This is a genomic window from Spirillospora sp. NPDC048911 (assembly GCF_043198015.1).
Classification (GTDB): Bacteria; Actinomycetota; Actinomycetes; order Streptosporangiales; family Streptosporangiaceae; genus Spirillospora.
The window spans coordinates 55349-111493 of the sequence record NZ_JBICUD010000015.1; the positions used below are offsets into that span (position 1 = coordinate 55349).

The 56145-nt window shown below is 70.6% G+C and carries 54 protein-coding genes (2 of these 54 only partly in view); 33 read left to right on the forward strand and 21 right to left on the reverse strand.

The annotated features are described in order from the left end of the window. From ACGFNU_RS46230 to ACGFNU_RS46245, 4 genes are all read left to right on the forward strand, one after another. Nucleotides 1–180, forward strand: partial view of a hypothetical protein gene (locus ACGFNU_RS46230; RefSeq protein WP_392603070.1) — the 3' portion only. 171 nt of this gene lie to the left of the window's left edge; only the last 180 of its 351 coding nucleotides appear in the window; the start codon falls outside the window, past its left edge; its stop codon occupies nt 178–180. 70 nt (nt 181–250) lie between these two features. After that, nucleotides 251–544: a hypothetical protein gene (locus ACGFNU_RS46235; protein WP_392603071.1), complete on the forward strand. Its 294-nt coding sequence runs from the start codon at nt 251–253 to the stop codon at nt 542–544. A gap of 12 nt (nt 545–556) precedes the next feature. After that, entirely contained in the window at nt 557–1855 is a 1299-nt protein-coding gene (locus ACGFNU_RS46240) for a hypothetical protein (protein WP_392603072.1), read from the forward strand. Then, on the forward strand, nt 1856–2482 hold the full coding sequence (locus tag ACGFNU_RS46245) for a hypothetical protein (RefSeq protein WP_392603073.1): 627 nt from the start codon (nt 1856–1858) through the stop codon (nt 2480–2482). Nucleotides 2483–2520: 38 nt separating this feature from the next. Here the strand turns inward: ACGFNU_RS46245 and ACGFNU_RS46250 are convergent, their stop codons facing one another. Continuing rightward, complete coding sequence (locus ACGFNU_RS46250) at nt 2521–3672, reverse strand: S8 family serine peptidase (RefSeq protein WP_392603074.1); 1152 nt, start codon at nt 3670–3672, stop codon at nt 2521–2523. A 251-nt stretch (nt 3673–3923) separates the two neighbouring features. Here ACGFNU_RS46250 and ACGFNU_RS46255 point away from each other — a divergent pair, with 251 nt between their 5' ends. From ACGFNU_RS46255 to ACGFNU_RS46270, 4 genes are read left to right on the forward strand one after another with little or no spacing between them, the layout of a single operon-like run. Further along, complete coding sequence (locus ACGFNU_RS46255) at nt 3924–4241, forward strand: hypothetical protein (protein WP_392603075.1); 318 nt, start codon at nt 3924–3926, stop codon at nt 4239–4241. Nucleotides 4242–4295: 54 nt separating this feature from the next. Continuing rightward, nucleotides 4296–5603 carry a hypothetical protein gene (locus ACGFNU_RS46260; protein ID WP_392603076.1) on the forward strand — a complete coding sequence of 436 codons (1308 nt, stop codon included), beginning with the start codon at nt 4296–4298 and terminating at the stop codon, nt 5601–5603. After that, complete coding sequence (locus ACGFNU_RS46265) at nt 5604–6305, forward strand: hypothetical protein (protein WP_392603077.1); 702 nt, start codon at nt 5604–5606, stop codon at nt 6303–6305. Between the two features lie 6 nt (nt 6306–6311). Then, nucleotides 6312–6611: a hypothetical protein gene (locus ACGFNU_RS46270; protein ID WP_392603078.1), complete on the forward strand. Its 300-nt coding sequence runs from the start codon at nt 6312–6314 to the stop codon at nt 6609–6611. A 114-nt stretch (nt 6612–6725) separates the two neighbouring features. Here the strand turns inward: ACGFNU_RS46270 and ACGFNU_RS46275 are convergent, their stop codons facing one another. Continuing rightward, on the reverse strand, nt 6726–7211 hold the full coding sequence (locus ACGFNU_RS46275) for a YbaB/EbfC family nucleoid-associated protein (RefSeq protein WP_392603079.1): 486 nt from the start codon (nt 7209–7211) through the stop codon (nt 6726–6728). Nucleotides 7212–7270: 59 nt separating this feature from the next. Continuing rightward, nucleotides 7271–11230 (reverse strand): type VII secretion protein EccCa, encoded by a 3960-nt coding sequence (eccCa, locus tag ACGFNU_RS46280; RefSeq protein WP_392603080.1) that lies wholly within the window; start codon nt 11228–11230, stop codon nt 7271–7273. A gap of 430 nt (nt 11231–11660) precedes the next feature. Between eccCa and eccD the strand changes: the two genes are divergently transcribed. The 10 genes from eccD to ACGFNU_RS46330 all read left to right on the forward strand — a co-directional run bounded on the left by eccD (nt 11661) and on the right by ACGFNU_RS46330 (nt 20320). Beyond that, nucleotides 11661–13058, forward strand: a complete 1398-nt coding sequence (gene eccD / locus ACGFNU_RS46285) for a type VII secretion integral membrane protein EccD (RefSeq protein WP_392603081.1) — start codon at nt 11661–11663, stop codon at nt 13056–13058. Nucleotides 13059–13072: 14 nt separating this feature from the next. Continuing rightward, nucleotides 13073–14500 (forward strand): type VII secretion protein EccB, encoded by a 1428-nt coding sequence (gene eccB, locus ACGFNU_RS46290; protein WP_392603082.1) that lies wholly within the window; start codon nt 13073–13075, stop codon nt 14498–14500. Between the two features lie 220 nt (nt 14501–14720). Continuing rightward, complete coding sequence (locus ACGFNU_RS46295) at nt 14721–15011, forward strand: WXG100 family type VII secretion target (protein ID WP_392603083.1); 291 nt, start codon at nt 14721–14723, stop codon at nt 15009–15011. 234 nt (nt 15012–15245) lie between these two features. After that, nucleotides 15246–15560 carry a WXG100 family type VII secretion target gene (locus ACGFNU_RS46300; RefSeq protein ID WP_392603084.1) on the forward strand — a complete coding sequence of 105 codons (315 nt, stop codon included), beginning with the start codon at nt 15246–15248 and terminating at the stop codon, nt 15558–15560. Between the two features lie 41 nt (nt 15561–15601). Further along, the gene (locus tag ACGFNU_RS46305) at nt 15602–15898 is read left to right on the forward strand and encodes a WXG100 family type VII secretion target (RefSeq protein WP_392603085.1); all 297 of its coding nucleotides are present in this window, start codon (nt 15602–15604) and stop codon (nt 15896–15898) included. Nucleotides 15899–16037: 139 nt separating this feature from the next. Beyond that, entirely contained in the window at nt 16038–16484 is a 447-nt protein-coding gene (locus tag ACGFNU_RS46310) for a hypothetical protein (RefSeq protein ID WP_392603086.1), read from the forward strand. Nucleotides 16485–16546: 62 nt separating this feature from the next. Continuing rightward, the gene (locus ACGFNU_RS46315; RefSeq protein ID WP_392603087.1) at nt 16547–17857 is read left to right on the forward strand and encodes a WXG100 family type VII secretion target; all 1311 of its coding nucleotides are present in this window, start codon (nt 16547–16549) and stop codon (nt 17855–17857) included. 104 nt (nt 17858–17961) lie between these two features. Then, nucleotides 17962–19293 (forward strand): S8 family serine peptidase, encoded by a 1332-nt coding sequence (locus tag ACGFNU_RS46320; protein ID WP_392603088.1) that lies wholly within the window; start codon nt 17962–17964, stop codon nt 19291–19293. 64 nt (nt 19294–19357) lie between these two features. After that, on the forward strand, nt 19358–19783 hold the full coding sequence (locus ACGFNU_RS46325; RefSeq protein ID WP_392603089.1) for a hypothetical protein: 426 nt from the start codon (nt 19358–19360) through the stop codon (nt 19781–19783). Between the two features lie 114 nt (nt 19784–19897). After that, complete coding sequence (locus ACGFNU_RS46330) at nt 19898–20320, forward strand: hypothetical protein (RefSeq protein WP_392603090.1); 423 nt, start codon at nt 19898–19900, stop codon at nt 20318–20320. A 6-nt stretch (nt 20321–20326) separates the two neighbouring features. On the opposite strand, the gene ACGFNU_RS46335 is transcribed toward ACGFNU_RS46330, so the two are convergent. From ACGFNU_RS46335 to ACGFNU_RS46360, 6 genes are all read right to left on the reverse strand, one after another. Beyond that, nucleotides 20327–21031: an enhanced serine sensitivity protein SseB gene (locus ACGFNU_RS46335; RefSeq protein WP_392603091.1), complete on the reverse strand. Its 705-nt coding sequence runs from the start codon at nt 21029–21031 to the stop codon at nt 20327–20329. After that, nucleotides 21028–21360 (reverse strand): hypothetical protein, encoded by a 333-nt coding sequence (locus ACGFNU_RS46340; protein ID WP_392603092.1) that lies wholly within the window; start codon nt 21358–21360, stop codon nt 21028–21030. The genes ACGFNU_RS46335 and ACGFNU_RS46340 overlap by 4 nt, the downstream gene beginning before the upstream one ends. 543 nt (nt 21361–21903) lie before the next feature. Continuing rightward, the gene (locus tag ACGFNU_RS46345) at nt 21904–22398 is read right to left on the reverse strand and encodes a hypothetical protein (protein ID WP_392603093.1); all 495 of its coding nucleotides are present in this window, start codon (nt 22396–22398) and stop codon (nt 21904–21906) included. Further along, on the reverse strand, nt 22398–22727 hold the full coding sequence (locus tag ACGFNU_RS46350) for a hypothetical protein (RefSeq protein WP_392603094.1): 330 nt from the start codon (nt 22725–22727) through the stop codon (nt 22398–22400). Before ACGFNU_RS46350 ends, ACGFNU_RS46345 begins: the two co-directional genes overlap by 1 nt. 25 nt (nt 22728–22752) lie before the next feature. Then, nucleotides 22753–23169 (reverse strand): YbaB/EbfC family nucleoid-associated protein, encoded by a 417-nt coding sequence (locus tag ACGFNU_RS46355; RefSeq protein WP_392603095.1) that lies wholly within the window; start codon nt 23167–23169, stop codon nt 22753–22755. Continuing rightward, on the reverse strand, nt 23169–23594 hold the full coding sequence (locus ACGFNU_RS46360; protein ID WP_392603096.1) for a hypothetical protein: 426 nt from the start codon (nt 23592–23594) through the stop codon (nt 23169–23171). Before ACGFNU_RS46360 ends, ACGFNU_RS46355 begins: the two co-directional genes overlap by 1 nt. A gap of 199 nt (nt 23595–23793) precedes the next feature. Here ACGFNU_RS46360 and ACGFNU_RS46365 point away from each other — a divergent pair, with 199 nt between their 5' ends. Continuing rightward, on the forward strand, nt 23794–23982 hold the full coding sequence (locus ACGFNU_RS46365; RefSeq protein WP_392603097.1) for a hypothetical protein: 189 nt from the start codon (nt 23794–23796) through the stop codon (nt 23980–23982). Here ACGFNU_RS46365 and ACGFNU_RS46370 read toward each other — a convergent pair. Together ACGFNU_RS46370 and ACGFNU_RS46375 are read right to left on the reverse strand one after the other, a co-directional pair. Further along, on the reverse strand, nt 23974–24465 hold the full coding sequence (locus ACGFNU_RS46370; RefSeq protein ID WP_392603098.1) for a hypothetical protein: 492 nt from the start codon (nt 24463–24465) through the stop codon (nt 23974–23976). The genes ACGFNU_RS46365 and ACGFNU_RS46370 overlap by 9 nt on opposite strands. Before the next feature lie 2 nt (nt 24466–24467). Then, on the reverse strand, nt 24468–24800 hold the full coding sequence (locus ACGFNU_RS46375; RefSeq protein ID WP_392603099.1) for a WXG100 family type VII secretion target: 333 nt from the start codon (nt 24798–24800) through the stop codon (nt 24468–24470). Nucleotides 24801–24916: 116 nt separating this feature from the next. On the opposite strand from ACGFNU_RS46375, the gene ACGFNU_RS46380 reads away from it, so the two are divergent. Continuing rightward, on the forward strand, nt 24917–25756 hold the full coding sequence (locus tag ACGFNU_RS46380) for a hypothetical protein (protein ID WP_392603100.1): 840 nt from the start codon (nt 24917–24919) through the stop codon (nt 25754–25756). 19 nt (nt 25757–25775) lie between these two features. Here ACGFNU_RS46380 and ACGFNU_RS46385 read toward each other — a convergent pair whose 3' ends face one another. Next, the gene (locus ACGFNU_RS46385) at nt 25776–26252 is read right to left on the reverse strand and encodes a YbaB/EbfC family nucleoid-associated protein (RefSeq protein ID WP_392603101.1); all 477 of its coding nucleotides are present in this window, start codon (nt 26250–26252) and stop codon (nt 25776–25778) included. Between the two features lie 257 nt (nt 26253–26509). Between ACGFNU_RS46385 and ACGFNU_RS46390 the strand changes: the two genes are divergently transcribed. Beyond that, nucleotides 26510–28123, forward strand: coding sequence for a hypothetical protein (locus tag ACGFNU_RS46390; RefSeq protein ID WP_392603102.1), 1614 nt, complete (start codon nt 26510–26512; stop codon nt 28121–28123). Continuing rightward, the gene (locus ACGFNU_RS46395) at nt 28120–28563 is read left to right on the forward strand and encodes a hypothetical protein (RefSeq protein WP_392603103.1); all 444 of its coding nucleotides are present in this window, start codon (nt 28120–28122) and stop codon (nt 28561–28563) included. The genes ACGFNU_RS46390 and ACGFNU_RS46395 overlap by 4 nt, the downstream gene beginning before the upstream one ends. Nucleotides 28564–28687: 124 nt before the next feature. On the opposite strand, the gene ACGFNU_RS46400 is transcribed toward ACGFNU_RS46395, so the two are convergent. From ACGFNU_RS46400 to ACGFNU_RS46415, 4 genes are all read right to left on the reverse strand, one after another. Continuing rightward, on the reverse strand, nt 28688–29131 hold the full coding sequence (locus ACGFNU_RS46400; RefSeq protein ID WP_392603104.1) for a MarR family winged helix-turn-helix transcriptional regulator: 444 nt from the start codon (nt 29129–29131) through the stop codon (nt 28688–28690). Nucleotides 29132–29252: 121 nt separating this feature from the next. Further along, nucleotides 29253–29999 carry a hypothetical protein gene (locus ACGFNU_RS46405; RefSeq protein ID WP_392603105.1) on the reverse strand — a complete coding sequence of 249 codons (747 nt, stop codon included), beginning with the start codon at nt 29997–29999 and terminating at the stop codon, nt 29253–29255. Between the two features lie 407 nt (nt 30000–30406). Beyond that, nucleotides 30407–31021, reverse strand: coding sequence for a VC0807 family protein (locus tag ACGFNU_RS46410; protein WP_392603106.1), 615 nt, complete (start codon nt 31019–31021; stop codon nt 30407–30409). Between the two features lie 374 nt (nt 31022–31395). Next, complete coding sequence (locus ACGFNU_RS46415) at nt 31396–32346, reverse strand: DUF6177 family protein (RefSeq protein WP_392603107.1); 951 nt, start codon at nt 32344–32346, stop codon at nt 31396–31398. 78 nt (nt 32347–32424) lie between these two features. Between ACGFNU_RS46415 and ACGFNU_RS46420 the strand changes: the two genes are divergently transcribed. Continuing rightward, nucleotides 32425–33903: an LCP family protein gene (locus ACGFNU_RS46420; RefSeq protein WP_392603108.1), complete on the forward strand. Its 1479-nt coding sequence runs from the start codon at nt 32425–32427 to the stop codon at nt 33901–33903. 238 nt (nt 33904–34141) lie between these two features. Then, the gene (locus ACGFNU_RS46425; protein WP_392603109.1) at nt 34142–35101 is read left to right on the forward strand and encodes a glycosyltransferase; all 960 of its coding nucleotides are present in this window, start codon (nt 34142–34144) and stop codon (nt 35099–35101) included. Between the two features lie 86 nt (nt 35102–35187). On the opposite strand, the gene ACGFNU_RS46430 is transcribed toward ACGFNU_RS46425, so the two are convergent. The 3 genes from ACGFNU_RS46430 to ACGFNU_RS46440 form a co-directional block, all read right to left on the reverse strand. Then, nucleotides 35188–38571 carry a WD40/YVTN/BNR-like repeat-containing protein gene (locus tag ACGFNU_RS46430; protein ID WP_392603110.1) on the reverse strand — a complete coding sequence of 1128 codons (3384 nt, stop codon included), beginning with the start codon at nt 38569–38571 and terminating at the stop codon, nt 35188–35190. Between the two features lie 96 nt (nt 38572–38667). Continuing rightward, nucleotides 38668–39576: a glycosyltransferase gene (locus ACGFNU_RS46435; RefSeq protein ID WP_392603111.1), complete on the reverse strand. Its 909-nt coding sequence runs from the start codon at nt 39574–39576 to the stop codon at nt 38668–38670. Next, nucleotides 39573–40916, reverse strand: coding sequence for a hypothetical protein (locus tag ACGFNU_RS46440; protein WP_392603112.1), 1344 nt, complete (start codon nt 40914–40916; stop codon nt 39573–39575). The genes ACGFNU_RS46435 and ACGFNU_RS46440 overlap by 4 nt, the downstream gene beginning before the upstream one ends. A gap of 223 nt (nt 40917–41139) precedes the next feature. Between ACGFNU_RS46440 and glf the strand changes: the two genes are divergently transcribed. The 6 genes from glf to ACGFNU_RS46470 are packed head-to-tail and all read left to right on the forward strand — an operon-like array spanning nt 41140 to nt 48942. Continuing rightward, a complete protein-coding gene (gene glf / locus ACGFNU_RS46445) occupies nt 41140–42309 on the forward strand; it encodes a UDP-galactopyranose mutase (protein WP_392603113.1) in 1170 nt (389 codons plus the stop codon). Further along, a complete protein-coding gene (locus ACGFNU_RS46450) occupies nt 42306–44321 on the forward strand; it encodes a glycosyltransferase (RefSeq protein WP_392603114.1) in 2016 nt (671 codons plus the stop codon). Before glf ends, ACGFNU_RS46450 begins: the two co-directional genes overlap by 4 nt. Further along, on the forward strand, nt 44318–45190 hold the full coding sequence (locus ACGFNU_RS46455) for an ABC transporter permease (protein ID WP_392603115.1): 873 nt from the start codon (nt 44318–44320) through the stop codon (nt 45188–45190). The genes ACGFNU_RS46450 and ACGFNU_RS46455 overlap by 4 nt, the downstream gene beginning before the upstream one ends. 2 nt (nt 45191–45192) lie before the next feature. Further along, a complete protein-coding gene (locus ACGFNU_RS46460) occupies nt 45193–45990 on the forward strand; it encodes an ABC transporter ATP-binding protein (protein WP_392603116.1) in 798 nt (265 codons plus the stop codon). After that, complete coding sequence (locus ACGFNU_RS46465) at nt 45987–47384, forward strand: acyltransferase family protein (RefSeq protein ID WP_392603117.1); 1398 nt, start codon at nt 45987–45989, stop codon at nt 47382–47384. Before ACGFNU_RS46460 ends, ACGFNU_RS46465 begins: the two co-directional genes overlap by 4 nt. 58 nt (nt 47385–47442) lie before the next feature. Next, nucleotides 47443–48942 carry a sulfatase gene (locus ACGFNU_RS46470; RefSeq protein ID WP_392603118.1) on the forward strand — a complete coding sequence of 500 codons (1500 nt, stop codon included), beginning with the start codon at nt 47443–47445 and terminating at the stop codon, nt 48940–48942. 36 nt (nt 48943–48978) lie between these two features. Here ACGFNU_RS46470 and ACGFNU_RS46475 read toward each other — a convergent pair whose 3' ends face one another. Both ACGFNU_RS46475 and ACGFNU_RS46480 read right to left on the reverse strand, forming a co-directional pair. After that, nucleotides 48979–50637 (reverse strand): RICIN domain-containing protein, encoded by a 1659-nt coding sequence (locus tag ACGFNU_RS46475; RefSeq protein WP_392603119.1) that lies wholly within the window; start codon nt 50635–50637, stop codon nt 48979–48981. Nucleotides 50638–50686: 49 nt separating this feature from the next. Further along, nucleotides 50687–51808, reverse strand: coding sequence for an alpha/beta hydrolase (locus tag ACGFNU_RS46480; protein ID WP_392603120.1), 1122 nt, complete (start codon nt 51806–51808; stop codon nt 50687–50689). 132 nt (nt 51809–51940) lie between these two features. Between ACGFNU_RS46480 and ACGFNU_RS46485 the strand changes: the two genes are divergently transcribed. From ACGFNU_RS46485 to ACGFNU_RS46495, 3 genes are all read left to right on the forward strand, one after another. Next, nucleotides 51941–53287 carry a glycoside hydrolase family 43 protein gene (locus tag ACGFNU_RS46485; protein ID WP_392603121.1) on the forward strand — a complete coding sequence of 449 codons (1347 nt, stop codon included), beginning with the start codon at nt 51941–51943 and terminating at the stop codon, nt 53285–53287. Nucleotides 53288–53533: 246 nt separating this feature from the next. Then, a complete protein-coding gene (locus tag ACGFNU_RS46490) occupies nt 53534–55663 on the forward strand; it encodes a hypothetical protein (RefSeq protein WP_392603122.1) in 2130 nt (709 codons plus the stop codon). Between the two features lie 36 nt (nt 55664–55699). Continuing rightward, nucleotides 55700–56145, forward strand: partial view of a helicase HerA-like domain-containing protein gene (locus tag ACGFNU_RS46495; protein WP_392603123.1) — the beginning only. Its footprint extends 2563 nt past the window's final position; 446 of the gene's 3009 nt are visible here — the first part of the coding sequence; the start codon lies at nt 55700–55702; the stop codon falls past the right edge of the window.

The window sequence follows — 56145 nt, forward strand, 5'->3', positions numbered from 1 at the left end:
CTCGGCAAGCGCAACGTCGGGCAGCGACCTCCCGGCAACGGCGACCCGGTGTCCGGCGGGGCCGCCACGACCTTCTGCGCGGACTTTCCGGGAGCGACCGTCATCGCGTGGTCGGACAAGTACACCCAGCTCGGCGACGACTCCAAGAGATTCAGGGTCGTCTGCCTCCAGCCCCTCTGACGACGAGCTCCTCCGGCGATCGAGCTCCCCTGACGACCAACCCCCTGACGACGAAGCCGAAAGCGGGAACATGGGCAACCAGATCCAGGTCAATCCCGAGCGCATCGCCAAGCACGGCAAGGACCTCCAGGAGACCGTGTCCACGACCCTGAAGGGCGGGCTGGACAAGCTCAACGCCGGCGGCACGGTCGAGGGCGGCGACTTCAGCATCACCGGGACGCTGGCGTCGGTGGCGTATCCCGGCGCCCTGCAGTTCGCCTTCGAGGACCTGAAGACGCATCTGGAGATGCTCACCGACATGGCGAAGAAGATCGACACGACCGCGCGGAACTACGCCGCGTCCGAGCAGAGCAGCAAGGTCTGAGGGGACGGGGTCATGGGCGCGTTCAACTCCTACAACACGCTGATGGGCACCGCGCAGCTCGAATGCGGGCTGGCCATGTTCATCCTGCCGCCGGCCGTGATGATCAACTTCCAGTTCAAGTCGAGCCAGGGCAATCCGGTCAACCTGGAGCTGGCGTCCACGGCCTGGGACGACACGGTCAAGGCCATCGAGAAGACCGCGACCGAGCTCCAGCAGTCGGTGTCGAGCATCACCCCCCTCGACTGGACCGCCGACGACAGGGTGGCCTACGAGAAGAAGGTCCAGGAGTTCCTCGCGCAGCTGGAGATCCTGGGCACCTTCGTGCAGGCCGTCGGCATCGCGCTGGAGGTCTACGCGTGGGCGATGATGGTCTACGCGATCTTCGCGGTCGCGATGGGGACGTTCCTCGCCGCGCTCGCCGCCGTCGCCGCCGCGGCGCTCGCCGGGATCATCACCGCCCCCGTCACCGCCACCTGCGAGGCCATCGCGGCGACGTGCCTGACCATCACGATCGTGGCGACCGGCATCCAGGCGTTCATGGCGCAACTGGCCGCCATCGTCTTCCAGGGCGGCGCGCTGCTCGCCGCGGTCGGCTCCGCGGCCCACGGCAACGACCAGGCCATGGCCGACTACAAGCAGGCGCAAGCGGTCGGAGCCGCCGCCGCTGCCGCCAACCTGGCGCAGAACGCGGTCAACGCGGGCCTCAACCTGGCCGGCGCGCGGGCGCCCGCACCCGGTGCCAGCTCCTCGCCGCTCAAGGCGGTCGACTTCGACGCCGACCGCAACGCCAACCAGACCTGGAACGTCGGCGGCGGCGCCACGTTCTCCGCCGGCGGTGTCGACCACACGGTCGGCGGTCACGTGAAGTACGGCGATGAGGGCTTCGCCGGCGGTGACCTGTCGTACAAGGGCAAGCACAGTGCCAGCGGCGCGACGGTGGGCGGGAACGTCGAGTACACCGACGAGGACGGCATCGGCAAGGGCAAGGACGGCAGCGTCAAGTACGGCGCCAACGGGGGCATCGAGACCCCCGGCTCGTTCAAGACCAACCCGTCGAACCCCGGCTCCAGCTACAGCGTGCCCCTTCCCACCGGCGGGATCAGCGGCGGGATCAGCGGTTCGCACGACTTCGAGACCGGCAAGGGCAAGATCGAGGGCAACGTCGGCGGCACGGTCAACGGCGGCGACGTCGGCAGGGTGACCGGGTCGCACCAGTACGACGGCCAAGGACACAGCTACAACAGCGGCAAGGTCGACACCCCGTTCGGCACCATCGACGACCAGGACGACAAGCCGCCGTGGGAAAAGTAGATGGACATCTTCACCTCGCCGACGGTGCGGATCGAGCAGCTGTCATCGCGGCTCGACTACCAGATCAGCGACGGCGGGACGCCGCTGGGCCGGGCCACGCAGGTGGCCGGGCCCAAGCCGCGTAAGGGCCCGCTCAGCCTGTTCGGCTCGGGCCTTCAGGGTGCCCGGGTCGTCGTCCAGGTCTCCGGCCTGGACGGAGCGCCGCTCTTCTACGTCGATCGCCAGGACGCCGCGCCGGTGGCGATCGTGGCTCCCGACACGACCCTCATCGGCAGGCTCGTCGAGGCCCGTCCGCAGGCCGCCCCGGGCGCCGGGTTCCGCGCCGCCGTCCACGCCGTCCTCGCTCAGGCAGGCCCTGCTCAGACGCACCACTTGATGGACGCTCACGACCGCCCGCTGGCCACGGTCAACTGGGACATGCGCGTGGAAGGCGCCTCGGAACACCGTCGCTGGGTGGCTGTCGGCGGCGCGTTCAGCGCCCCGAACGGCCAGCGGATAGCCCGCGTCGACATCCGCGAGGCCGCTTTCAAGGACCAGTACACCCTGCATCTTCACCACCGGCTCCCCGAACCCCTGAGGACGCTGGTCATCGCCACCCCGCTGGCCTTCGACCTGATCCGCACCTGACGCCGGCGGAGTGCACGGCCTGGCGAACGCCTGGCGGGTCAGCGGACGCGGCGCGTGGGGGTGGCGTCTTCGTCGGAGAACGTGACCTGGCCGGGCTTCCAGCCGCGGCGGCGGCCCGCGGGGATCACCATGCCGGCGGCCACCACGAGCCCCGCCAGGGCGAGGCCGCCCGCGCCGATGCCGAGGGCGACGTTGCGGGTGACCGGGTCGACCTTCTCGCGCCTGGGCAGCGTCAGCGAGCCCGGCTCGGAGACCGGGGCGAGGGGCGCGTTGAGGTCGACGACCGCGGTGACGGCCGTCAGGGGGTTGATCTGCCCGGCGCCGCTGCCCGGGCCCTTGTTGCCCAGGGCGGTCGCCTCGATGCGCTTCTTGATCTGCGGGCCGGTCAGCTTGGGATGGGCCTGCTTGACGAGGGCCGCGACCCCGGCGACGAACGGGGCGGCGAAGCTCGTCCCCTCACCCTTGACGATGTAGCCGCCGTCCGGCGCGATCGTGAGGATGTCCTTGCCGGGGGCGATGACCGAGACGCGGGTCTGCGCGTTCGAGAACTGGGTCACCTGGCCGTCGTGGCCGAACGCGCCGACGGAGATCACGCCGGGATACTGCGCCGGGAAGGCGGGGGTCGGGCGGCCCTTGCGTTCCGGGTCGATGTTGCCCGCCGCGGCGACGACCACGATGCCGCGGGACAGCGCCTCCCTGATGACGGCCCGCAGTTGCGGATTGTCGCCGTGGGTCTCCGAGGAGATGTTGATGACGTCGGCGCGGGCGCCGATCGCGGCCCGGACGCCCTTGACGAGCAGGCCGTCGTCGTTCTTGGTCGCGCTCGCCGCGTACTTGATCGGGATGATCGTGGCGTCGGGGGCGACGCCGACGAAGAGGCTGTGGCCCTTCCTGGCGCCGATGATGGCCGCGACCTCGGTGCCGTGGCCGACGCAGTCGGTCTTGCCCGTCCTGGTGACGTCGATGGTGGGCGCGAACTTCAGCTGGGGGTTCCTGGCGTCGGAGCCACTGTCGATCACCGCGATCCGGACGCCGCGCCCGGTGGCGTGCTCGTGGGTCTGGTCGAGGGGCAGCGTCTGCTGGGGCCAGGGCGCCTGGCTGATCTGATCCTTCGGATAGTTGCCGCGCTCAGGGTCGCACCGTTCGGGGGCCGCCGCCTCCGCCGCCGAGGGCATCGCGAGCTGTGACATAAGACACATGGCCACGGCCGTGACCGCCGTCCACCTCATGCCCCGCCTCCACATCCGAACCTGTCGATCCCAGAAACTCTAAGGGATCCGGCGCCGTGATCCGGGGCGGAGGGTCCAGAAGCAGCACATTCGGGCGGTGCGTGAACATTCGATCACTCTCATGAACATCGCACGCTCATGTCATAAGCTGCCTCGAACGTTCGGAGTGATCTTCCGCGACTCGTGTGCGGTTGACCTCGGGCAGGCGCCGAGTGAGAGGCACAGGGGTGGGCGGCGAACTACAGATCGACTCGCAGCGGATCGCGCAGCACGGCAAGGACCTGAAGGAGACCTTCGTCCCCGCGCTGGAGAAGATCGGCGAGGACATGAGCAAGGACGGGGTGTTCAACCTCGAGGGCGGCGCGTTCAGCGTCACCTGCACGATGGCCTCGGTGACCTACCCGGGCGCCGTCCAGTTCCTCTTCGAGGACCTCAAGACCCACATCGAGATGCTCGGCGACTACGCCGGCAACATCGAGACGACGGCGAAGAACTACCAGGGCGCCGAAGACGGCAGCAAGGTCGTCTGACCCGACCCCCGCACGTCCTCGAAACGACCCGCCACGTACGGAGGAGACTGAAGCATGGGAGCCGGGAGAGCGCTCGGAGCCGTCGAGACCATGATGGACACGGCCACCACCGAGGCCGGGACGGCGGCGTTCGTGCTGCCGCCCGCCGCGCTGGTGACGTTCGAGTTCAAGATTTCCACCGGTGACGCGCCGGCGCTGGACGTCGCGGGCCAGGCCTGGCGCGACGCCTCGGCGGCGATCCAGAAGCTGATCTCCGAGCTGCCGCAGAACGTGCAGGGCATCCCGGCGCAGGCCTGGACCGACACCGCCCGGCCGCAGTACGAGGCGAAGATCCAGGAGTTCTGCTCCCAGCTGGAGGCGCTGGAGGCCTACTGCCAGGCCGTCGGCGTCGCGCTGACCACGGTGGCCTACGCGCTCTTCACCTACGCCATCTTCGCGATCGCCATGGGAACGTTCCTGGCGGGCCTCGCGGTCGCGGTGATCGCGGCGGCCGCCTCGGTCGTCGGCTCCCCGGCCATCGCGGGCATGCAGGCCACGGCCGCGACCTGCCTCACCATCACCCACGTCGCCACCGCGATCCTCGCCATGTGCGGGCAGATCGTCGCCGCGATCCTCGCCGGCGGCGCGCTGCTCACCGCCGTCACCGAGAAGGGCCGCGGCAACGACCAGGCCCTCGACGACTTCATGCAGGCGCAGGCGACCGGTGCGGCGGGCGCCGCGGCGAACCTCGCCCAGAACGTCGCCAACGCGGGCCTGTCGTTCGTCAACCGCTACCAGGACGCGGCGACCATCCCGGGCAGCAAGGTCAAGCCGCCGAAGGGCGTCCCGCTGCAGGAGGTCGACTTCGACGCCGACCGCGGCTTCGACAAGACCTGGAACGTCGGCGCCGGCGCGACCATCGAGACCGGTGCCGGCGGCACCCACGAGGTCGGCGTCAACGGCAAGAAGGGTGACGGCGAGGCCTGGGGCGTCGGCGGCGAGTACAAGTACGAGGGCCCGCTGGGCAACTCCGGCGGCGTCAAGGGCGGCTACGAGCAGGACCAGGACGGCAAGCCGCAGTGGAACGTCGAGGCCGAGGGCCAGAACAAGGCGGGCGTCGGCGGCAACGTCGGCTATGAGCACGACGACAAGGGCCACGACAAGGTCAAGGGCGGCGTCACCGTCGAGGACCCCACCGGCAGCGTCAAGGGCGGCGTCGAGGGCAACGTCAACGCCGACACCGGCGAGTGGGGCGGCAAGGCCAACGGCCAGTACGCTCCCGGCGGCGCCCAGGTCGCCCAGGGCTCCGGCGAGGTGACCGGCCAGGGCTGGAACGTCAACGAGGCCAACGGCGACCTGCAGCCGCCCTGGGAGGTCCGGTAAATGGGCGACATCTATGCTTCGCCCGTCCTGCTGGTCGATCAGCCGAAGGACGAGAACAGCTACGTCATCACCGATCCGGACGGCGGCCCGCTGGGCCACGGCACGCGGGTGATGGGCGAGCAGCCCAAGAAGAGCTGGCTGCGCCGCAACTTCGAAGGCCCGCAGGCCATGGGCCGCGCGGTCGTCCGGGTCGACCGCCCGGACGGCACTCCGCTGTTCTTCGCCGACCGGGCGGAGGCCTCCAGCGATCCGACCGACCTGCAGGGGCCGCCGTGCGCCGTCGTGGCACCGGACGGCCAGCTCATCGGCCGGTTCGAGTTCAATCTCCAGTCGACCGCGGAGAGCTTTCTCGAGGGCGTGCGCGGCCCGCTGGCCGGGGGCGGCGGAGCGGTCACCGAGTCGCACCGGGTCTTCGACGCCGCTGGTGAGCTCGTCTGCGACGTCGTGTGGGAGGAACTGCAGTACGGGACCGCGCGGGTCAGCAGGTTCCGCTACGAAGACCTGGAACGCCCCTTGGGCGGCCGCTTCTGCACGTTCTACGACAGGAACAGGACGGCGCTGGCCCGTCTCGACAGCCACCAGCCGACCTGGTCGAACAAGGACAGGTACGAGCTGGAGCTCAACTACCAGCTCCCCGAGCCGCTCCGCACCCTGATCCTCGCCGCTCCCATCGCCCTCGACCTGTTGCGAAGCTCGGAGTAGCCGCAGATGGGCAACCCACCGCAGGAGCCCTACCCCGGCTTCGACGACAACGTCCACGCGCAGTACGACCAGCAGGTACAGCAACGTGCCGAGCGGGCCGCCGCGCAAGCGGGCCGGCCCGTCCAGCGGGTCGATCCGCTGGACGTCATGCGAGGCCGTGTCGACGTCCCGGGCCTCGCACCGGAGACGCAGGCGGCGTATGAGCAGGCCCAGGGCAAGCTGAACCGGAAGTTCATCGGCCTCGCCGCCTTCTTCGGCGTCCTCCTGCTCCTCGGCATCGCGGCAGTGGCAGGCAAGCTCCTCTAAGGCAGGCAGTTCCTCTGGGGCGGGCCGCGCCTTCTAGCGCGACAGCACAACGTCCAAGGCAAAGACGTCGGCCCCGGAACGAACGCGTCGTTCCGGGGCCGAGGCTCTTCAGGGCTACCGCTGGTAGTTGCCGGGGTGGCCGGGGCCCTTGTAGTTGTCCATGGCCTCCTTGGCGCGCTGCTGCTGGAGGCCGAGCTCGCGGGCCAGGTCCTTCATCTGGCCGGCGAAGCCGTTGGCGATCTTGTCAAGGGAGGCGAGGGCCGCGGAGGGGTCCATGGCCTTGTCCGGGTCTTCCGACATCTTGAACATCGCCTCGCTCGCCTCGCGGACCTTCGTCTGGAAGTCGGCGGAGGCGGCGTTGACCGCGAGCTTGATCTGCTCGGTCAGCTCGAAGGAGGGCAGCCGCAGCGCGCGCGGGTCGATGTCGAGGCGGGTGAGCCCGCCCTTGGCCGTGAACTCGGCCAGGATCCGGCCGTCGGCCGCCTCGCCCTTGCCCACGGCCTCGTCGATGCGCTCCTTCATCTTGGTGAAGTCGCCCATGTTCTGTTCCATGTCGCGCTGGAACCGCTCGAAGCCGCTGCCGAGGCTGAAATCGGCCATCTGACCAAACCTTTCTAGGGAGCTTGCGGAGGGTGGCGAGCTTTCGGAAGGAGCCGGGATCACTCCTGGTGGACGGTCTGCACGAGCCGGGTGCCGCCGCGGCGGTCGATGAAGTACCCGCGGCCCGGCGGCAGCGCGTGGGCCTTGATGTTGCCCAGGATCACGCCCTCGTCCTTGTTGCCGGACATGAGCAGGCCGGGCGAGCCCATCTCCTTGATGCGCTGCATGATCGGGTCGTACATGCCGCGGCCGGCGCCGCCGAACGCGCGCGACACGATCACGTGCAGGCCGATGTCGCGTGCCTGCGGCAGCAGCTCGGCGAGCTGGGTGACCGGGTTGTTGGACGTGGCCACCAGGTCGTAGTCGTCGATGACCAGGTAGAGGTCCGGGCCGCTCCACCACGACCGGTCCCGGAGCTGGTCCGGGGTGAGGTCGGCCGGTGGGAGGCGGTTCTTGAGGGCGCCGACGATGTCCTTGACCAGCGACGCCGCGGCGGTCGAGGACGCGGCGTAGCCGATGCGGTGCTCGGTGTTGGCGTGGTCCAGCAGCGACCGCCGGTAGTCCAGGAAGATCATCCGGGCCTGTTCCGGCGTGTACCGGTCGACGATGCCCTGGACGATCGTCTTCAGCATGTTGGACTTGCCGCTCTCGGTGTCGCCGATGACGAGGAAGTGCGACTCCTGCGAGAAGTCGAGGTACACCGGCGACAGCGAGTCCTCGTCGATGGCGAACGGGATGCGGTTGCCGCTCTCGGCCGCCGCGGGCAGCTGGCTCACCGGCAGCACGGACGGCAGCATCCGGACCTTCGGCGCCCCGGGGCCCTGCCAGTTGCCCCCGACGGCGCCGACGAACTTGCGGACGCCGTCGGAGAGGTTCTCGCCGTTCGGCTCGCCGTCCAGCCGCGGCAGCGCCGACAGGAAGTGCAGCTTGTCGCGGGTCAGACCGCGGCCGGGCCGCCCCTCCGGCACGTTGACCGCGAGCTTGCGGTCGACCTCGGACTCGTACGGGTCACCCATCTTCAGTTCGAGCTTGCTGCCGAACAGGTCACGGATCGTGGTGCGGAACTCCGACCACTTGTTGACCGTCGCGACCACGTGGATGCCGTAGCCGAGGCCGCGCGCGGTCAGGTCGGTGATGACGGGTTCGAGGTTCTCGTAGTCCTGGCGGAGCGTCATCCAGCCGTCGACCACGAGGAACACGTCGCCGTAGCCGTCGCCCGGGATCTCGCCCGCGTTGCGCATCCGGCGGTAGGTGGCCATGCCGTCGATGCCGCGCTCGGCGAACTCCCGCTCGCGGCGTTCGAGCAGCGAGGTGACCTCGGCGACGGTGCGGCGGACGCGGTCGGTGTCGAGCCGGTTGGCGACACCGCCCACGTGCGGCAGGTCCTCGAAGGCGGCGAGCGTGCCGCCACCGAAGTCGAGGCAGTAGAACTGCATCTGCTGCGGCGTGTGCAGCATCGCCAGCGAGGCGATGAGCGTGCGCAGCATCGTCGACTTGCCGCTCTGCGGGGAACCGGCGATGCCGACGCTGCCGGCCGCGCCGGACAGGTCGACGTACATCGGGTCGCGGCGCTGGTGGAACGGCCGGTCGATGATGCCGACGATCGCGTGCAGCTTGTTGCGCCACGCGTCGTTCTGCGTGGTCAGCCCCAGCCCCGGGACCACCGCCAGCGTCGGCAGCAGCTCGTCGAGCGTCGGCGGCGCGTCGAGCGGCGGCAGCCAGATCTCGTGCGCGGGCGGGCCGTGCCCCTCCAGCTGCTTGACGACGACGTCGAACAGCGAGGCCGTCGGCTCGTTGCTCTCGTCCTGCTGCTGCTCCTCCGGCTCCTCGATGATCTGGGGCCGGATGTAGTCGGGGATGTACGGCACGATCTGCCGGACGTGCTGCTTGCTGCCCTTCTTGGCGGCGGGCGCGAGGTCCTCGGTGGCCGGGCCGGAGACATAGGCGGCGCGGAACCGGGTCATCGACTCGGTGCCGAACTTCATGTAGCCGTGGCCGGGCGCGGAGGGCAGCTCGTACGCGTCCGGGGAGCCCAGGACGACGCGCGACTCCTGCGCCGAGAAGGTCCGGAGACCGATGCGGTACGAGAGGTGGGTGTCGAGGCCGCGCAGCTTGCCCTCTTCGAGGCGCTGCGAGGCCAGCAGGATGTGCACGCCGAGCGACCGGCCCAGCCGGCCGATCATGACGAACAGGTCGGCGAACTCGGGCTTGGCGCTGAGGAGCTCGGAGAACTCGTCCAGCACCAGGAACAGCGTCGGCATGGGCGGCAGCTCCGCCCCCTGCTCGCGCGCCTTGTTGTAGTCGCGCAGCGAGGCGTAGTTACCGGACGAGCGCAGATACTCCTGGCGGCGCACCATCTCGCCCTCCAGCGCCGCGTACATACGGTCGACCAGAGGAAGCTCGTCTTCGAGGTTGGTGATGACGGCCGAGACATGGTGGAGGTTGTCCATGCCCAGGAACGTCGCGCCACCCTTGAAGTCGACGAGCACGAAGTTGAGCTCTTCGGACGAGTGCGTGACGGCGAGACCGAGCACCAGCGTGCGCAGCAGCTCGGACTTACCGGAACCGGTGGCCCCGATGCACAGGCCGTGCGGGCCCATGCCGCCCTGCGCCGACTCCTTGATGTCCAGGGAGATCGGCCGGCCGTCGGGGTCGATGCCGATGGGGACGCGCAGCCGGTTGCGCGGCGCGCGCGGCCGCCAGACGTCGCGCACGTCGACGGTGAACGGGTTGTCGATGCCGAGCAGCGAGGTCATCGTCGTCGCCGACGCGAGCGCGTCCTCCTCGAAACCGCCCTGGGCCGCGCTGGCCCGCAGCGGGGCCAGCTGGCGGGCGAGCGCCTCGGCCTGCTGCAGCGTGATCGAGTCGGGCTTGCCGAGGCGGGTGCCGACGTCCTTGCCGGTGCGGTCCTTGGTCAGGCGGGCGATCCGCTCCTTCTGCACGGCCAGCCGCAGCGTGATCGACTCGTGCACCTGGGCGGACGACCCGGTCAGGTCGATGATGCAGACGCCCTCGATCGCGTCGGCGGCGAGCTGGGAGTCATAGGACGCCTGCCCGCCGTCCATGATGATGATGTGGTAGGGCAGGTCGTCGGCGGAGAGGCCGGGCTGGAACCGGGGGCGGTCCTTGACCGACTGGCCGAACATGGCCTCCAGCGAGGTCATGCTCTCGCTCATCAGCCGGACCTGGCCGGCGGCGTCGTACTCGGTGGGGTGCTGGCTGTGCGGCAGCCACTTGACCCACTGCCACCACGGCATGCGCTCGCGGGACGCGCACACCGAGATGTGCACGTCGTCGGGGGAGTGGAACGCCGCGATCTGCATGAGCATGGCGCGGACCATGCCGTAGACGGCCTCGGGGTCGCCCTGCGGGACGACGCGGGCGAACGACCGGATGTTGGCCGCGATCGGCAGGTTGGGCACGTTGGCGTGCGTGCGCATGAACCGGCGGAGCGCGCCGGCGCTCATCGGCTCCAGGTCCTCGACCGGCTTGGTCTCGGGGGCGATCAGCTCGACGGCCAGCTTCTGGGCGCCGGTGCCGAGGCGGACCTGCCCGAAGTCGTCGTCGGAGGGGCGGCGCTCCCAGAGGCGGGCGCTCATCACCAGCGACCACAGGCCGGCGGGGTCGGGGCTGCCCCACTCCAGGGCCTCGCGCTGCTGCTTGGCCGCGTTCCGCACCTTGCGCCGCACCTGGCCCAGATAGCGCAGGTAGTCGCGGCGCTCGTTGTTGAGCTTGACCTTGCGCTCGCCGCCGGTCTTGCCGACCTGGCCGAGCATCATGCCGAACATCGAGATCGCGAACATGCCGCCCGCCGCGTACTGCAGCGGGCCGCCGCCGCGGCCGACCATCATGAAGACCATGGCGCCCGAGCCCGCGAGCATGGGCAGATACGTCATGACCGCCGAGAAGCCCTGGGGGACCACCTCGGGGAGCTCGGGCGGAGACTCCAGCAGAATCTCGCCCCGCGGCATCGCAGGGGGTTTCCGCCGGTCACGACGGCGGACGAGAACCGTGCTCACGCTTCGTTTCCTTCCACCGGGGACCCGGAGTGGGAGCCTCGCCCGCCTCCCGCCCGGCAGGGACCGGGCGGTCGCGATCGCCGGCGTCTCCGGGTCACCTGCTTGCGCACGCTGTAACGACTCGAGCAAACAAATCAAGCAAATGGTAGTGGTCATGACCCCCTGGTGAGAGCCCGATTCGTCACGTTCTTGGGCGATCATGGGCGGTTTCGCCCATGGGGCAGGCGGTTCAGGACGGTTTTGTGCCCTGACGCCGTTCATTGCGTAATCTTGGCCAGATCACGTCCCCGAACGTGATCAGCGGTCGCGGGGTGTGACCAGCGGCATCTCCCGGCTGCTGGCGCCACCGGCATGCCACCATGCAGAGTGGTCGTCCCCCGCCCATCGGTGGAACCCCTGTCCACCTGTCCCGGACAACTGCGAGGAAGTCGTGAGCGCGCCCCCTGGAGCCGACATCTGCAGGATCACGGTCGTCGGGCCGAAACGGCGAGTCGACATCGCCGTTCCTGCGGATGCCACGTTCGCCGAGCTCTACCCCACGATGCTGCGTTACGCAGGCCAGGACCTCGCCGACGCCGGTCTGGCGCACGGCGGCTGGATTCTGCAGAAGCTCGACCAGGCACCGTTCGACCCGTCGGCCACACCTGGCCAGGCGGGGCTGCGGGACGGTGACCTCATCTACTTGCGGCCGCGGATGTCGCAGATGCCCGACCTCGCGTTCGACGACGTCCCCGACGTCGTCGCCACGGCGGTCAACGACCGTCCGGGCCGGTGGCGGCCCGAGAACGCGCGGACGTTCGCCCTGGGCTGGGGGGCGACGGGCCTGGGCGTCGGCGCGGTCACGTTGCTGCTGGCCGGCCCCAACTGGATCGTGCCGGCCGCGGCCGCCGGCGGCATCGCCCTGCTCCTGATCATCGGCGCGATCGCCCTGTCGCGGGCGGCCGGCGACGCCGGGGCCGGCGCGATGCTGGGCTACGGAGCGATCCCGTACGCCTTCCTCGCCGGCGTGCTGGCGCCCGCGCGCGACGACACGCTCTCCCAGCTGGACGCCCTGCACCTGACGGCGGGCTTCGGCGCCGCGGTGCTGGCGGCCACGATCTGCGCCTTCGCGATCTCCGACGGCCTGCCGGTCTTCTACGGCACCGCCGCCGCGACCCTGCTGGGCGCCATCACCACGGCGCTGGCGCTGGTCTTCGACTACGACGCGGCGGGCGTCGCCGCCATCACCGTCGCGGTGTCGCTGGCCTTGACGCCGCTGCTTCCGGGTGTCGCGTTCAAGCTCGCCAGGGTGGCGCTCCCGCCGGTTCCGAGCAGCGCCGAAGACCTGCGCCGCGACACCCTGATGGTGGACGGCCAGCAGGTCCTGGCGCGCTCGTCCGCCGCCGACCGGTTCGTCACCGGCGGCGTCTCGGGCATGGGACTGGTCGCCCTCGGCGCCTCGCTCCCGCTGGCGCTCGACAGCGGATGGGTCTCGCCCACGATGGCCGTGGTGGTCGCGCTGGCCATGCTGCTGCGCGCCCGGATGTTCCGCGGCCGGGCACAGAAGCTCTGGATGCTCATCCCCGGCATCACCGTCCTGGCGGTCCTCGCCATCGGCACCGCGTTCACGACGGACTCCCAGGTCTTCCTCCTGGCCGGTGTGCTCGCCCCCGCGCTCGTCGTGTCGGGCATCGCGGTCGGCGTCGGCATCTGGCTGCCCAAGAACCGGCTCACCCCCTTCTGGGGCCGGGCCGGCGACATCATCGAGATCCTGCTGGTGGTCGCGCTGATCCCGCTCGCGCTGGGCGTCAGCGGCGTCTTCGAGTGGGTCCGCGGCCTCGCGGGCTGAGGGGGCAGGGGTAGATGCAGACCAAACGCGACCTCCTGCAGGCGCACCAGCTGATGACCCAGCGCGCCTCGCAGGCGCTGATCCTGGGCGAGCCGGACAACCCTGAGCAGCCCCTCAAGCGGCTCAACATCGGCACGTTCTCCGGCATCATGGCGGCCGTCCTGGTCGCGGCAGGGTTCGGCGTCGCCGGCCTGCTCATGGGCGGCGGCGGCAAGGGTCTCGACGACCCGCAGATGCTCCTGATCGAGAAGCAGACCGGCACCCGGTACGTCTGGTGCACGCCGCAGGGCCAGGCTGAGAAGGTCCTGTGCCCGGTGGCCAACTACGCCTCCGCCAAGCTGGCGGTCGGCGGGCAGGGCAAGCAGAAGTCGGTGTCGTCCAAGTCGTTGTCGAAGTTCGCGCGCGGGCCGGTCATCGGCATCGCCGGCGCGCCCGACAGCATCCCCGACCGCAAACGCCTGGTGGGCGGCCCATGGTCGGTGTGCGTGCGCACGGTCACCGGCAAGTCCGGCCAGCCCCGGCCCGCCGTCTCCCTGGTCGGCGGCAAGAACGTGGGCGGCCGCGCGCTCGACGCCAGCGCGGCCGTCGTGGTCAGCTCCGCCGGAACGGACTGGCTCGTCTACAACAACCAGCGGCTGAAGGTCAGCGAGGGCGGCCGCACGGTCCTCGGCAACACCCAGCCGGTGCCCGTCTCGCCGGTCTTCGTCAACGCGATGCCCGAGGGGCCCGCGTTCGGCCCGCCCGACCAGGTCAGGAACGGCTTCGGCCGCCAGGTGAACGCGCAGGGCGGCGCGACCGGCAAGCAGGGCCAGGTCTTCCACGACCAGTCCAACGACCGTTACTACGTGCTGATGCCGGACGGCTACGCCTCGATCACCAAGATCCAGGCCTCGCTCATCCAGTCGATGCCCGAGTACGCGAACATGCCTCCGCTGTCACCGGTCCAGCCGGCCCAGGTCACCGCGAACCCGTCGCGGCAGGTGCTCTCCTCCCGCGGTCTCCCGGACAAGCAGCTCCAGCCCGTCCGGTACGACCAGAAGGAAGCCCTCTGCGTGGTCTACAAGAACCTCGGTGACGGCATGACCGCGCCACAGCTGACCGTCGGCGGCGGCACCGACCTGCCCGTCCCGACGACGCAGGGCAGCGGCGGCGTCGACAACGTCGTCCTGCCACCGGGCAGCGCGGTGCTGGCGGGCGCACTGGTCACCAACGAGCAGGCGATCAGCAGCTACTACTTCATCTCCGACAACGGCTGGAAGTACGCGGTGAAGAACGCCGACGCGGCCAAGGCCCTCGGCTACACGATCTCGGCGGACAGCAGCAGCGACGTCGAACCGGTCCCCGCGGCCTTGCTGCAACTGCTCAAGGAGGGGCCGGCGCTGGCCCTCCTCGACCCGAACAATCCACCCCAACTCAACACGCAAGGGAACGTGGGCCAGTAGTTCCAGGCGACCTGTCCGGTAACGGGCATGGCCGGAAGCGGCACCCGGGGCGAGCCGGTCGTCCGCTGACACCGTCCTTCCAGGTCAGGTTCGGTTGCACGGAGTCTGGCAAGAAGCTGTGAGTTTGCCGGTTCGTCTCTTAAAAGATCACATCGTCCCGGCTGGGATTGGTAGCTTTACCTGCTGTTCCACCGGGCTTGACACGACGGAGGTGTAGGGCGTGGGTCAGGCGTTCAGCACGAACTACGCGACCATGCAGCAGGCCGAGGCTCTCTTCAAGAACAAGCACAAGGAGATGACCTCGCTGCTGGACTCCCTGGAGGCCGACCTGCAGAGCGGGCTGGCCCGATGGCAGGACGACGCGCGCGACGCCTACTTCGAGCAGCAGGGCAAGTGGGACAAGGCCGCCCGGGAAGCGGCGAAGGCCGTCGACGAGTTCTCCACCGCGGTCCGGACGGCGCACGACAACTACAAGACGGCCGAGAACTCCAACACCGGCATGTGGGCGTGACCGTTTCGCCGCACTTTGCAGCGGCAGTGTCACCATGTGTGGTTTGGTGGCAAAGCCCCGCTTGGGGTAGATCGACAGTGATGCGGACGTTGCCGTAATCTGGTAATGCCCTGGCGGCACAGGCCGCTGGGCACACCGGGCAAGGTGTGGCTCCCGAAAAATTTTGATCAGCTCGGCACCGACGGGGCTCGCGCCGCATCTAAGACAAATCAGAGACACGAGGGAGGATGACTGATGGCTCAAAGCTCTTCGGTCGACAGAGCAGAGATGGCTCAGGCGGCCCAGCGGGTCGAGTCTGCGGCGCAGGATTTGCACAAGATGAGGGGCGACCTGAGCTCTGAGCAGCAGCAGCTTCAGGGTCAGTGGGTCGGCGAGGCCTCCAGTGCCTTCACCAAGGTCTACAACGAGTTCGACGGCGAACTGGGCAAGGTCATCACGGCGCTCGAGACGCTGCACGAGAAGATGTCGCAGGCCAAGATCAACTACGAGGCCAGCGAGCAGCAGCAGACCGAGGACGTCAACCGGCTCAACTCCCTGCTCAACGGCTGACGCCGTCCGAGCAACAGACCTGAGGCACGGAGGAACCCATCATGGGCCAGAGCTTTAGCTCGATGAACTTCGGCGCTATGCAGCAGGCATACGCCGCGTTCCAGCAGAAGTACACCCACATGCAGTCGGAGCTCGACGACCTCGAGAAGTCGGTCGAGCAGAAGCTGGGGCAGTGGGAGGACGACGCCAAGAACGCCTACATGGACGCCAAGCGTCAGTGGGAGGCCTCGGCGGCGGACATCGGCCGCATCATCAACGCGCTCGGCACGGTCATCAACTCCTCGTCGGAGACCGGCCAGTCCACCATGCGCGCCAATACCCAGATGATCGGCGGCTGACCCGTCCGGCATCTCCGGCCGCCCACCCGTTCGCCGGGCGGGCGGCCGGATCCGGGTCCGTCCCGGGGTCGGCGGACGGGCTTGAGTAAGAGCAGGCAAGCAGAGAGCAGCGGGCGTGTTCAGCCCGCAGGAGGCTGACATGGTTTTGGACGGCGGCGGGGGCAGCAGCGACACCTTCTACCTGGACGGGTCCTGGCCCGGGCTCGAGGCGACCAAAGACGTCGACATCGACAAGGACGAAGTCGAGCGGATCCTGAAGGAACTGCGAGCCGACTACGAGGGCTTCTCCAACGGGAGCGGCACCGTCAACGACCTGCAGTCCAAGGGCAACATCAACACCGCGCACCTGGGCAACTACCCCGCGGCCCAGAGCCTGCAGGCGAGCACCCAGGCCACGTACAACCAGTTCACCGCCCAGTACAACAGCTTCCTGAACAGCTACGAAGCGATCATCACGGCCCTCGAGAACGCGGTGAAGGGCTACAAGGACATGGAGACCAACAACACCGCGTCCGCCAACGGCGTGACCTCCGGGGGCGGCGGCGGCTCCAAGCCGACGACCGGCAACACGCAGTCGTACGCCTGAGCCGTCCGTAGCGCTCCCTTCGCAGCAGACTTTTCGTAGCACCAGGAAGTGAGACCAGAGCGATGACCGAAAGCAGGCCGCAGACTACCCCGCTGCGAGTCGAGGCCTCCCCACCGGGCGAGTGGGACGGTGGCCTCGACGAGATGAAGCAGATCCTCGAGAGCATGCAGCCCGCCAAGGTGAAGGAGGCGGGCACCGCGTACACCAACGCGGCCGCCAAGTTCGAGACGACCGCCGGACTGCTGCGCTCTCGCGCCGACGCGCTGTCCAAGGTCTGGAAGGGCGAGGACGCCGCCGCCGCGCAGAAGCAGATGCAGCGTCTCAACGCGACCTCCAGGCAGATGGACGCCAAGCTCGGCCAGGCCGGCACGGCGCTCGACCACCACGCGAACCAGCAGATCGAGTTCCAGCGCACCGCTCCCGGTGGCGGCGTCATCCCCAACTTCACCTACACCGACGCCACGGTCTTCGCGGCCGGCGCCGTCATCGCCGGCCCCGCGGGCGGCGTGCTGGCGGTCGGTGGCAAGAAGGTCGCCGACGTCGTCGGTGACCTCACCGGCTGGTGGGACAGCGAGGAGAAGTCCCTCGCCAAGGAGCACATGAAGAAGCTCCAGGACTCCACCATCCAGACGAACAACAACTGGATGCCCAAGGAAGTCACCACCGACCTGCCTTACGGCGGCACCGGCGGCACCGAGTGGCAGAAGCCTCCAGGTACGGATAGTGGCGGCATCCCCGGTGGCGGCGTCCCCGGTGGCGGTATTCCTGGCGGGGGTAGCAAGATCCCCGGCGGTGGCGGCATCCCGGGTGGCGGTGGCATTCCCGGCGGAGGCGGCGGGATTCCTGGCGGCGGTGGCGGCATTCCCGGCGGAGGCGGCGGCATCCCAGGCGGCGGTGGCGGTATCCCCGGCGGGGGTGGCGGTATCCCCGGTGGCGGTGGCGGCATTCCCGGCGGCGGCGGTGGTGGTGGCAGCGACCTCGCCGGTATCCCCGGTGGCGGTAGCGGTCCCGGCGGTATCCCCGGTGGTGGCGGTGGCGGCGACCCGTTCGGCCGTAGCGGCCTGGGTGGCGGCGGTATCCCCGGCGGCGGTGCCGGTGGTGGCGGCGTGCCCGGTGGCGGCATGGGCGGTATGGCCGGTGGCATGCCCGGCGCGGGCATGGGCGGCGCCGGTCGAGGCGGTGCCGGCGCAGGCAAGGGCCGTGGGCTCGGCAAGGGCGGCATGCGTGCCGGTGGCATGGGTGGACCGATGGGCGGCGCCGGTGGCCGTGGCGGCGGCAGCGACGACGAGAACGAGCGTTCCACCTGGCTGACCGAGGACGAGGACATCTGGGGCGGCAGCGACGGTGACGCCGCGCCTCCGGTGATCGGCTGAGCCGTAGCACGGTTTCCGTGAAGATGGACGAGGCGGTGTGAACGGCCCGGTATGCTCCGGGCCGTTCACATCGCTTTCGCGTTAGTGAGGTAGTTGTGCGACGGATGACACGGTTCCTGGCCGCCGCCGGAGCGAGCTCCCTGCTCGCGCTGACGGTCGCGACCCCGGCCGGGGCGGTCCCAGGCCCGCGAAGCGAACAGTGGTGGTTCTCCGCCTGGGAGGTCCAGAAGAAGGTCTGGCCGGTGAGCCAGGGCGCGGGTGTCACCGTCGCGGTCATCGACACCGGTGTGAACGCTCAGCTGCCCGAATTCCAAGGTGGTGTCGTGGTGCCCGGCTCTGACCTCGACCGCGGTTCCGGGGACGGGCGCACCGACACCGATGCCGAGAAGGGTGGTCACGGCACGGGTATGGCCGCGCTCATCGCCAGCCAGGGTGGCCGGACCGGATTCGTCGGGGTGGCTCCACAGGCCAAGATCATGCCGATCACCGCAGGCAACCCCGCGGCGATCGCGAAGGGCATCCGGTACGCCGCCGATCACGGCGCCAAAGTGATCAGCATTTCCCAGGGATTCATCGCCAATCGCGGCTGCCAGCCGGACCTCCAGCAGGCCGTTGGTTACGCGATACAGAAAGACGCTGTCATCGTCGTCTCCGCGGGCAACGAGGGCAACCGGGCCAATCCCTCGAACAATCCCGCGAACTGCGCGGGCGTGCTGGCGGTCGGTGCGGTCGACAACAAGAAGAAGGCCTGGATCGGGACGCAGCGCCAGCCGTATGTCGCGGTGGCGGCTCCCGGAGCTCCGGTCACCAGCGTCGGCCGGAACGGCACTCTCGTCGGGGACGTGATCGGTACCAGTCAGGCCGCCGCCCTCACGTCCGCGGTCGCCGCTCTGGTGCGGTCGAAGCACCCGCAGATGCCGAACCGCGAGGTCGTCCAGCGGATCATCGCGTCGGCCGTCGACGCCGGTCCTCCCGGCAAGGACAACATGACCGGCGCCGGTGTGATCATTCCGGAGCGGGCGCTTAATGCCAACGTGCCGAAGAGCGCGCCGAACCCCGTCTTCGCGAAGTACGACCAGTGGGCCAGGACCCAGCCGCAAGGGCAGGGTGGCCAGACCGGCACTCAGGCGCCGGGCGTCGCCGAGCCGAAGAACAATGACGACCGCAACAGCATCATCACGCTCGTCATCGCCGTGGGCGGCATCCTCGGGGTCGTGCTGCTGGCTGTGGTGATCTTCGTGTTCTCCAAGCGCGGTGGCAAGGGCGGTCCGCCGTCCGGTGGCTTCGGCGGTGGCCCCGGCATGGGTCCGGGCCAGCAGGCCGGCGGTCCGCCGCCCGGCTGGGGCGCCGGAGCGCCCGGTCAGAGCGGGGGATATCCCATGCCGCCCCAGGGGCCGCCCGGACAGCAGGGTCCGCCGCCCAGGTATCGCGGCTGAGGGTCCGGCTGGTCGCTACCATGCAGGAACTGTCAGAGGACAGGCTCCCTAGAGAGGCGATGCGTTGAAGAAGCTGTTGGTCATGCCCGCAGCCGTGCTGGCGCTCGGGCTGAGTGTCAGCGCGTGCGGCTCCGACGACAAGGACTCGGCGGGCAAGGCGTCGAGCAGTCCGTCGGGCGCCGCGGGCTCCACGGCGCCGAGCGCTCCGGCGACCATCGATCCGGGCAACACCGCACCCGGCAGCGGCGCGGGCAACGGCACAGGCGGCGGTGCGGGCAACGGCAGCGGCGGCGGTACCGGCAAGCTGACGCCGGCGCAGCAGAAGATGCACGCCACCTTGGTCAAGGTGGCCAAGTGCATGCGCACCAGGGGTTACACGGTCGACGACCCGAAGCCCGGTGACGTCGGGGTGACGCCCAAGAACGTCAAGGACGCGAACCAGGCCAACAAGGACTCGGCTGACTGCGTCAAGCAGGCGAACGGCGGCTGACTTCTATAGCACGACATAGCGCCCGAGCGTAAGCGGTATTCCTTGTAATGCTGGTCTCACTCGTTCGGGCGTTATTAGTGTTCTCCCATGAGAAGCGTGGGAGCAGTCCTGTTAATGGTCGTCGGCGGTCTCACCCTCGCCATCGGCCTCATCATCGCTCTGGCCTCGGGAAAGAGCTGCACGGCCAGCGACGCGCAGTGCCCGCTCAAGCGCGAGACCTCCCGGAACCTCGCCCTGTCGACCACGATCGCGGGCACCGGCATCTTCGTCGCAGGCGCGGTCGTCTCACTAGGCGCGAGCATCCAACGCGCGTCCGCCCAGACCGCCGCTCCTGTGGCCGTCCATACAGCCGCCGCAGGCGGCCCCTGGCCCGGCCCCGCCGCGCCCCATCAAGCTCCGCCCCCCGTCCAGCCCCAGCCCGGCTACCCGTACCCGCCCCAGCATTCCGGCCCGCAGCACCAGCCGCAGCCTCCAGCGCAGCAGCCGCAACATCCGGGGCAGACTCCGCAGAATCGCCCTGGCCAACCTCCGTCGTAGACCTGGCTATGCGGAGCGGACGTAGAACGGGGCGGTGTTGTCGAGGAGCCACGCCGCCAGTGGGTCGGCGGGGTCGCTGAGGAACACCGTGTCGACGCCGTACGGGACCACGGTCTCGCGGATCGCGGTGTTAACGGCGTCCAGGGCGGTCTGACGGGTCTGTGGGGTGTCCGGAGCGAGCGCGACGCCGATGATCAGCGACCCTTCGGCCCCGATGACGGCCCATGCGCGCCGGGCATTCGTGACCTCGCGCGTGCCCGCGAAGGCGATGCGGAGCGACTCCAGAAACGCGACGGGCTCCTCGGCGGGCTCGCCGAGCATGATCTGCGTGCCGGCCTCCACCGTGCTGCCTTCGCCGCGGAGCACGTGCATGCCGGCGGCATGGATCGGGAGGCCGACGTCGCCGCCGGGGTTCACGGCGAGCCCCAGACCGGGCGGGAGAGTGCGGACGAAGGCGCCGCCGGGCGTCACGGCGTAGGTCATCTGACCCGCGCCCTTCTTGCACTGTTCCTCGGAGGTGTAGACGGCGACGTATCGCGCGTCCTCGATCATCATGATCGGAAGTGCGGCCTGGCCGTCGTCGCCGGCTCCGGAGGGCAGGGGAACCCAGACCTCGGCCCCGGCCAGTGCTCTGAGGAAGACGTCACCGTCGACCTGGCCGATGCGGAACGCCATGAGCGTTTCTTCCAGCGGGTTGGCGGGAAACGTCATCGCTCTCCTTTTCCACGCACGGCCTCACGCAGTCGCGCGGTGAGTTCTTCGGCATGCTCGTTGGCGGTGATCATCTCCTCCTGGTCGTCGCACACGACAAAGAATTCACCGAAATTATGCGGCCCGGAATAAAGGGCGTCGACCATTGCGGCGGCGGTGTCGAGAGTCTCCTGTGGAGACCCGCTCACATCGGCGAGGGCATCCCGGAGGTCGAGGAGCATGAGATACCAGCCCAGGGTGCGTTGCCCCTGGCTGTGCAGAATCTCCACCAGTTCGTCAACGACCCGGCGGGTGGTGGTGAGCCGGTCGTCGAGGGAATCTTCACTCATGGTAGTGGCTCTGATCCGACTACTCTTCCGCCGGCCCATGGAGCCGGTACGTAGATCTGTTCTCCGCCGCCATGATATATACCGCCCTGATTGGCGACAGGGCCGTGATAAACGCGCGTTCCGGCTGGCAACTGTATCGCATGGCGGGAATCGACGGGTGATGAGGCCACATAGCCGCCGCTTCCGGTGGTCCACGTCGGCGGGACCGCGCTGTCTATTCGCACATTCGCCCTCGACGCGGGCGGATCCGCGGTGAACCAGCGCCCGTACGGCTGACTCGCCGTACCGCCGCGGTAGAGCGTCGTGTCACGAGGCAAGGTCAGTTCGTTGTAGCGCCCGCCGGCGAAGTTGGCCGCCGGGTTGCCCGGCATCGAGGCGAGTGGGCCGGGGTTGTTGACCATGTCGTAGCGGTACGAACGGCGAGATCCGCTCAGCATCCTGCGGAGCCAGCCCGCAGCCGGACGGAAGACGCCGGACGGTGCCCGCCCACCCCCGCCGCCGCGTCCCCGCCGCCTGGTGACCCGGTCCCAGCGTGTCCGGAAGTCACCCATCGAGGATCACCTCCAGGGCCATGTCGATCAGGATGTCGATGGCCGCCTGCGTGATCATTTTGAAGAGGGGGATCTCCGCCAGTGACGCCCCGAAGGTGACGACGGCCGTGGCGATGGCCTGGGCGATCTGGATCGCGAGGATCACCAGCTGCACGATCACGTTGATCTTCAGGGCGAGGACGATGCCGCCGCAGACCATCAGCCCCGCGCCGATGATGGTGGCGGCGGTCCCGAAGTCTTCCAGGTTCGACTTCGCCGAGTCGTCCTTGGACCAGGCCTCGCGGAACGCCGTGATGTCGTCGCCCTTGTTGGCCTGCCATACCTGCTGAGCGTGGGCGTCGGCGTCGCCGAGCGGCCCGCCGTGGCCCGCTGCGAAGCTCATCCAGGCGCCGCCCATCTCGAACAGCTTGGTCTCGTCTGCCTCCGGCCAGGTGAAGCCCAGCATCGACAGCAGCGAACGCAACTCGCCGGGAAGCTGGAGGCCCATCAGCCGAGCACGTCCCGGACGCGGTTGACCTCCATCACGTTGGACTGTTCGGCCTTCGTGTAGTTGACTGCCACCGCCGTCACGACGTCGGCGTCCTCGGTCAGCCGCTGCACGTTCTCCTCGTAGCACTCCACCGCGACCTCGTAGATCGCCTGGTAGCACCCGCCGATCAGGGACCCGATGTCGTCGGTCCCCCAGGGCTGGCCGAACCCGCTCAACTCCTGCTGGAACGCCGCCCAGTCGGTCTTCAGCTGCTCGGCCGAGGATCTGATCCCGCCACCCGATCGGCTGATCAGTTCCGGATCGACCTCGTATCCCGGCATGCCCATCGATCCACTCCCTGGCCCGTGTCGGTCACCTTCGCTCGAAGCTGTTCATCAGGTCTCGGAACGCTTGTGTCTGTGCGGCCAGCTGGCGCAGACTCCGGTCCTGGAGGTCACCCAGCCCCTTGGTCAGCTCGGTCAGGCTCGCCCTGTCGACCGCCTCCGCCGGCCGGCCGGCGTTCGCGTCCTCCAGGTCCGCCAGCGCCGCGTTGACCGCGGCCATCGCGCGTCCGGCCAGCTCGGAGGAGGCCAGCCGCATCCCGCGCTGGTCGATCTCCACCTTCTCGACGCGGCCTGTCGCCGACAGCGTGACCGTGACCAGGTGGTCGGGATCGCGCCCCACCCCGCGCAGCTCTCCGGGGGCGGCCGTGGACGTGTCGCGCAGGGTCTCGGCGGCGCTGACCGTGCGGCTGAGCAACCCGTCGAGCTCGTCCTCGGATCGGCTCATCACATCCTCGCCCGGATCCGCACCGACGCCTCCGCCAGTGACTCGTTGATCAGCGCCAGCCCTCGCATGCCCTGCTCCTGAACGTCGCGGAGGGCGCCGACCAGTGCCGCGGGATCTGTGACGGGCGGCGTCTCGTCCGCCGACCTGCCCGCGAGATCCTCAAGCGCCGCGTTCACCGCGGCCGCGATGTGCGCGCCGAGCTCTTCCGGGGAGCGGCGCATCGTCCGAGCGTCGAGTTCCAACGCCACCAGCCGCCCGCGGGACGCGGTCGCCCGGACACGTTCCTCGTCGGAGGTCCCGACACCTCGGGCCGCCGTGTCGTCACGACGCGTCTCACCGTTCCGGCGCTCAGCGCGAAGCTCCGCCAAGCGTTCGCGTGCCTCGCGCAGCCGCTGTTGGGGATCGTCGTCAGGGGAGGCGCTCATCGCAGTTCCTCTGCAGGCCCACTGTTCTGTGAGCTCCCGGACTCTACCAATCCGTTCTTGCCGTAACAGCGGCCGGAAGCGGACACGGAACGCCGAACATAGCGGTTACCTGCGGCTTTGCGGCCCATTCGAAGGAGTTGAGGGCCTGGGCCGATTTGGACCGCCGGCAGGGTGAGCTGGACGACCACGTTGATCTTCAGTGCCAGAACGCTGCGCCAGGACTCTTCTCGACGCCCTGCCCGGCGGCGCCACCCATGAGGAGAAGCGCCGCTCGCTCGTCGACGTGGGGCTGCCGGGCAACTTCCTCTATCTGCCGTCGGGCACACACCTGCCGGGGACGCGCGATTCGGGGCACGCGGGAGCCGGGGAGGCGTGGGGGTCAGCCTAGGAGGGCGTTGATGGCCTGGTCGATGAGGAGGTCGATGATCATTCCGGCGATCTCTTTGAAGATGGGGATCTCGGCCAGGGAGGCGCCGAAGGTGACCGGGGCGGTGGCGATGGCCTGGGCGATCTGGATCGCCAGCAGGATGAGCTGGACGATCACGTTGATCTTCAGTGCCAGGACGATGCCGGCGCAGAGGAAGAACGCGGCGCCCACGGCCATGGCCCCGGTCGAGGCGTCCTGCAGGATGGCGGCGGGGGAGTCCTCTTCACCCCAGGCCTTCTGGAACGCCTGGATGTCCTCGCCCTGATTGCCCGACCACACCTGCTGGGCGGCGCTGTTGGCGTCGGCGGCCATGCCCTGGACCGTCCCCGAGAAACCCATCCAGGTGGAGCCCAGCTCGAAGAGCTTGCTCTCGTCCGCTTCCGGCCAGGTGTACCCCAGCATCCCCAGCAGTCCGATGAGCTCGCCCGGCAGTTGCAGTCCCACGGTCAGCCGTTCAGGGCGGCCGAGATCGACGTGACGTCGCCGACCATCTGCTGTTCGGCCTTCTCGTAGTTGTCGGCCACGGCCTTCAGCTTCTCGGCGAACGCCGTCATGTCCTCGGCGGCGCCGGTGAACGACTCGTTCGCCTGCTCCTGGATCGCCGTGTAGGACATGCCGATCAGCATGCCGATGTCGTCGCCGCCCCAGGGCTCGCCCATGCCCTGGACCGTGGACATCAGGCTCGTCCACTCCTGCGACAAGCGGTCCCCGGCGTCGGACAGGCCGCCGGCCGCGGTGCGCAGAGTCTCCGGCTGGATCGTGTAGCCGTTCGCGGTCATCGCGTCCCCTGTTCGTGAGGTTCGACGAAGTGGGAAGGAGCATATCGGGCAGAACGGTGGAAAAAAGAACGATATTGTGCGCGCAACGTCCCCTGCCTCCCGACGAGGAACACGAGTTGAGCACACCACCTATGCCTGGAGGGCCCTACCCGCCGCCGGGTGTGCCCGGCGGCCCGCCCCCCGTCTACCCGTCGTTCCCGCCCGGTGCGGCCCCGCCGCCCTACATCCCGCCGCCCGGCATGCCGGGCGGCCCGCCGCGGCACAAGGGCAATCCGGCCGCCTTCCTGATCGTCCTGCTGATGGGCCTGCTGGTCCTCGGCGGGTGCGGGGTCGGCGGCTTCATCCTGCTGTCGGACGGCGACGACGACTCCAGCGGCAGCACGACGTCCGGATCGAGGCCGCTGCTCCCGACCTCGGTGCCCACGCCGACGTACTCGGCGCCGTCGTTCCGCCCGAGCACTCCCTCCACTCCCCGGAAGGTCGAGGTCGGGCTGTCCTTCTTCGCGCGGTCGGTCTCGACGAGCAGCGGCACCTATCTCCAGTCCAGTTCCTGGGGCAAGAGCTGCACGTCCGGCACCAAGATCAAGCCGAAGCTGGCCACGCTGCTGCGCCGGGAGAACTGCAAGGGCAGCCTGTACGGGGCCATGTACCAGGGGCCGAACAAGCGCACCTACGTCCAGATGACGCTCATCCAGTTCCCCGACTCGTCGACCGCCAGGTCGGTGTCCCGGCGCGTCAACAGCTCCACGGCGCCGGTCATCCGCGTCGCGTACGGGAACGAGCCCGGCCACTGGTGGTCGAGTTCGTCGGTGGGCGAGTACGTCCTCATCCGGCAGTCGTTCAACAACGAGGCCAGGCTGCCCGGCCCCCGGAGCGGCCCGGCGCAGGTGCTCGGCGACGTCCTCATCCGCCGCTTCCAGGCCGAGCTGTCGAACGTCTACACCTGGTCCAACTGATCTCACGGCGGGCCCGTCGTCAGCGGCGGTTGTTGCCGATCTTGGAGATCGTGTCGTTGAGGGCCTGGGTGATGAGCTCCATCTGGCGGAGGCTCTGGTTCTGGATCTCCTCGACCTGCTTGCCGAGGGCGGCCGTGTCGACGGTGTCGCCCGTCGCGGCGGCGGCGGCGGCCTTGGTGCGGAGGTCGTCGAGGGCCGCGTTCACCGCGACCACGATCTCCTCGCCGAGCGCCGCCGACGCCAGGCGCATGGCGCGGGGATCCATCTCGACGCTCTTGAGGCGGCCGCCCAGGCTCACCGTGGCCTTCACCCGGCCGTCGGCGGCCAGCCCGACGCCCTCGACCTGCGGCGCGTCGCCCCGCGCGGGGGCCGCCGAGCCGGCGGCACCGGGCGCCGCGGCGGCTTTGTCGCCCCCACCGCCCTTGCGCATCGACTCCAGGGTCTTGCGCGCGTCAGTCAGCATGCGATCCAGCTCGGCGCCAGAGAAGTCCGCCACGCTCCGCCCCTTCATGATCATGAACAGTGCCTGTAGGGAGAATAACGAGATCCCGATGTGCGGGGTATGGCGCGGGACGCCGCGCCTGTCATCATCATGGGTTGCGAGTGTCGGCGGCGCAGAGGGGATACGGGGATACCCGGCGTCTCGTAGGCTTGCGGGAGAGGAAAGGGAGGCAGGTGTCCGACTCGAGCTGGCAGCACGCCGTACTGCGTGATCTTGGTGCGTCCCAGCGGGGACTCGCGACGCTCGAGCCCATGTCAGGGGGCACCGACCAGGGTGCGTGGGGCGCCGAGGCCGTACCGCGGCCGGCACCCGAGCCCGCCCAGCCGCTGGCCGCGCCGGCTGTGATCCCGGGCCCGGGACAACCCGAGGTGATCCAGGGCACCGGACAGCCCGACGTGATTCAAGGCACCGGAATGCCGGACGTGATCCAGGGCACGGGGATGCCCGATGTGATCCAGGGCACGGGGCAGCCTGACGTGATCCAGGGCACCGGAATGCCGGACGTGATCCAGGGCACCGGGCCTGTGCCGCCGGTCGTGCCGCCGGCCGACGAGCCGATGCTCCAGAGGACCGGTCCGGTCCCTCCGATGGAAGCTCCCGTTCCGCCGACCCAGCCGTATTCCGCGCCCGTCCATCAGCAGCCGCAGACCGTCGAGCCGCAGACCTACGAGCCGCAGACGTACGAGCCGCAGACCCACGAGCCTGAGACCTTCGAGCCCGAGGCCGCCGAGGAGGCGATGGCGGCGCCCCTCGTCAACGAGGAGTTCAGCTGGGACGCGGCCATCTCCCCGGTTCTGAGCGGTCAGGCGCCGGGTGCGCCGGGCGTCGTGGCCGAGGACGAGCCCGGGGAGGCCTACCCGGGCGGCTCGTACGACCAGCCGGCCGCCCAGGCGGGTCAGCCCGCTCCGGCGGCCCCGCATGCTCCCGCGGCCGATCCGCAGCACGCCGCGGGCGGCGTCCCCATGGCCGACGAGTTTGTCCGCAAGAACGTCCACGGCGACCCCCTGATGCGCCGGGTCGGCCGGGGCATGCGCAAGGCCGTCGGGGCGTCCGGTTCCGCCGGGGCGAAGACCCAGGCCGAGATCATCGAACTGCTGCAGCGGCCGGTGTCGAGCTACCGCCAGCTCGCCGTGGCCAGCGTCCGCGGTGGTGCGGGCAAGACCACCATGGCCGCGATGCTGGCGACCCAGCTCGCGCGGCACCGCACCGACCGCGTGCTCGCCATGGACGCCGACGCCGAGCTGGGCTCGCTGCCGCTGCGTCTCGGCGTCCGTTCGGAGCTCTCGCTGTTCGACCTGGCGGCGCAGCAGCCGCGCAGCTTCGAGGAGGCCGCGCGCTACCTCATGCGCACCAACGACGGCCTGTGGGTGCTGTCGTCTACCCGGGGCGGCCGTATCGCCGGCGAGTTCAACCTCGAGACCTTCCAGACAGCGCTCTCCTCGCTCGCCCGCTACATCTCCACCGCGGTGATCGACTGTGGCGCGGGCATCCTGACCGAGCTGCACCGGGGCATCCTGTCCACCACCCACGGCCTGGTGCTCGTCACGCCCGGCACGGTCGACGGCGCGTTGAGCGCCCGCGGCGCGCTGGAGTGGTTCGCGAACAGCGGCCAGCAGGCGCTCATGTCCCGTACGGTGATCGCGATGGTGATGCATGCCCCCCAGGTCGGTGCCGACCTCGAACGCGCGACCCAGATGCTGGGCGCGTGGGGGCTGCCGGTCGTCCAGGTGCCGTACGACCGGCATGTGGCGGCGGGGGCGGCGCTCGACCTGACCAGGATCGGCGTGGCGACGCGTGCGGCCGTCGACCGGGTCGCCTACGAGGCGTTCGGGCGCGCGCTCGGCATGCCGGGGGTGGCGCGGTGAGCTGTGACCTGGTCGTGCTGGCCCGGCGGCAGCCCGACGTGCACGCCGTCATCGACGGCATGGTGGCGCTGGGCGAGGCCGTGCACATCCGTGGCGGCGACCCCAAGCCCACCCTGCTCTACGACGCCGACCGGCGGCTGCTGGTCTCGATCGAGGACCCGGTCCTGGTCTCCGTGCCGGGCGAGGTCGGGCGGCTGCTCGGCCCCGAGTTCGGCGCCCGCGCGCCCGCCCCGGTGTGGTGGGTCGACGTGCGCGTCGTCGCCGACCTGCCGGACGCCCAGCGGGTCGCCCGCAAGTTCGCCGAGGCGCTCGTGCACTGGGTGGGCGGGACGATCTATCCCGACGGCGCTCCCGAGGCCCAGGTCCGCAGCTGGAAGGCCACCGAGCAGCCGGCCGGCGGTGGCGCCGCGTCGTACTCCGGCGGAGTGATCCAGAGCTAGGGCGTGCCTCGAAGCCCGCGCCCGTAGCGAGCGAGGTGTGCGCCAGAGCGTCGCGGAGTCGGGCGGCTGGCTGTGAGAGCGGAGTAGGGGGCGTGGCCTTGAGATACGTCCGGGCCCGAAGCGCTCACGCGGGGTCGTGGTGGGCGAGGACGCGTGCCAGCAGGTGGACGAGCTGATCGCGTTCGGCGGGCGTCAGCGGCGCGAGCAAGGTGTCCTGGACGCCGGCCAGCACCTTGTCGAGCCGCCGGAACTGCTCGCTCCCGGCCGGCGTGACCGTGACGACATTGCGGCGCCGGTCCGACGGGTCGGGCGAACGTTCGATCAGCCCGCGGTCGGCGAGGTCGTTGAGCGCCGCCACCACGTCGCTGCGGTCGATCCCGGTGCGGCGGCCCAGCGTCGCCTGGCTGGCGGGCCCGAACTCCTCCAGCGCCGCCAGCAGCCGGTAGTGGTAGCCGCGGGAGTCGGTGGCGGCGAACGCCTCCGCGAGCAGCCGGTGGGCCTGGACGGACGTCTGGCCGATCAGCCAGGTCGGCAGCTCCATCAACCGCGATGGCGTCTCGTCAGTCATGGGCGCCAGTCTAGCGAGGTTGTTGGTGCCGCCCACGATTTCGGCGCCGGTGAAACGCGGCGCGGCGCCCGCCGGAGGGGCGGGCGCCGCGCGATGGCCGATGGTGGTCGGCCGGTCGTGGTCAGTTCGACCAGCTGATCACGTTGGCGATCTCGATGCCGAGCTCGCCGGAGGTGTTGTAGACGGTGCCGTTGCGCTCGCCGGCGTCGCTGCCGCTCGCCCAGTAGCCCTGCGAGTAGACGACGAACTGGCCGCGCGTCCAGCTGCGGGTCCAGGAGCTGGGGTTGCGGGTCAGGGTCGGCAGGCCGCTGCCCGACGGCGGCAGGAGCAGCGTCGGGTCGGCGCCCTCGCTGGTCTCGTCGTTGACCGCGGCGGCGGCCGACGAGTCGGCGAAGCGCAGGACCGAGACCACGGTGACGATCGTGCGGGACGGGTTGGTGTAGAGCGCGGACTGCATGTCCTGGGTGCAGGAGTTGGCCCGCAGCGCCTTCTGCAGCTCGGCGCCGGCGCGGCTGACGCAGCTGCCGGACCGGATGCCGCCGGCCCGGGTGTACAGGGTGCCGGCGGTGGTGCTCACCGTGGGCTTGAGGATGGTGCTCAGGTCCTGGGTGGTGGCCGACTGCGAGGCCGACGGCGAGCTGGGGGCGGTGGCCGTCGGCGAGAACGTGATGGGCTTGTTCGCCTTGTCGTCGCTGCTCAGCACGACGAAGGCGCCGACGGCGACGACGATCACCACGAGGACCGCGCCGATGATCAGCAGCGGGATCAGCGGGCCGCCGCCGCTCGGCGGGCGCTGCGGCGGGGGCGGGTAGCCGCCCGGGCCGGCGCCGTAGGGCGGTGGCTGGCCGTAGGGCGGCGGGCCCTGCATGGGGCCCTGCGGCGGAAATCCCGGCTGGCCGGGCGGAGGATATCCCGGCTGGCCGGGCGGAGGGTTCTGGCCAGGCCATTCAGGAGGGTTCATCATCGCTCCAGGCCGGTAGTCATGAAATAAGAGTAAAGGTCGGGCAAGACTACCGAGCACCCAGCCTAGGTCACACCAGAGATCCTTCATCTTGCGTCATCGGAGGTCATTCCGGGTTGCTTACCTTCAGGAAACGCTGAGCTCCCGTGGAGGTCAGGGTCGGTGTCCCGGCGGGGAAAGGAAACGCTTACCAACGGTGGCGAACGCACGGAACGGCGCCTTTGGTTCGCCGTTTGTGTCGATCTTGATGGTGATCTACGGGGCCATGTCCAGATGCTGGACAAGGGCGGCGAGTGGCGCGGTTCGTAATGGCTTCAGGCCTCGCCGGTCTCGGCGGTGATCATCTTCTTCATCGGCTCGGTCGCGGGGCCGCTCAGCACCGCGGCCGCCGCGACGGCGACCAGCAGGATGACGGCCGACGCCCAGGCCATCGTCTCGACCGGCAGAGTGAACGCGCCGGCCAGGCGGACCAGGCACTCGGTCACCAGGGCCGCGCCCCAGATGAGGCTGAAGCGGCGTTCGAGACGGCGGAAGGCAGGCGAGGCCGCCGCCAGCCGTTCCCACGCCGCGTCCCGGGCCGCGTCGCCCACGGTGAGGAACGGCTTGAGCCCGGCGGACATGAGCGGCTTGGCGCCGAACGCGGACACGAGGATGGCCAGGCCGATGACGCTGCTGACGCCGGAGTCCTTGGCCAGCATCAGCCGCGCGTCGCCGGTGACGAAGCTCAGGACGATCCCCGCCACGTTGACGATGAGGATCAGGCCGGCCAGGCCGTTGAACGCGCGGTCCTTGACGGCGGAGACGACGGTGCGGAGGCCGGGGACGACGCTGCTGAGCACGAGCGAGGCGACCAGCCCCATCCCGAGTCCCTTGTGGAGCGCGTAGTAGGTGCCAAGGGGCACGGCCACATCAAGGGCGAGAGGCGCCATCGCCGCAGCCAGCCCTTGAGGCGGCCCCGAGCGTCGCGCATCTGTCCGCGCGTCCTTCCGTTCAGCCTTTCGCGCGCCTGTCGGCGCGCCAGTCCGTGCGTCCGCCCCCGCGTCTGTCGGCGCGCCAGTCCGTGCGTCCGTCTGTGCGTCCGTCTGTGCGTCTGTCGGCGCGTCCGCCCCCGCGGCTGACCGTGCGTCCGCCTGTGCGGGCTTCGCCGGGGCGGTGATGAGCTGCGCCATTGTGAGTTCCTCCGCGTTCGCTTAGCTGTGTTCACAGCTTCGCGAGAAGCGGGGGCAGGGCGGCAGAGCCGTTGATCCACGGCTCGGCAGTACAAATGTCCTGGTGCCTGGCCGAGCCTTACACCTGGCGGGCCTTACGCCTGGCTGCCGGACTGGAGGTGCTGCATCAGGTGGCGGTGGCGCTGCCAGCCGTCCGGTGAACGGCCGTCGCCCAGCGGGAAGAGCGTCAGCGGCGTCCGCGCCGGGCCGACCTGCTGGCCCGGGATGCCCGCCGGGCCGGTGATGTTGCCGCTCACGGCGAGGGCCACCGGGGCGGGGGCGCCGGTCCAGCGCGGCTCAGTGGTGAGGTCGGCGCGGCCGGGCGTGAGCTGGACGAAGAGCGAGGCGACGGGCTGGTCGGCCGCCATCCCGCCGACCAGGGACGGCAGGTGCTGGAGCGGGGGAGGGTCTTCGGGGGCGTAGCCGACTGTGACAGTGCTCACTTCGGCGATCCCGCCCGCCCCGCTCGCGGAGAACTCGCAGACGGCCTGGGCCGCGCGCGGGCCGTCGCCGCCGACGATGAGCCGGCCGCCCGAACGTCCCCGCACGTACTCGGTGAACCGGTCGGTCTGCCAGCGGTGCTCCAGGGGCTCCGCGGGGCCCCAGCCCGCCGGGGCCTTGCCGGTGAGAAGCTGCAGGAGCCGTTCGACCGGGCCGCCGAGATCGCCCTCGCCGCCGTGCCGCATGCGGTAGACGAGGGTGAGCTGCGCGCCGATCGGCGCGGCCGGGCGGCTGGTGAAGCCGGGCGCGTAGTCGCGTGCCTCGGGGACGGGTGTGAACGCGCCGCCCGACCATTGCAGGGGCCGTCCCGTCAGGCCCTCGTAGTAGCCGTTGCCGTCGCGGACGACCCACTGCACCGTGGTGCCCGCCGCGACCGTGCGCAGGGGCAGCGAGAGGCGCGAATCCAGCGGCGTGACCAGCTGCAGCAGGCGGCCGGAGTCGGCGCTGGCACCGATGGCCTCGGTCAGCCACGGGTGCAGCGCGACCACGGGCCGGTCCTGCAGTACGACCATGGCCTGATCGGTCAGCGCGTCGACGGTGCTCATCCTGCGGACGAGTCTAGTGGGGATCGACTTTGCCGTGATGGCCGTGACAGGTGTCCCAAGTGTGCTGAAATGTAACGGATGCAGCGATTGGCCGAGCCAGACAACGCGTTCTGGGACGACGACCCGGCTCCGCAGTCGCCGCGGCATCAGCCGCGGCCGCCGACGCGGGGGCGGGGCTGGCGCGTGCTCGGATGGGTGTCGATCGCGATGTCGGTGATCATGGTCGTCACCAGCATCGGCGCGTACATGACCTGGCGCAGCATCGACGGCCAGATCGACCGCGAGAACGTGGACGACAAGCTCGGCGACAAGCGCCCGGCCAAGCTCAACAACTCGATGAACATCCTGCTGATGGGGTCGGACACGCGCGCCGGTGAGAACGCCCGCTACGGAACCGAGGGCGGGGAACGGTCCGACACCACGATCGTGCTGCACATCTCGCCGGGCGGCGAGCGCGCCATCGGCATCAGCTTCCCGCGCGACACGATGGTGCAGATCCCCTCGTGCACCAAGCGGGGCGGCGGCAAGTCGCCCCCGCAGCTCGCCATGATGAACGCCGCGTACTCGATCGGCGGCCCGGCCTGCACCTGGAAGACGATCGAGGCGACGACCGACATGCGCATCGATCACTACGTCGAGGTCGACTTCTCGGGCTTCAAGCGCGTGGTGGACGCCCTCGACGGCGTCGAGATCTGCGTGCCCAAGGCGATCAACGACCCGAAGGCCGAGCTCGTCCTCAAGAAGGGCCGGCAGACCGTGCGCGGCGACCAGGCGCTGGGCTACGTGCGGACCCGTACCGGCGGGCTGGGCGACGGCTCGGACCTGTCGCGCATCCAGCGCCAGCAGGCGTTCATGGCCTCGGTGGTCAAGAAGGCGACCAGCAAGGGCATGCTCACCGACCCGGGCAAGGCGTACGGCTTCCTGTCCGCCGCCACCAAGTCGATCAAGGCCGACGACCGGCTGACGCTCTCGGTCATGCAGAAGCTCGCGGGCAGCCTCAAGGGCATGAGCGCGGGCAAGGTGCGGTTCGTCACCGTTCCGGTGCAGGCCTACCCGCAGGACAAGAACCGCGTGCAGTTCAACATGGCGCTGGCGACGCCTCTCTTCCAGGCGGTGAAGCAGGACAACACCCTGCCCGAGCCCGCGCCGCCGCCCATTCCAGCGCAGGGCAAGGGCGCGAAGGTGCCGGCGCGCCCGATGCGGCCCGGCAGGGTCCAGGTCGCCATCTACAACGCGACCAAGACCGACGGGCTCGGCCAGCGCACCGCCGAGCAACTGGAGGAGAAGGGCTTCAAGATCGGCAAGGTCGGGACGAAGAAGGCGCCCGCCGGCTTCAAGACCCAGATCCTCTACGGGGCGGGCGCCGAACGTCAGGCGGCCACCCTCGCCGCGGCCCTGCCCGGCCATCCGCCCCGGCCGTGGGCCGCCGGCAAGCCGGGGCTCGTCTACCTGGTCATCGGAAAGGACGGCGCCGTCATGCCCGGCGCCGGCAAGCCCCTCCCGAAGATCGACGGAGAGGTCCGTGCGGACCGCGACGTCTGCGCCGCGCAGGCATGAGGCCAGGTCCGGGGCGAGATGAAAACTCGATGAAGATAACCGGCGATGCGGACTAATCCGTCAACGCTACACATGCCTCGCAGGTATCTTGGCGGCGCGCAAACCAAAAACAGCACCAAAGCGTCATAAGTAAGACAGGTACCACTGGCCTGGCCAGCTCCCCCCTCGTGTCGTCCTCACGGCGCCGACCCTCGGCGGCCCGTGTCCCCGCAGACGGCCCCTCCTGGAAATGGACCGCATGCAGCCCGAACCCTTCGCCCTGCTGATGACCGTGTACGGCGGTGATCGCGAGGACTACGTCAGGGCGGCGTTCCGAAGCGCGGTGGATGCGCAGGAGCTCCGTCCCGGCCAGGTGGTGCTGGTGCAGGACGGCCCCGTCTCACCCGAACTGGCGGTCTGCCTGAAGGAACTGGTGGCCACCAGCCCCGTCGAGGTGACCTTTCTCCAGCTGGAGCACAACCGGGGCCTCGGACCCGCCCTGGACGCGGGCCTCCAGGCCAGCCGGTACGACATCGTGGCCCGCATGGACGCCGACGACGTGGCCATGCCGCAGCGGTTCCGCCTCCAGGTGCCGCTCGTCCAGGCGGGCGCCGACCTGGTCGGGGCCGGCCTGCTGGAGTTCGGCGCCGACATCGACGACGTCGTCGGCCAGCGCATCCCGCCCAGCGACCCGTTCGACATCGCCCGGTACTCGCGGCTGCACGACCCGTTCAACCACCCGACCGTGGTCTACCGCCGCAGCGCGGTGATCGCCGCGGGCGGCTACGGCGACCTCCCGCTGATGGAGGACTACTGGCTGTTCGCCCGCATGATCAAGAACGGCGCGCAGGTGGTGAACGTGGCCGAGCCGCTGGTCTACTACCGCGTCGGCGACGGCGCGTACGAGCGCCGCGGTGGCCGTGACCTGCTGCGGTCCGAGCTGCGCCTCCAGCGTGAGATGCGCCGCGAGGGCTTCATCTCGCGATCCCAGTACTGGCGGAACGTCGTGGTGCGGGGCGGTTACAGGCTCGTCCCCACGCCGATCCGCCGTCCCGTCTACCGGCTGCTGGTGGCACCGTACGGCGCTCGCCGCAACAAGACCCGCGGCAAGCTCGAGGTGGCCGCCCCCGTACGCGAGAAGCCCGCCTACGTTCCCCGGCACGCCGCGCCTCCGCACGACCCGCCCCAGGCCGGGCACCAGTTCCCACCCCACGCCTGAGCCTGCTCCCCCTCAGATCCTGCTCCCCCCATATGCCGAACGCCCCGGTCCCTTGAGAGGGAGCCGGGGCGCTGTGCGGTCAGGCGTCAGGAGACGGGACGGCTCCAGAGGACGGGCTGCTCATCGGACCGGGTGACCGTGCGGCCCACGCCGAGGAGCGTGCCGTCGAGGGCCGCCAGTCCGGTGATCTGCTGGTCGCCGGGGCCGCCCAGGCCCTCGCCGCCGGGCTTGGCAGGGGTCCAGGAGGTGCCGTCGGCCGAGGTCCAGGAGACCACGTCCGTGGCGCCCTGGCGGCCCGTGACGCCGGTCGCGGCGAAGCCGCCGGGCGTCTCGGTCAGCGCCGTCACGTCGATGCCGGTGGCGCCGTCCGGGGCGGGCAGCTTGGTCTCGCGCCAGCTCTTGCCGCCGTCCGTGGAGACGTAGGCGAGGGCCGTGTTGGCCGTGCCGGTCGTCGCGGTGCCCGCGGCAACGAGGATGTTGCCCTTGGCGGCGACGTGGCTCAGGAAGCCCTCAGGCAAGCCGCCGGGCAGTTGCGGCTGCTGCAACGTCCACTGCTTGCCGTCGGTGGAGGTCCACACAGCGGGACGGTTGGCGGGAGCGTTGCCGGCGTTGGGATCGCGTACGCCGCCCACGGCGACGTAGCCGAACGAGCCGCCGGCCACCGACCGCATCCAGCGGTTGGAGTTGGGCAGGACGGCCAGCGCGTTCGAGCCGACGCCCTTGCCGCGCTCCCACTTCTTGAGGTCCGCGGAGAACCAGGTGGTGGCGGAGAGACCTTCGTCACCCACGATCACGTAGCCCGTCGGCCCGGAGGCCGCGGCGAACGTGGTCAGCGAGTCGCGCGCGGGCCGGAACTCGGCGTTCCCGTCGACGGCCTGCCAGGTGGCGGCGTCGGCGGAGGTGAGGACGACCGGCTTGCGCGGCGTCGCCTCGTCGAACCCGACCGCGAGCCAGCCCGACTTGCCGGCCGTCACGTCCAGGAGCATCTGCGAGCCCGAACGGGTCAGCGCGCTCCCGGAACCCTTGCCCGCGGTCCACGACCTGCCGTCCTGCGTGCTCCAGAGAGCCGCGTCGCCGCCCGCGCTGCCGACCGCCACCGCGCGGCCCTCGCCGGCGGCGACGGCCGCGACGTTGTGATCGGGGCGCTCGGCACCGGGAACCTTGGCCGGGTCGACCGGAAGCCGGGTGCCGCTCGCGTCCCAGACCGACAGCAGCGGGTCGTTGTCGCCCGCCCCGGCCGTCCGGCCGACCAGCACGGCCTGCTCGCCGGACAGCGCGGCGCCCTGCAGGGCCTGGCCGGACTTGTTGGTGAGGAGGCCCGCGTCCTGCCAGGACCTGCCGTCCCGCGTGCGCGAGATCAGGATGTCGCGGCCCCGGACGACGAGGGCGGCGTAACCGGAGTCGGTGGCGAGGATCTGCGACACCTGCCGGTAGCCCGAACTCTCCACCTTGCCGGCGGCAGTCCACGACTGGCCGTCGGTGGAGGTGTACGCCTGGCCGTACGGCCGCTTCTTGCCCTCCTGAACCTCGCGGACCACCAGGAGGCCCGGCTTGCCGCCGCCGATCGAGAGGCCGCGGGAGCCCTTGGGCGCGGGGACCTTGGCGGGCGCCCAGGTGCGGCCGCCGTCGTCGGAACGCCAGACCCGCCGGAAGCCCGCCCTGGGCTTCTTCGGGTCGGGGATGTGCGAGGTGCCGAGCAGGATGGCGTTCCCGCTGGCGGCGGCCTCGATCAGCGTCACCTTGCCCTTGCGGGCCGGGGCCGGGATCGCGACCTTGTCGCCGATCAGCACCTCCCAGCGCTTGCCGTCGGCGGACAGCCAGAGCGCCGGCTGCGAGTCGCTGAAGTCGCCTTTGCGGGAGTTCTCCCCAATGGCGACGAAGCCGCCGCCGCTGGTGATGACCTGCTTCACCCGGTTGCCGGGGCCGAACACGTCGCCGATGGCGTCGGGCTGGCGCTCCCAGTCCTTGCCGTCCCGGCTCGTCCACACCGCGCCGCCGCCGGCCCGCGAGCCGATCGCGACCCAGCCGCGGTCGGAGCCGGCGACCTGCCGCGGCACGTCGCCCGAGGCGGGGTCGGAGCCCTCCAGCCCCCCGACGGAGGCCTGCTTGAACGTCTTGCCGCCGTCGCCGGAGACCAGGAACACGCCGCGGTCCTGGTCCGGGTCGGCCTCCTCGCCGACCGCGACCACGGTCGAGCCGACCGAGGAGACGTCGGTGAGCTCCTGCTGGCGGCCGTCCGTGCGGGCGGCCGGATCGATCGGGAAGACGTTCTTGGCGAGCTTGAGGCTGCCGTCGCCACCGTCGTCCTCGCCTCCGCTCAGCACGACGAAGCCGCCCGCGGCCACCAGCGCGACGGCGGCGAGCCCGCCGACCCCGATGAGCAGCGGCTTCTTGCCGATCTTCAGCCCACGCCCGCGCTTGCCGCCGGTCGGCGTACGCCAGGGCTCGTCGATCTGGGGCGGCGGAGCCAGCGGAGTCGGTGAGGCGGCGGGCCCGGCCTGACCGGCGCCCGGGATCTCCTGGGCGTACGGGAAGGGAGGGGGCGCGGCCGACGCGTTCGGCGAGGGAACCCCGGGGATCTCCTGTGCATAGGGGAACGGCTCAGGAGCCGCGGGAGCCGGGGGCGGCTGCGCACCAGGAATCTCTTGCGCGTACGGGAAGGGCTCGGGCGCAGCAGGGGCGGGCGGCGGCTGCGCGCCAGGGATCTCCTGGGCGTAAGGGAAGGGCTCGGGTGCCACAGGAGCGGAGGGCGGCTGCGCGCCGGGGATCTCCTGCGCGTAGGGGAACGGCTCAGGCGCCGAGGGAGCGGGAGGCTGAGGCTGACCTGGGATCTGCTGCGCGTAGGGGAACGGCGCAGGCGGGGGCGGGGTGACCGGGGGCTGAGGCTGCTGTGGCCCGGCCGTGTGCCGCGAGAAATCCGACATGGTCATGTCGAGAGACGGGTTTCCCGCGGGAGGGCTCGCCGGGGCAGGCGGCGTGGCGCCCTGGGCGGGTGTTCCGGCCTGGCCGGGAGCGATGAAGGTCGTCGCCTGCGAGTCGGCCTGCGCGCCGGCTTGCGCGTCAGCCTGGGCATCGCCCTGCGGCTGCGGCGCCGCCGCCGGGGACTGGGGCTGCCCGGTGCCGGGAGCCGCGATGAACGTGGTGGCCTCGGCGTCGGCCCGCGTGGCGGGTTCGGCCTGCTCGCCGGTACCGGCCTGCTCGCCGCCACCGGGCTGCTTGGCTGGGACGACCTGCGTCCGCATCGCGTCGCCCACGTCGGCGTCCGTGATCGTCTGATCGTGGACGGTGGGCGGCTCCGCCTCGACGGGGTCCGGCGGCAGCTGCGGCGGCTCCGGCAGCAGGTGGGCGCCCGGGGCGGCCTGGCCCTCGTCGAGCCACTGCGGCGGAGGGGGAGCCGAGGGCTGGTCGAAGGAGTCAGCCCGCGTCTGGTCGTCGCCCGGCTCGTCGTCCGGAGTCCTCGGTGTGGTCACGCCGGTCTCCCGTGGTCGTCATCGTCGCCAAGGATGATAGCGACGCCTTCAGCATGGATTCACCGGCTGAGCTGCGCCTGGGGTCGCCCGGCGGGCTCAGGGCGACTCCACGTCGCGCAGCAGCTCCTCGGTCGGCCTGGGGCCGGTGCGCACCCCGTCCCACAGCCCCTTCCGGAGGCCGCGGCGCAGGGTCGTGCGGTCCGCGGAACCGGCGTACGTCCGCGCCCAGCGGCGCAGGGTCGAGGCCGCGTAGAGCGAGCGCTCGACCGGAGCGAGGCCACGGCTGCGTGTGAACAACCACACCTTGTTGCGCACTTCGAAGTAGAAGCGGTCGCCAGGGTCGGCGTCGGTGCCGCCGAAGGTCTTCGTCTTGTGCACGACCAGGCTGGCCGGGCAGTAGAGGCCCACCCGGCCGCGCAGCAGCCGGGTGGTGAACTCGAAGTCGTCGTTCCACAGGAAGTAGTCGGCGATGGGCAGCCCGCGTTCCCGTACCGCCTCCGCGTCGACGAGGATCGAGACGAACGAGGCGGACCGGACCGGCGTGCACCCCGCCGCGGCCGCGGCGGCGAGCTCCTCGCGGGTCGCGCCGGGCTTGGTGCGCGGCGTGTTCATCGGGTGATCGCGGCCGTCGGTCCAGACGACCCGGCTGGCCACCAGCGCCGGCGGTGCCGGCGAGCCCTCCCGGGCGGCCAGCAGCGCCGCGAGCGCCGCCGGCTCGGGGACGGTGTCGTCGTCCATCAGCCAGATCAGGTCCGCGTCGCGGTCGAGCGCCCGGGCGATGCCGATCGCGAAACCGCCCGCGCCCCCGGTGTTGCCGGTCAGCTCGACCAGCTCGACGTCGCCGAACCGGTCGCGGACGAGACCGGCCGTGCCGTCGCTCGACGCGTTGTCGACGACGACGACGGCGTCCGGGCGCCGCGTCTGCGCCGTCAGGGCCGTGAGCGCCTCGGCGAGCAGCTCCCGCCGGTTGTAGGTCACCACGACGGCGACGACGCGGGCGGTCATCCGCGCGAGGTCGTGCTCGCCGTGCGGCTGGAGAGGAGGGGGCCGGTCTCCTCCTCGGCCACGGTGCCGTCGAGGGGCTCGGCGCTCTCGTCGCCCGCCGCGTCCTCGGGGGCGGCGGGCGCGGGGGGAGCGGGCGCCTCGACGCCCCTCATCCGTTCGACCAGGTGCCAGTAGCCCACGCGCATCTTCCAGACGGCCTGGTTGCGCTCGCTCAGGTGGCGCGCCATGAGTTTCGGCAGGGCGGTCGCGCGCTGCTCGTTGCGCTCCCGCTGGAGGTCGCCGATCTCCGTCCGCAACATCGAGATCCTGTCCAGGAGGCCGAGGATGGTGTGGGTGGCGGCGTCCAGCAGTTCCGGATCGCCCGGCGCCGGCGCGGGCCCGGCCACCGGACCGGGCTCGGCCAGCAGCTCACCGAGATCGCCGACCACGTCGTAGCCCGCGTCGCGCACGGCCGCGACCAGGCTCTCCGACGTCCGCGCGGCCCACTCGCGGCGGTCCGCCGGCAGCGGCACCCGGCCGGGCTCGCCACGGCCCGGAAGGATCTTGAGCGCGAGGACGTCGGTCACCAGCTGGTGGTAGAGCCACATGGGCGCGTCCTCGTCGACGGCCTGGTTGAGGCGCCGCAGCAGCTCGGTCTCGGTCCAGCTCAGCGACGAGTTGGTGCGGGCCTCGGACAGGTCGACCAGCTCGGGATCGATGCCGATCAGCGAGGCGAACCGTTCCCAGAGCAGGGTCGGCGGGCTGCCCGGCCGCGGCATCGTGAGGACGTGGATCCGCTCGGGCGGCAGCACCGCCGCCCAGCGGCCGAGCACGCCGGGGATGTCGTGCACGCGCCAGAACCACGCCCCGGCGGCCTCGTCGCGCGGGCCGTCCACGACCTCGGACAGCCACTTCCCGAAGTCGAAGTGGAACCGGTGCTTGACGTACTCCTGCCACTCCGACGGCAGCAGGCTGCCCAGGTCGCGGGCCGAGTAGATCACGTGCACCTCGGCAGGGGCGAGGGACTCGACCGCCCGCTTGACCTGGTCGGCGTCCGTCGCCGCGAGCACCTCGTTGGAGATCACCGCGACGTGGCCGGAGGATTCTCTGATCCGTTCGACCAGCCGATCCCACGCGCCGTCCCAGTCCGGCGCCGGGTCGTCCGGTTCGCGCCGCAGTCCGCGCAGGTCACGGGTGGCCGCCACATGCGCGCCGAACGATCCGCCGGGCATGATCACGCCGTGTTCGGCGAGGAGTTCGGCATTGCGCCAGAGCACGCCCTGCACGAAGGTGGTTCCGCTCTTCGGGGCGCCGATGTGCAGGAAGACGGTCTGTGGCGGGGGGGCGGGTGCGTCGGGCACCTGAAAACTCCCGGTCGGTCTCGTTGATCTCGCGCGGGACGCGTGGCACGGCGGCGCGCTGTACAAACCAGGAAAATACCGTCTAAGTAGTGCAACCTGGTCATCTAGGCCTGTCGGCGCAGGTATCTTAGCGACGCAGCGCCCTCAATCGTCCCAGAGTTCGCCGAAGTGGACTCCTGCTGGAGTGGGGTGCGGCTCCCCCTCGTCGACACAAAGGACGTCCGTGAACGTTGATCTCGTGGTGGTCGGGTCCGGATTCTTCGGGCTGACCGTCGCCGAACGCTGCGCGACCGAGCTGGGGTTGAAGGTCCTCGTGCTGGACCGGCGCGACCACCTCGGCGGCAACGCCTACAGCGAGGCCGAGCCCGAGACCGGCATCGAGGTCCACCGGTACGGCGCGCACCTCTTCCACACCTCCAACGAGCGGGTGTGGGAGTACGTGAACAAGTTCACAACGTTCACGGGCTACCAGCACCGGGTGTACTCGACCTTCAAGGACCGGGTCTACTCGATGCCGATCAACCTCGCCACGATCTGCGAGTACTTCGGCCGGGCGTTCTCCCCGGACGCGGCGCGGGCGCTCGTCGCCGAGCAAGCCGGTGAGATCACCGACGCGCGCAACCTGGAGGAGAAGGCGATCTCCCTCATCGGGCGACCGCTGTACGAGGCGTTCATCCGGGGCTACACCGCCAAGCAGTGGCAGACCGACCCCAAGAACCTGCCCGCCGAGATCATCACGCGGCTGCCGGTGCGCTACACCTTCGACAACCGGTACTTCAACGACAAGTACGAGGGCCTGCCGGTCGACGGTTACACCGCCTGGCTGGAGCGCATGGCCGACCACCCCAACATCGAGGTGCGGCTCAACACCGACTTCTTCGACGTGCGCGGCGACTACGCGGGGCGGGTCCCGGTCGTCTACACCGGCCCGCTCGACCGCTACTTCGACTTCGCCGAAGGCGAGCTCGGCTGGCGCACGCTCGACTTCGAGATGGAGGTCAGGCCGACCGGCGACTTCCAGGGCACCCCGGTGATGAACTACGCCGACGAGGACGTGCCCTACACCCGCATCCACGAGTTCCGGCACTTCCACCCGGAGCGGGACTGGTATCCCGCCGACAAGACCGTGATCATGCGGGAGTACTCGCGCTCGGCCGTCCGCGGCGACGAGCCCTACTACCCGATCAACACCCCCGAGGACCGGGCCAAGCTGCTCGCCTACCGCGAGCTGGCCAAGGGCGAGAACGACGTGCTCTTCGGCGGCCGCCTCGGCACCTACAAGTACCTCGACATGCACATGGCGATCGCGAGCGCCCTCAGCATGGTCGACAACCGGCTGCGGCCCCACTTCGCGCAGGGCGAGCGGCTCATCTCTGGAGGAGTGGACGAATGAGCACCGATCAGCCGAAGAGCGCCGATCAGCTGCGCGTACTGCACCGCGTGATCATGCCCGCGGAGCGGGACTTCGACGTCCTGAAGCTCTACGTGGACGGCAACGCCGTCTTCGGCCGCAAGGCCGCGGACCTGCAGAGCGCCGCCGAGCAGGTGCTGTTCGAGCAGGACAAGCCGAGTGCGGCCGCGGGCACCGGCACCGCCTACCGGCCGGCCACCAAGGAAGACCAGGCCGAGATCGTCGGCCGCCGGAGCATCGTCGTGCCGTCGGGCGCGCGCGTCTCGTTCTGCAGCTACTTCAACGCCTTCCCGGCCAGCTACTGGCGCCGCTGGAGCACCGTCGAGGAGGTCACCCTCCGCCTGCGCGTGCGCGGCGAGGCGACCATCCTCATCTACCGTTCCACCGGCAAGGGCCACTTGGAACGCATCAAGTCGCTGCACGTCGACTCCGACACCTCGGTCGAGGAGAGCGTGACCCTGCCGCTCGCCCCGTTCATCGACGGCGGCTGGTACTGGTTCGACATCGTCGCCGACGGCCGCACCGCCGTCCTCGAAGAGGCGGAGTGGTGCGCGGACGCCGGGCAGATCGCCCAGGGCACCGCCACCATCGGCATCACCACGTTCAACCGGCCCAAGTTCTGTGTCGAGCAGCTCATCGCGCTGGGCGGCGCCGGCGACGTCCTGGACGTCATCGACGAGATCGTGGTGGTCGACCAGGGCACCGACCGCATCGAGGACCACCCCGACTTCGCCGACGCGGCCGCGGCGCTCGGCGACAAGCTGCGCGTGATCGACCAGGCCAACCTGGGCGGCTCCGGCGGCTTCGCGCGCGTCATGCACGAGACCGTGGAGAGCGGCCGCAGCACCTACGCCCTCCTGCTCGACGACGACGTCATCCTGGAGCCCGAGGGCATCCTGCGTTCGATCACCTTCGCCGACCTCGCCAAGTCGCCGATGATCGTCGGCGGCCACATGCTGGACCTCTACAACCGGTCGGTCCTGCACGTCTTCGGCGAGTCGATCGCCCGCTACCGCTGGTGGATGGTGCCGGCCGCGCACACCCACCTGTCGCACGACCTGGCCCAGGCGCCGCTGCGCCACACCGACTGGCTGCACCGCCGCGCGGACGTCGAGTACAACGCCTGGTGGATGTGCCTCATCCCGGTCGACGTCATCCGCAAGATCGGCCTGTCGCTGCCGTTCTTCATCAAGTGGGACGACATCGAGTACGGCCTGCGGGCCAAGGCCGCGGGCATCCCGACGGTCTCGCTCCCGGGCGCCGCGGTGTGGCATGTGCCGTGGCACTCCAAGGACGTCATGACCGACTGGCAGGCGTACTTCACCGAGCGCAACCGCGTCATCACCGCGCTCATGTACTCCCCGTACGACCGCGGCGGGAACATGCTCAAGGAGAGCCTGTTCATCACCGTCAAGCACGCGCTGGCCATGCAGTACTCGACGGCCGAGCTGATGCTGATGGCCATCGAGGACGCGCTCAAGGGCCCGCAGGACCTGCACCCCTCGATCGTCACCAAGATGGGCGAGCTGCGGGAGTTCCGGGCCGACTTCACCGACGCGCGCGCCAAGCCCGACCTGGACGCCTTCCCTGCCGTGAAGCGCAGCAAGCCGCCGCGCAAGGGCCGCGACGTCGTCCCGCCGAAGAACCGGCGCGCGATGTTCCAGACCGCGATCCTGGGCGGCATCCGCCAGCTCAAGCCGGTCGGCCAGCTGCCCAAGAGCAACCCCGAGGCGGTCGTCCCGCACGTCGACCAGACCTGGTGGCTGCTCACCAAGTTCGACAGCGCGCTGGTCTCGTCCGCCGACGGGACCAAGGTCGCCTGGTACCAGCGCGACCCGCAGCGGTTCTGGTCGCTGATGAAGCGGGCCTCCGCGCTCCACGCCCAGCTCGGCAAGGACTGGGCGCGGCTGAGCCAGGAGTACAAGGACGCGCTGCCGATGCTGACCTCGCAGGACGAGTGGGTGGCGACCTTCGACAAGGCCAGCAAGGGATGACCGTCACGTCGGGGCGCCCCGCGTCCGGGGAACTGCAGGAACCCGGACGCGGCGGCGGCCTCGCCGAGGTCGTCCGGCGCCGCTACCTGCTGCGGCTGATCGTCCGCCGGGAGCTGCGCGCCCGCTACCAGGGGTCGCTGCTGGGCATCGGCTGGTCGTACGTGCGGCCGGCCGCCCACTTCTCGGTGTTCTTCTTCGTCGTCGGCGTCTTCCTCGGGATGAACAAGAACGTCCAGCACTTCCCGATCTTCATGTTCGCCGGCCTGATCCTGGTCTCGTTCTTCAACGAGACCCTGATCAACGCCACGCACTCCGTGCAGGGGAACGCGCCGCTCGTGCGCAAGGTCTACCTGCCGCGCGAGCTGTTCCCGGTGGCCTCGCTGCTGGTGTCGTGCGTGCACCTGGTGCCGGGCCTGGCGATCGTGACCGGCGTCTCGATCGCCTGGGGCTGGACGCCCAGCGTGCTGTCCATCGGATCGGCGCTGCTGGGCTTCGCGATGGTGGCCGTGTTCGGCATGGGCCTCGGGCTGATGTGCAGCGCGTTGCACGTCTTCTACCGGGACACCGACAAGGTGGTGGACATCGCCACGCTCTTCGTCACCTGGTCGGTCCCGATGATCTACCCGTGGACCGTCGTGCGCGACACCGCGCCCGGCTGGGCCCTCGACCTCTATCTGGCCAACCCCATCGCGGACGCCGTGCTGCTGTTCGAGCGCGCGTTCTGGTGGCCCACCACCGACCGGTCGTTCGTGTTCCCGCCGAACCTCACCCGGGACGGCCTGATCTCGCTGGCGATCGGCGGCGTCGTGCTGGTGCTGGGCCAGCTCGTCTTCGCCCGGCTGCAGCGCCGGTTCGCCGAGGAGCTGTGACCATGACCCACTCGTCAAGCCGGCAAGCCATCGTCGTCGACCGGGTGACCAAGCGGTTCACCCTGCGGCACGCGCGTTCCATCAAGACCATGACGGTGCGGGCGCTCCGCGGGGAGAAGCTCAAGGAACGCTTCGTCGCGTTGGACGGGGTCTCCGTCACCATCGACGAGGGCGAGTCCGTGGCGCTCCTCGGGGTGAACGGATCAGGCAAGAGCACCCTGCTGAAGATCATCTCGGGGGTGCTGCCGCCCGACGACGGCACGGTCGGCGTGCGGGGCCGTATCGCCGGGCTCATCGAGGTCGGCGCCGGCCTGCACCCCGACCTCTCCGGCCGCGAGAACGTCTTCCTGAACGGTGCCATCCTCGGCATGGACCGCGCCGAGACGGTGCGCAAGTTCGACTCCATCGTGGAGTTCGCCGACGTCGGCCGTTTCCTGGACCAGCCGGTGCGCTTCTACTCGTCCGGCATGTTCATGCGGCTGGCCTTCTCCATCGCCGTGCACACCGAGCCCGACGTCTTCCTCATCGACGAGGTCCTGGCCGTCGGCGACCCGCTCTTCCGGGACAAGTGCATCAAGCGGCTCCGCGAGTTCAAGGACAGCGGCCGCACCATGGTGATCGTCGCGCACGACGCCAAGCTCCTGCGGCAGCTGTGCACGCGCGGAATCTTCCTGGAGAGGGGGCATGTCCTGTGGGACGGCGACATCGACACCGCCGCCGATCTGCTGGTCCGCAAGAAACAGGAGCGCCGCCGCTCCCTCGGCCTCCCCGTCCCCCCGACCGCCGGTGCAGGTAGATGACCCAAGCTCCCCCTTACCCTCACCCCTCCCCGCCCCCCGCCATCGCCGCTCCCGGGCGGCCCGTCGCCGCCCATGGGCGGCTTCTCGAGCTCGACCTGCTGCGCTTCATCGCCGCCGCCGCCGTGATGCTGCACCACTACGTCGGCGAGATCGCCGGATGGGGGCCGCAGGGCTATTCCAAGCTGGGCGGCGTCTCCAACGTCACGCAGTACGGCAACCTCGGCGTCGACCTGTTCTTCCTCATCAGCGGCTTCGTCATCCTGATGAGCGCGTGGGGCCGCAGCGTCGACCGGTTCGCCGCCTCGCGGATCGTCCGGCTCTTTCCCGCCTACTGGTTCGCCGTCGTGCTGGTGCTGGCGGTCTACCTGGCCACCGACCTGCGGTGGATCCCCGCCGAGACCGACAAGCGGGGCGCGCTGGAGGCGTTCCTGCCCAACCTGACCATGCTCCAGACCGGCCTGCACGTGCAGTCGCTGGAGGGCGTCTACTGGACGCTCTGGGTGGAGCTGCACTTCTACGTGCTGGTCGCGGTCGCGCTGCTGGCCCGGCGCGGGGCGATGACCTACGAGCGGTGCATCGCCTTCATGGTGTCGTGGCTGCTGGCCGGGGTCTTCGCGCAGGAGGCCGACTCCGAACTGCTGATGGCGGTGCTGGTCCCCACCTGGGCGCCCTACTTCGTCGCGGGCATGGCCTTCTACCTGATGTACCGGTTCGGGCCGAACCTCGTCCTCACGCTGATCATCCTGTTCGGCTGGGCGCTGGCCGTCTACCACCGCACCACGATCCTCAACCCGGTCCTCGCGCTGCCCGAGACGCGGAACCTGGCCATCCCGTTCGGCGTCACGCTCGCCTTCGTGATCATGTGGCTGGTGTCGACCCGGCGGCTGGGCTGGCTCGGCGTGCGCGGCGCGACGCTGCTGGGCGCGCTGACCTACCCGCTCTACCTGGTGCACGAGACGCTGGGCCGGATGATCCGGGAGCGGTTCGACGACGTGCTGGGCCCGTGGCAGATCCTCGGGTTCAGCATCGTCCTGGCCCTGGCGGTCGCCTACTCGGTCTACCGGCTGGTGGAGACCCCCGCGCAGAACTGGCTGAGGCCGAGGCTGGCGGCCGCGTTCGCGCGGATTCGCGAGCAGAGCGCGGCCGCGGCTGCGGCGGCCAAGGCCTCGTCGCCTGTGCCGACGCCGACGCCGATGGCGGTGCCTCCGCCGGCGCAGGTCCCGGCCGTCCCCTCGCAGATGTCCGGAGCGGTCCATCCACAGGCCTCGGGAGCCGCCACGCAGTCGGGGCAGCACTACGGCGTGCAACCTTACGGGGAACCTGGGGCGGGGGAGGGGCCGTTGGACGGGCGTTGGGGAAGCGTTCGCACCGCGCCGGGCGACGGTATGCCTTAATCTGATCAAGCTTGCCTAGGTCGTCTCATTGGTCCCGATGGTCGGAAGAAGGTTCTGAATGCTCCGCGCGAGACCGAGACGGCTTGCAGGCGCGCTGATCGCTCTCTCCGTGCTGCTCGCCGGCTGCGGCGGCGTGGGCGACAAGAGGACCAAGGCGACCGGGTCGTCCGACGCGGAGGCGGCGCGCAAGAAGCCGAACATCGTGTACGTGCTGACGGACGACCTGGACTGGGGCCTGGTCAACTACATGCCGAACGTCAAGCGGCTCCGGCAGCGCGGCATGACGTTCTCCAACTACTTCGTCGCCGACACGCTGTGCTGCCCGTCGCGGGCCACGATCCTCACCGGCAAGTTCCCGCACAACACCGGAGTCCAGAGCAACGACCCGCCGACCGGCGGGTTCACGGTCTTCCAGCAGCGCGGCAACGAGCAGAACACCTTCGCCACCTCGCTGCAGCGGACCGGCTACCGGACGGCCCTCATGGGCAAGTACCTCAACGGCTACGAGACGACCAGCCAGCAGGGCTCGACCCGTACCTACGTTCCGCCGGGCTGGACCGAATGGCAGGTCACCGGGCTCGGCTACGGGATGTACAACTACAACCTGAACAGCAACGGCGTCCTGAAGTACTACGGGCGGCAGCCGAAGGACTACCTGAACAAGGTCCTGACGGACAAGGGCGTCGACTTCATCAACCGCAGCGTCGGCGCCCGGAAGCCCTTCATGCTGCAGATGTCGACCTTCTCGCCGCACGCGCCCGCCACGCCCGCGCCCCAGGACGCCAAGTCGTACGGGAAGCTCAAGGCGCCCAGGACGCCGGGCTTCAACGAGCCGGACATCAGGGACAAGCCGGGGTGGCTGCGCAAGTACCCGCGGCTCAGCGCGAAGCAGATCCAGGCCATCGACCGCGCGTACCGGCAGCGGGTACGGGCCGTCCAGTCGGTCGACCGGATGATCGGGAAGCTGCAGGCCACCCTGAACGCCAAGGGCGTCGGCAACGACACCTACTTCGTCTTCAACTCCGACAACGGCTACCACATGGGCCAGCACCGGCTCAACGAGGGCAAGCTCACGGCCTACGACACCGACATCAAGGTGCCGCTGGTCGTGGCGGGGCCGGGAGTGCGCGCGGGCAGCACGGAGTCGCGGTTCGCGCAGAACACCGACCTCTGCCCCACGTTCCTGGAGCTGGCGGGCATCAGGCCGGCGCAGAACATCGACGGCCGGTCGCTGGTGCCGCTGCTGCGCGGCAGGCCGGTGCGCGACTGGCGGATCAGCGCGTTCATCGAGCATCTGGGGCCCAAGTTCGAGCGCGACGACCCCGACCTGCCGCTCAAGTACGGCGGCAACCCGCCCACGTACTCGGCGGTGCGGACGGCGAGCGAGCTGTACGTGGAGTACCAGAACGGGGATCGCGAGTACTACGACCTCACCCGGGACCCGTACCAGCTGGGCAACCTCTACGCGCGGATGCCGGCCGCGAGGCGCGTCGAGCTGCAGGGAGTGCTCGGCGCCTACCGCGCGTGCGCCGGCGGCAACTGCCGCAAGATCCGCTAGCGGACGCGGCAGGGCCCGGTGCGGCGGGACCGGAGTCTAGCGGGGCTCCAGGCGCCAGAGCTGGGCCGCCCGGCCGGTGCAAGGCGCCTGCTGGACGACGGCGCCGGTCGCGTGCGACCCGTCGGTGACGTCGACGCAGTCGCCGGTGGTCTTCGCGACGACGGTGTAGATCATGCCGGTCACCTGGTTGACGGACCACGTGGCGCAGGGCCCGCCGCCGAGGCAGCGGCCCGTCCTGGCGTTGCGCAGCTTGAGCGAGCCGTCAGAAGCGCTTGAGACCGTCCACTTCTGGCGCGGCCGACGGGTGTCGCACGGCAGTTGCCGCACCGTCTCGCCCGGGCCGGTGGCGTCCAGGCACAGGCCGCTGCCCGCGTTGCGGAGGCGGTACGCGCCGGGCTTGGGCGGGACGGGCGCCGCCGGCTTCACCGCGGCCGTCCCGACGAACGCGCGGCACGTGTCGTTGCCGGCCCGTTCGGTGGCGACTTCGAGGATGCCGTTGCCGTCGGCCACCGGGAGGAGCGTGGAGCTGTAGTTGTCGCAGACCACCTCGTCGTGGTCGGGACGCGCGGAGAAGCCGACCCTGACCGGGGAGGTCTGCTCGTACCAGCGGCCGCGGCCGTTGTCGATGTTGACGAGGACGGTGGATCCGCTCGCGGGGCGCGCCAGCTTCCCGTTCTCGAAGCGGAGCAGGCCGCCGACGAGGAGCAGCCGCCCGTCGGGACCGCCGCCGGGCATCCAGGTGATCGTGGGGGCGTGGTAGAGGTACTTGCCGTCCACGGTACGGACCGCGGTGCCGACATCGCGTGGATCGCCCCAGTCAGATCCGTCCGGGGACGTGCGGTAGTGGACCTCGCAGGAGTCCTGTTCGCGCCCGCACACCTCGTACGCCATGAAGTAGGCGCCGTTGGGGGTGCGCCTGACCACCGGCATCCCGGGCCGGGCGCCGCCGCCCAGGGCGATGACGTCCTTCTTGGCCCCCCAGGTGGCCCCGCCGTCGGTGGACACCACCTGGGCGATCGTCTGCTCGTGGCCCGGGCTCGTCTCGTCCGAGAAGTAGCAGACCAGCCGGTTCTGCGCGTCCAGGGCGAGCTCCGGCTCCCAGAGGCCCTGGTCCGCGGGCGTCCCGGGCGGCGCGCTCGCGCAGCTGGACAGCAGGCCCCAGGTGCGTCCGCCGTCCGTGCTCCGCCAGACGCGGAGGTCGGGGCGCCGGCCCGGCGCGTTGTTCTTCATCCCGACGGTCCAGGCCCAGAGCAGGGTGCCGGCCGGCTGGGAGCCGACCTGCTGCGGGAGTTCGAGCAGGCTGCCGCAGCATCCGCCGCGGCCACCGGCCGCCTGGTCGTCCCGGATCTCCGAGAGCTGCCTGAACGTGGCGCCGTCGTCGGTGCTCTCGTAGAAGCGCGCCAGATCGGTGAGGCCGCCCTGCGCCGAGCCTGAGACGCTGACGAGGATGCGCCCGTCGTCGAGCCGGATCGTCCGCGGGTACATGGCCTGCCGCTCGTCGAGGGGCCGCTCCGGCCGGGTGACGAACTCGGCGGCCGCCACGGGAGCGGGCGCCGTGGGCGTCGGGCTCTTCCGGGCGGCGGCGGGCCGGGGGCCGTCGCCCCCGCAGCCGGCGAGCGTGACCAGGACGGCCGTCAGCAGCGCCATGACGCGCACGGCCGGCGCGGCCGAGCGGTGACCGGGCTCGCTCCTCATCTCTCTCCTACTTCGACCTCACCCCGGGACGGATCTCGACGGAAGTACGTCAGGGAGTGAGCCGCTGGCTCATCCATCGCATCACCGGCGGCAGGACCTGGTTCCAGGTCCCGAAGTTGTGACCGCCGGTGTCCAGTGTGATCGATGACGCCTGCATCGGGGGTTTGACCAGAGACAGGAAACGTTCGGTGCCCGCGCGGTTCTGCTCGCCGACCTTGCTGGTCGTCACGAGGACGGCGACGGGCGGGGGAGGGAGGTTGCGCAGCCGCCAGAACAGGTCGTTCTCGTCCCGGACCGCCTGGCTGCCGCCGTACAGCTCGCCCGTCGTCACGTCCTTGATCGCGCCGTAGTAGCCGGAGATGGACGCGGCCGCGGCGAAGACGCTGGAGTGCCGCATCGCCAGCTTGAGCGAGCAGTAGCCGCCGGTCGAGAGGCCGAAGACGCCCCAGCCGGTGCGGGAGGGGGACGTCCTGTACTGGGACGAGATCGCCTCGGGCAGGTCCTGGGCGAAGAAGGTCGCCGCCTGCGGCCCGCCCGGCACGTCCATGCACTCGGTGTCGCGGCCCCCGGCGAGCGCGGGCCGCATGAGCACGTAGATGGTCGGCTGGATCTGCCCGGCCTTGATCTCCTTGCTCGCCGTCTGGGGCACCTTCAGCTGGGTGACCAGGTTGCGCACGGCTCCGGGGTAGCCGCTCAGCGCGAGGACGACGGGGAAGCGCTTCTGCTCCGCGCCAGGCTGGAAGTACTGCGGGGGAAGGTAGACGTAGCCCCGGCCGCGCAGCCCGGATCGGGCGCCCTGGATGTCGACGCTCTCGACCGAGCCGTCCTTCGCCGGATCGCCGCCGACCGAGAACTCCGGCTTCAGCTTGATCACCTTCGCGCCGGTCAGCGCACCGGCGGGACCGCGGTTCTGGATCACTCCCGGCCCGTCGCCGCCGCGGCCGATCCCGGTCAGCTCGCTCCAGGTGGCGTAGAAGGCGAACTGCCGGTTGATCAACGCCAGCACGGACGCCAGCACGAGCAGCTGGCAGAGGCCGAAGAGGGCGAGCCGCCCGATCACGAAGCGTAGTCCCCGGCCGCCCAGCCGGCCCCAGCCCCACACCGTCGCGACCAGCACGGCGACTGCGGCGGCGATCAGCAGGCAGACCAGCGGCCAGCCGATAAGCGACACGCACACTCCTTGATCCCCGAGTCACCGGCATATCGGACGATACCGGCAAGTTCGTGTCATTCGGTAACGGTTGTTGGTGGTGGGACGACTGGGATAGCGTCGCGAGGCAAAGATTTTGATCATAGGAGTGCCGTGCGACGCGTCGTGATCCTCGCCGCGGGTGGAGCCGTGCTCGCCGTGGCGGCCGTGGGATACGTCGCCTACTCGCAGTCGCGGCGCCGCGCCGCTACGTCCCGGCCAGGGCCGGCGGCGAAAGCCGCGCGGCCGCCGGCGCGCGCCTCCGCGCCCGCGCCGGTGCCGGTGCCCGTATCCGCGCCCGCACGACGACCGGCGCCGGCACCGGAGCCCGTCCGCGTCGTCCGGGCGGAGACCGCGGCCGGCTCCTCTCCACGACGAAGGGGCGCCTCGATGAGACGACGCTTGATCGTGTCCGTGGCCGGAACCGCGGCGCTCGCGGTGGGCGGCACGGCGGCATGGACGGTGGCGCGCGACGGTACCCCGACGCCCGTCGCCCCCGTGGCCGCTCCGGCGCAGGCGACCGCGACGGCCGCCGCCGCGGCGCCCAAGCTCGTCATCCCGATCAACTTCGCGGACCCGGACGTCATCAAGGCCGGCCAGACCTACTACGCGTACGCGACGAACGCGCGCGGCAAGAACATGCCGGTCGCGTCCGCCCCCTCGTTGCGCGGGCCGTGGAAACAGCGCCGCGACGGGCTGCCCAAGCTCGGCGCCTGGGCCAAGACAGGGCGTACGTGGGCTCCGGACGTGATGCGGCGCAAGGACGGCAAGTTCGTCCTCTACTACTCGGCCGTGAACCGTTCGACCGGCCGGCACTGCCTGGGCGCGGCCCTGGCGTCCTCGCCGCTCGGCCCGTTCCAGCCGGCCGCCAAGCCGCTGGTGTGCGACGCCCCCGCGGGCGCGACGCATCCCGGGGTACAGCCGGAGATCATCGACGCGGGCAGCTTCTCGCAGGGCGGCCGCAACTACGTCCTCTACAAGGTGGGCTACAACTCGCACGGCAAGCGTTCGTTCCTGGCGCTCCAGCGAGTGAGCACGAACGGCCTCAGTCGTGTGGGCAAGCCCAAGGTGATCCTGGCCCAGACCAACGAGCCGTACACGGTCGAGGCTCCGGACCTGGTCTACCGCCAGGGCAAGTACGTGCTGTTCTACTCCGCCGGGGTGTTCAGCAAGGACAACTACCAGACGCGCTACGCGGTGGCCTCGAAGCTCGGCGGCCCGTACAAGAAGGCCGCCAAGCCGCTCATGACCACCGGCGGCTTCGGCCGCAAGGTGAACGGGCCGGGCGGCGCGGACGCGCTGTGGGGCGGCGCCGGGGTCTGGAACATCGTGTTCCACGGCGCGATCCTCCCCGGGCCGCCGCCCGAGCCGGACCCCTCACCGCACCCGAAGAAGCTCACGCGCGGCATGTACGTCGCCGGCCTCGGATGGACGAAGAGCGGCTACCCCGTCGTACGCTGACCCGGAAAGACCCGGGGGTGGCCGGATCCGGCCAACCCTGGGCTGTGTGGTGTCCGATCTTTGCCGCAGGTGGGCTGGGTGACCGAATTGGTGCCTCAAGTCGGTCATAGGTAGTCGTGTTCGGTTGAAAGTGGCGCGTTGTGCCGGAAACGTCTTTACTCTGTGCGGGTAGGAATCCGACCCGACCCGGCCCCCAGGCGTTCCTTACCGTCCCGCGACACCCAGGGGTTTGACCACGTGACGGACATGGCGAGCGGTTCCGCGATGGCGCGGTTGATCCAGGCCGACCGCGTCCATGTGGGCTGGCGTTACGCGCAGGTGCATCCCGATCCTGGACCGCCGCCCGCCCTGATCGCGCCCGCGACGGCGGAGCCGGCGCCGGCCGGCCTGCCCGGGCGCATGCCCGCCGAACAGCTCGCCGGGCGGCCGCTGCGCATCGCCAGCGCCGGTGCGGGCGTCGGCATGGCGCTCTTCCTGCTGTGCGGTGCCGGGGGTGTGCTGCCCTGGGCGTTCGCGGTGGTGGCCCTGCTGGCCTGCGGGGTCGTGCTCGGCATCACCGGTTCGGCGTTGTGGCGGGACGAGCGTGTCGTGCGCGAGCGGATCGCGCAGGCGCGGGCCGCGGGCGAGCGGGAGCGCGCCGCGTGGCTCCGGGCGCGGGACGCGGCCGAGAAGGAGTACGCCACCGCGCTCGCCGACTGGGAGCGCAGGCAGCGGGCGTACGAGAACCAGCGCGAGTGGTATCCGGTGGCCGTCCCGCCCGGGGTCGACCGGGTCGACGTCGTCGGCGGCACGCTCGCCGGCTGGTCGGCGTCCGTGACGACCATGGGCGCGGCGCGGCTCGCGGTGGGCGCCCGGGTGACGGTCATCGACCTGTCCGAGGGCGCGGTCGCCCACGACCTGCTGCGGCTCGCGGCCGACCGCGGCGACGACCCGCTGGTGTGGGTGCTGCCGGCCGACCTGTCGCGGCTGGACGCGACGCGCGGGCTCGGCCCCGAGGCGCTCGCCGACGTGCTGTCGCTGGTGGTCAGCGCGGGCGAGGAGCAGAGCGGCACGCGCGACCTGTCGTTCGACAACTCGATCCTCGAACGGCTCATCGAGGTCCTCGGCAGCGGCGTGACGATCCCGCAGATCACGGCGGCGCTGCGGGTGCTCGCGCAGGTCGGCGACCCGCGCGACGACCTGCGCCGCGGCCTGCTGACCGACGAGCAGCTCGAACGGATCACCACGCTCTTCGGGCGCGACGCGACCGACCGCATCGTGGTGCGGCGGGCCTGGGCGCTGGAGGCGCAGCTGCGCAAGCTGGAGCGGCTGGCGACCGAGCCGGTCCAGCTGCCGCCGTCACGGCTGCACGTGGTCTCGATGGACCGGCGCGCCGGCGTCCTGACCAACCGCGTGCTCGGCACCTACATCACGACGGCCCTCACGCACCGCATCCGGGAGGCGCCGCCCGGAGGCAAGTGGGACCACACCCTTTTCCTGTGCGGCGCGGAGAAGCTGCGTGGGGACGTCCTGGACCGCCTGATCGACGCGTGCGAGGCCACGGGCACCGGGCTCGTCCTGATGTACCGGTCGATCCCGCAGCACGTCCGTGAGCGGCTCGGGCGGCGCGGGCACGCGGCGGTCGGCTTCATGCGGCTCGGCAACCCTGAGGACGCCCGGATCGCCGCCGAGCACATCGGCGCCGACCATCGCCTCCTGGTCGCCGAGATCACCGACTCGGCGGGGGAGACCCTATCCGACATCGCGGGCGAGACCTACGCCAGCACCGTCGCGTTCGCGCGGCGGCGGGGCGACGAGCTCAACGATCCGGTGTGGTCGCCGCTGCCCGCCCCGGCCGCCGACGACACCGCGCTGGTCGAGGGCATCAGCTCGTCCACAGCCTGGGGGCGCAGCATCACGGCGACCGAGACGCGCCAGCGGTTCCGCGAGCTGCTGATCGAGCCGCCGCAGCTCCAGGAGCTCCCGCCGACCGCGATGGTGTTCACGCACGCGGGCGCCACGGGCCGCCGGATCCTGCTGGTGGACGCCAACCCCGGCATCATCACGCTGCCGACCGCGCACTCGATGGAGTTCGAGGAGCACGTCCGCGAGCAGGAACGGCTGCGCCAGGCCGAGCTGGAACGCGACAGCCCCGAAGCGGCCGATGCGGCGGACGAGAACGCGCCGGACGAGCCCGCGCCGGACCCTGACTCGGATCCCAAGGATTCCGGCCAGAAGGGACGCGTCGTTCCGCCTTCGCCACGCGCCACTTGGGGGTCGCGCGCCCGGCACGCCCTGCCCAGGGGCACCGGTCCGCGGCCACAGCGCATCGTGCCGCCGCTGAAGGCGAACGGTAAGCACGCCGCAGACCCTCCGCCGAAACCACCTTCCGAGTAGTGGCGCGAGGGGGTGGCCGGGGATAAGGATGCTGGCGTGACCCAACCTCCCAGCATGCGGCCACCTCCCGGCATGCGGCACCACGCCGCCGGTCCACACGCCGCCGGCCCACACGAGGCGGACGCCTCCGCCCTGCCGGGGCCGTGGTACCGGATCCAGGCGATCCCCGCTCCCGAGCGGAACGCGTCGGCCGAGTGGGACTTCGTGAGCGTGCTCCCCGCCGCGCTGTCGGCGGCACGGCGGCAGCGGCCGTTCGTGGTGGGGTGGATCTCGCCCGGCGGTGGCGCGCCGCTGGAGCTCATCACGAACGCGGGCCCCGTAAGCCCCGGCCCGGAGGTCCAGCAAGGGCTGCTGTTCCCGAGCGGAGCGCGCGGCGTGCCGATCGGCGAGGGCTGGCTGCGGCGGGCCGAGCGAATGGTGTGGACGCGGTGTCCCGGCCGTCTCGCGCCGCAGGTGAAGACGGCGGACAACAGCGCGAGCCT

What these genes read in the sequence shown, in the direction of transcription:
- ACGFNU_RS46465 (WP_392603117.1), top strand. Translation starts at nt 45,987, where the DNA reads ATGACCCAAGCTCCCCCTTACCCTCACCCCTCCCCGCCCCCCGCCATC.
- ACGFNU_RS46305 (WP_392603085.1), top strand. Translation starts at nt 15,602, where the DNA reads ATGGGCCAGAGCTTTAGCTCGATGAACTTCGGCGCTATGCAGCAGGCA.
- ACGFNU_RS46405 (WP_392603105.1), bottom strand. Translation starts at nt 29,999, where the DNA reads ATGCAGGGCCCGCCGCCCTACGGCCAGCCACCGCCCTACGGCGCCGGC.
- ACGFNU_RS46240 (WP_392603072.1), top strand. Translation starts at nt 557, where the DNA reads ATGGGCGCGTTCAACTCCTACAACACGCTGATGGGCACCGCGCAGCTC.
- ACGFNU_RS46315 (WP_392603087.1), top strand. Translation starts at nt 16,547, where the DNA reads ATGACCGAAAGCAGGCCGCAGACTACCCCGCTGCGAGTCGAGGCCTCC.
- ACGFNU_RS46340 (WP_392603092.1), bottom strand. Translation starts at nt 21,360, where the DNA reads ATGAGTGAAGATTCCCTCGACGACCGGCTCACCACCACCCGCCGGGTC.
- ACGFNU_RS46345 (WP_392603093.1), bottom strand. Translation starts at nt 22,398, where the DNA reads ATGGGCCTCCAGCTTCCCGGCGAGTTGCGTTCGCTGCTGTCGATGCTG.
- ACGFNU_RS46330 (WP_392603090.1), top strand. Translation starts at nt 19,898, where the DNA reads ATGGTCGTCGGCGGTCTCACCCTCGCCATCGGCCTCATCATCGCTCTG.
- ACGFNU_RS46415 (WP_392603107.1), bottom strand. Translation starts at nt 32,346, where the DNA reads ATGAGCACCGTCGACGCGCTGACCGATCAGGCCATGGTCGTACTGCAG.
- ACGFNU_RS46270 (WP_392603078.1), top strand. Translation starts at nt 6,312, where the DNA reads ATGGGCAACCCACCGCAGGAGCCCTACCCCGGCTTCGACGACAACGTC.
- ACGFNU_RS46235 (WP_392603071.1), top strand. Translation starts at nt 251, where the DNA reads ATGGGCAACCAGATCCAGGTCAATCCCGAGCGCATCGCCAAGCACGGC.
- ACGFNU_RS46455 (WP_392603115.1), top strand. Translation starts at nt 44,318, where the DNA reads ATGACCGTCACGTCGGGGCGCCCCGCGTCCGGGGAACTGCAGGAACCC.
- ACGFNU_RS46260 (WP_392603076.1), top strand. Translation starts at nt 4,296, where the DNA reads ATGGGAGCCGGGAGAGCGCTCGGAGCCGTCGAGACCATGATGGACACG.
- ACGFNU_RS46245 (WP_392603073.1), top strand. Translation starts at nt 1,856, where the DNA reads ATGGACATCTTCACCTCGCCGACGGTGCGGATCGAGCAGCTGTCATCG.
- ACGFNU_RS46425 (WP_392603109.1), top strand. Translation starts at nt 34,142, where the DNA reads ATGCAGCCCGAACCCTTCGCCCTGCTGATGACCGTGTACGGCGGTGAT.
- ACGFNU_RS46275 (WP_392603079.1), bottom strand. Translation starts at nt 7,211, where the DNA reads ATGGCCGATTTCAGCCTCGGCAGCGGCTTCGAGCGGTTCCAGCGCGAC.
- ACGFNU_RS46360 (WP_392603096.1), bottom strand. Translation starts at nt 23,594, where the DNA reads ATGAGCGCCTCCCCTGACGACGATCCCCAACAGCGGCTGCGCGAGGCA.
- ACGFNU_RS46475 (WP_392603119.1), bottom strand. Translation starts at nt 50,637, where the DNA reads ATGAGGAGCGAGCCCGGTCACCGCTCGGCCGCGCCGGCCGTGCGCGTC.
- ACGFNU_RS46450 (WP_392603114.1), top strand. Translation starts at nt 42,306, where the DNA reads ATGAGCACCGATCAGCCGAAGAGCGCCGATCAGCTGCGCGTACTGCAC.
- ACGFNU_RS46335 (WP_392603091.1), bottom strand. Translation starts at nt 21,031, where the DNA reads ATGACGTTTCCCGCCAACCCGCTGGAAGAAACGCTCATGGCGTTCCGC.
- ACGFNU_RS46320 (WP_392603088.1), top strand. Translation starts at nt 17,962, where the DNA reads ATGACACGGTTCCTGGCCGCCGCCGGAGCGAGCTCCCTGCTCGCGCTG.
- ACGFNU_RS46265 (WP_392603077.1), top strand. Translation starts at nt 5,604, where the DNA reads ATGGGCGACATCTATGCTTCGCCCGTCCTGCTGGTCGATCAGCCGAAG.
- ACGFNU_RS46470 (WP_392603118.1), top strand. Translation starts at nt 47,443, where the DNA reads ATGCTCCGCGCGAGACCGAGACGGCTTGCAGGCGCGCTGATCGCTCTC.
- ACGFNU_RS46355 (WP_392603095.1), bottom strand. Translation starts at nt 23,169, where the DNA reads ATGAGCCGATCCGAGGACGAGCTCGACGGGTTGCTCAGCCGCACGGTC.
- ACGFNU_RS46400 (WP_392603104.1), bottom strand. Translation starts at nt 29,131, where the DNA reads ATGACTGACGAGACGCCATCGCGGTTGATGGAGCTGCCGACCTGGCTG.
- ACGFNU_RS46460 (WP_392603116.1), top strand. Translation starts at nt 45,193, where the DNA reads ATGACCCACTCGTCAAGCCGGCAAGCCATCGTCGTCGACCGGGTGACC.
- ACGFNU_RS46350 (WP_392603094.1), bottom strand. Translation starts at nt 22,727, where the DNA reads ATGGGCATGCCGGGATACGAGGTCGATCCGGAACTGATCAGCCGATCG.
- ACGFNU_RS46375 (WP_392603099.1), bottom strand. Translation starts at nt 24,800, where the DNA reads ATGACCGCGAACGGCTACACGATCCAGCCGGAGACTCTGCGCACCGCG.
- ACGFNU_RS46410 (WP_392603106.1), bottom strand. Translation starts at nt 31,021, where the DNA reads ATGGCGCCTCTCGCCCTTGATGTGGCCGTGCCCCTTGGCACCTACTAC.
- ACGFNU_RS46490 (WP_392603122.1), top strand. Translation starts at nt 53,534, where the DNA reads ATGGCGAGCGGTTCCGCGATGGCGCGGTTGATCCAGGCCGACCGCGTC.
- ACGFNU_RS46300 (WP_392603084.1), top strand. Translation starts at nt 15,246, where the DNA reads ATGGCTCAAAGCTCTTCGGTCGACAGAGCAGAGATGGCTCAGGCGGCC.
- ACGFNU_RS46390 (WP_392603102.1), top strand. Translation starts at nt 26,510, where the DNA reads ATGTCAGGGGGCACCGACCAGGGTGCGTGGGGCGCCGAGGCCGTACCG.
- ACGFNU_RS46435 (WP_392603111.1), bottom strand. Translation starts at nt 39,576, where the DNA reads ATGACCGCCCGCGTCGTCGCCGTCGTGGTGACCTACAACCGGCGGGAG.
- ACGFNU_RS46250 (WP_392603074.1), bottom strand. Translation starts at nt 3,672, where the DNA reads ATGTCACAGCTCGCGATGCCCTCGGCGGCGGAGGCGGCGGCCCCCGAA.
- ACGFNU_RS46310 (WP_392603086.1), top strand. Translation starts at nt 16,038, where the DNA reads ATGGTTTTGGACGGCGGCGGGGGCAGCAGCGACACCTTCTACCTGGAC.
- ACGFNU_RS46420 (WP_392603108.1), top strand. Translation starts at nt 32,425, where the DNA reads ATGCAGCGATTGGCCGAGCCAGACAACGCGTTCTGGGACGACGACCCG.
- eccB (WP_392603082.1), top strand. Translation starts at nt 13,073, where the DNA reads ATGCAGACCAAACGCGACCTCCTGCAGGCGCACCAGCTGATGACCCAG.